Annotated in this window: 50 protein-coding genes and 1 pseudogene; 28 read left to right on the top strand and 23 right to left on the bottom strand. The window is 46.4% G+C overall.

Features of this window, described 5'->3' with window-relative positions; genetic code table 11:
• Positions 1–49: 49 nt before the first annotated feature.
• A complete protein-coding gene (locus JGK36_RS16345) occupies positions 50–2,869 on the bottom strand; it encodes a cation-transporting P-type ATPase (RefSeq protein WP_293184156.1) in 2,820 nt (939 codons plus the stop codon).
• Positions 2,870–3,140: 271 nt separating this feature from the next.
• Complete coding sequence (locus tag JGK36_RS16340) at positions 3,141–3,275, bottom strand: hypothetical protein (RefSeq protein ID WP_293184154.1); 135 nt, start codon at positions 3,273–3,275, stop codon at positions 3,141–3,143.
• A 53-nt stretch (positions 3,276–3,328) separates the two neighbouring features.
• On the opposite strand from JGK36_RS16340, the gene JGK36_RS16335 reads away from it, so the two are divergent.
• From JGK36_RS16335 to JGK36_RS16295, 9 genes are all read left to right on the top strand, one after another.
• Positions 3,329–3,469, top strand: coding sequence for a hypothetical protein (locus tag JGK36_RS16335; RefSeq protein ID WP_293184152.1), 141 nt, complete (start codon positions 3,329–3,331; stop codon positions 3,467–3,469).
• Positions 3,470–4,003: 534 nt separating this feature from the next.
• Complete coding sequence (locus JGK36_RS16330; protein WP_293184150.1) at positions 4,004–4,522, top strand: phycocyanin subunit beta; 519 nt, start codon at positions 4,004–4,006, stop codon at positions 4,520–4,522.
• A 108-nt stretch (positions 4,523–4,630) separates the two neighbouring features.
• Positions 4,631–5,119, top strand: a complete 489-nt coding sequence (gene cpcA / locus JGK36_RS16325) for a phycocyanin subunit alpha (RefSeq protein ID WP_293184148.1) — start codon at positions 4,631–4,633, stop codon at positions 5,117–5,119.
• 151 nt (positions 5,120–5,270) lie between these two features.
• Positions 5,271–5,573: a phycobilisome rod-core linker polypeptide gene (locus tag JGK36_RS16320; protein ID WP_363319182.1), complete on the top strand. Its 303-nt coding sequence runs from the start codon at positions 5,271–5,273 to the stop codon at positions 5,571–5,573.
• 343 nt (positions 5,574–5,916) lie between these two features.
• Positions 5,917–6,024, top strand: a complete 108-nt coding sequence (locus tag JGK36_RS16315) for a phycobilisome linker polypeptide (RefSeq protein WP_293184146.1) — start codon at positions 5,917–5,919, stop codon at positions 6,022–6,024.
• Positions 6,025–6,198: 174 nt separating this feature from the next.
• Positions 6,199–7,068: a phycobilisome linker polypeptide gene (locus tag JGK36_RS16310; protein WP_293184144.1), complete on the top strand. Its 870-nt coding sequence runs from the start codon at positions 6,199–6,201 to the stop codon at positions 7,066–7,068.
• A 383-nt stretch (positions 7,069–7,451) separates the two neighbouring features.
• Complete coding sequence (locus JGK36_RS16305; RefSeq protein WP_293189842.1) at positions 7,452–8,291, top strand: HEAT repeat domain-containing protein; 840 nt, start codon at positions 7,452–7,454, stop codon at positions 8,289–8,291.
• Between the two features lie 402 nt (positions 8,292–8,693).
• Positions 8,694–10,508, top strand: coding sequence for a hypothetical protein (locus JGK36_RS16300; RefSeq protein WP_293197504.1), 1,815 nt, complete (start codon positions 8,694–8,696; stop codon positions 10,506–10,508).
• A 174-nt stretch (positions 10,509–10,682) separates the two neighbouring features.
• Positions 10,683–11,309 carry a HEAT repeat domain-containing protein gene (locus tag JGK36_RS16295; protein WP_293197502.1) on the top strand — a complete coding sequence of 209 codons (627 nt, stop codon included), beginning with the start codon at positions 10,683–10,685 and terminating at the stop codon, positions 11,307–11,309.
• Here the strand turns inward: JGK36_RS16295 and JGK36_RS16290 are convergent.
• From JGK36_RS16290 to JGK36_RS16280, 3 genes are all read right to left on the bottom strand, one after another.
• On the bottom strand, positions 11,298–11,591 hold the full coding sequence (locus JGK36_RS16290) for a DUF2103 domain-containing protein (RefSeq protein ID WP_293197500.1): 294 nt from the start codon (positions 11,589–11,591) through the stop codon (positions 11,298–11,300). The genes JGK36_RS16295 and JGK36_RS16290 overlap by 12 nt on opposite strands.
• 99 nt (positions 11,592–11,690) lie before the next feature.
• Positions 11,691–12,161: a response regulator gene (locus JGK36_RS16285; RefSeq protein WP_293197498.1), complete on the bottom strand. Its 471-nt coding sequence runs from the start codon at positions 12,159–12,161 to the stop codon at positions 11,691–11,693.
• 704 nt (positions 12,162–12,865) lie between these two features.
• A complete protein-coding gene (locus tag JGK36_RS16280; RefSeq protein ID WP_293197497.1) occupies positions 12,866–13,339 on the bottom strand; it encodes a MarR family winged helix-turn-helix transcriptional regulator in 474 nt (157 codons plus the stop codon).
• Positions 13,340–13,508: 169 nt separating this feature from the next.
• On the opposite strand from JGK36_RS16280, the gene JGK36_RS16275 reads away from it, so the two are divergent.
• From JGK36_RS16275 to JGK36_RS16260, 4 genes are all read left to right on the top strand, one after another.
• On the top strand, positions 13,509–14,897 hold the full coding sequence (locus JGK36_RS16275; protein ID WP_293197496.1) for an HlyD family efflux transporter periplasmic adaptor subunit: 1,389 nt from the start codon (positions 13,509–13,511) through the stop codon (positions 14,895–14,897).
• 37 nt (positions 14,898–14,934) lie between these two features.
• Complete coding sequence (gene devC / locus JGK36_RS16270) at positions 14,935–16,101, top strand: ABC transporter permease DevC (protein ID WP_293197495.1); 1,167 nt, start codon at positions 14,935–14,937, stop codon at positions 16,099–16,101.
• A 121-nt stretch (positions 16,102–16,222) separates the two neighbouring features.
• On the top strand, positions 16,223–16,954 hold the full coding sequence (locus JGK36_RS16265; RefSeq protein ID WP_293197508.1) for a DevA family ABC transporter ATP-binding protein: 732 nt from the start codon (positions 16,223–16,225) through the stop codon (positions 16,952–16,954).
• 220 nt (positions 16,955–17,174) lie between these two features.
• Positions 17,175–17,501 carry an antibiotic biosynthesis monooxygenase gene (locus JGK36_RS16260; RefSeq protein ID WP_293184132.1) on the top strand — a complete coding sequence of 109 codons (327 nt, stop codon included), beginning with the start codon at positions 17,175–17,177 and terminating at the stop codon, positions 17,499–17,501.
• Here the strand turns inward: JGK36_RS16260 and cas6 are convergent, their stop codons facing one another.
• Positions 17,502–18,383: a CRISPR-associated endoribonuclease Cas6 gene (gene cas6 / locus JGK36_RS16255; RefSeq protein WP_293197493.1), complete on the bottom strand. Its 882-nt coding sequence runs from the start codon at positions 18,381–18,383 to the stop codon at positions 17,502–17,504.
• 531 nt (positions 18,384–18,914) lie between these two features.
• On the opposite strand from cas6, the gene JGK36_RS16250 reads away from it, so the two are divergent.
• The 4 genes from JGK36_RS16250 to JGK36_RS16235 all read left to right on the top strand — a co-directional run bounded on the left by JGK36_RS16250 (position 18,915) and on the right by JGK36_RS16235 (position 22,882).
• Positions 18,915–19,631 (top strand): MFS transporter, encoded by a 717-nt coding sequence (locus JGK36_RS16250; RefSeq protein ID WP_293197492.1) that lies wholly within the window; start codon positions 18,915–18,917, stop codon positions 19,629–19,631.
• Positions 19,632–19,686: 55 nt separating this feature from the next.
• Positions 19,687–20,814: a transposase gene (locus JGK36_RS16245; protein WP_293184125.1), complete on the top strand. Its 1,128-nt coding sequence runs from the start codon at positions 19,687–19,689 to the stop codon at positions 20,812–20,814.
• 40 nt (positions 20,815–20,854) lie between these two features.
• A complete protein-coding gene (locus JGK36_RS16240; RefSeq protein ID WP_293197490.1) occupies positions 20,855–21,340 on the top strand; it encodes an MFS transporter in 486 nt (161 codons plus the stop codon).
• A gap of 774 nt (positions 21,341–22,114) precedes the next feature.
• Positions 22,115–22,882 carry an SDR family NAD(P)-dependent oxidoreductase gene (locus JGK36_RS16235; RefSeq protein WP_293189848.1) on the top strand — a complete coding sequence of 256 codons (768 nt, stop codon included), beginning with the start codon at positions 22,115–22,117 and terminating at the stop codon, positions 22,880–22,882.
• Positions 22,883–23,332: 450 nt separating this feature from the next.
• Here JGK36_RS16235 and JGK36_RS16230 read toward each other — a convergent pair whose 3' ends face one another.
• Positions 23,333–24,415: a class I fructose-bisphosphate aldolase gene (locus JGK36_RS16230; protein WP_293197488.1), complete on the bottom strand. Its 1,083-nt coding sequence runs from the start codon at positions 24,413–24,415 to the stop codon at positions 23,333–23,335.
• Between the two features lie 227 nt (positions 24,416–24,642).
• Between JGK36_RS16230 and JGK36_RS16225 the strand changes: the two genes are divergently transcribed.
• From JGK36_RS16225 to JGK36_RS16215, 3 genes are all read left to right on the top strand, one after another.
• On the top strand, positions 24,643–27,261 hold the full coding sequence (locus JGK36_RS16225) for a M1 family metallopeptidase (RefSeq protein WP_293197486.1): 2,619 nt from the start codon (positions 24,643–24,645) through the stop codon (positions 27,259–27,261).
• A 78-nt stretch (positions 27,262–27,339) separates the two neighbouring features.
• Positions 27,340–27,621 (top strand): hypothetical protein, encoded by a 282-nt coding sequence (locus JGK36_RS16220; protein ID WP_293197484.1) that lies wholly within the window; start codon positions 27,340–27,342, stop codon positions 27,619–27,621.
• 321 nt (positions 27,622–27,942) lie between these two features.
• Positions 27,943–28,359, top strand: a complete 417-nt coding sequence (locus JGK36_RS16215; protein WP_293184117.1) for an NUDIX hydrolase — start codon at positions 27,943–27,945, stop codon at positions 28,357–28,359.
• Between the two features lie 252 nt (positions 28,360–28,611).
• Here JGK36_RS16215 and JGK36_RS16210 read toward each other — a convergent pair whose 3' ends face one another.
• From JGK36_RS16210 to petC, 6 genes are all read right to left on the bottom strand, one after another.
• The gene (locus JGK36_RS16210) at positions 28,612–29,094 is read right to left on the bottom strand and encodes a hypothetical protein (RefSeq protein WP_293184114.1); all 483 of its coding nucleotides are present in this window, start codon (positions 29,092–29,094) and stop codon (positions 28,612–28,614) included.
• A 51-nt stretch (positions 29,095–29,145) separates the two neighbouring features.
• Positions 29,146–30,315: an FAD-binding oxidoreductase gene (locus JGK36_RS16205; protein ID WP_293197482.1), complete on the bottom strand. Its 1,170-nt coding sequence runs from the start codon at positions 30,313–30,315 to the stop codon at positions 29,146–29,148.
• A 365-nt stretch (positions 30,316–30,680) separates the two neighbouring features.
• Positions 30,681–31,124, bottom strand: a complete 444-nt coding sequence (gene psbQ / locus JGK36_RS16200; protein WP_293184111.1) for a photosystem II protein PsbQ — start codon at positions 31,122–31,124, stop codon at positions 30,681–30,683.
• Between the two features lie 91 nt (positions 31,125–31,215).
• On the bottom strand, positions 31,216–32,067 hold the full coding sequence (locus JGK36_RS16195) for an alpha/beta fold hydrolase (protein ID WP_293189855.1): 852 nt from the start codon (positions 32,065–32,067) through the stop codon (positions 31,216–31,218).
• Between the two features lie 312 nt (positions 32,068–32,379).
• Positions 32,380–33,369, bottom strand: coding sequence for a cytochrome f (gene petA / locus JGK36_RS16190; RefSeq protein ID WP_293184106.1), 990 nt, complete (start codon positions 33,367–33,369; stop codon positions 32,380–32,382).
• Positions 33,370–33,571: 202 nt separating this feature from the next.
• Positions 33,572–34,114, bottom strand: a complete 543-nt coding sequence (gene petC, locus JGK36_RS16185) for a cytochrome b6-f complex iron-sulfur subunit (protein ID WP_293184104.1) — start codon at positions 34,112–34,114, stop codon at positions 33,572–33,574.
• A gap of 206 nt (positions 34,115–34,320) precedes the next feature.
• On the opposite strand from petC, the gene JGK36_RS16180 reads away from it, so the two are divergent.
• On the top strand, positions 34,321–34,638 hold the full coding sequence (locus JGK36_RS16180; RefSeq protein WP_293189857.1) for a DUF3067 family protein: 318 nt from the start codon (positions 34,321–34,323) through the stop codon (positions 34,636–34,638).
• A gap of 255 nt (positions 34,639–34,893) precedes the next feature.
• On the opposite strand, the gene JGK36_RS16175 is transcribed toward JGK36_RS16180, so the two are convergent.
• Positions 34,894–35,043, bottom strand: coding sequence for a hypothetical protein (locus JGK36_RS16175; protein ID WP_293197480.1), 150 nt, complete (start codon positions 35,041–35,043; stop codon positions 34,894–34,896).
• 46 nt (positions 35,044–35,089) lie between these two features.
• Between JGK36_RS16175 and JGK36_RS16170 the strand changes: the two genes are divergently transcribed.
• Positions 35,090–35,398: a carbon dioxide-concentrating mechanism protein CcmK gene (locus JGK36_RS16170; RefSeq protein ID WP_106149684.1), complete on the top strand. Its 309-nt coding sequence runs from the start codon at positions 35,090–35,092 to the stop codon at positions 35,396–35,398.
• 200 nt (positions 35,399–35,598) lie between these two features.
• Here the strand turns inward: JGK36_RS16170 and pip are convergent, their stop codons facing one another.
• From pip to JGK36_RS16150, 4 genes are all read right to left on the bottom strand, one after another.
• Positions 35,599–36,543 carry a prolyl aminopeptidase gene (gene pip, locus JGK36_RS16165; RefSeq protein ID WP_293197478.1) on the bottom strand — a complete coding sequence of 315 codons (945 nt, stop codon included), beginning with the start codon at positions 36,541–36,543 and terminating at the stop codon, positions 35,599–35,601.
• 165 nt (positions 36,544–36,708) lie between these two features.
• Positions 36,709–38,169 (bottom strand): hypothetical protein, encoded by a 1,461-nt coding sequence (locus JGK36_RS16160; RefSeq protein WP_293197477.1) that lies wholly within the window; start codon positions 38,167–38,169, stop codon positions 36,709–36,711.
• A 163-nt stretch (positions 38,170–38,332) separates the two neighbouring features.
• The gene (tatC, locus tag JGK36_RS16155) at positions 38,333–39,100 is read right to left on the bottom strand and encodes a twin-arginine translocase subunit TatC (RefSeq protein ID WP_293184176.1); all 768 of its coding nucleotides are present in this window, start codon (positions 39,098–39,100) and stop codon (positions 38,333–38,335) included.
• 853 nt (positions 39,101–39,953) lie between these two features.
• On the bottom strand, positions 39,954–40,907 hold the full coding sequence (locus tag JGK36_RS16150; RefSeq protein ID WP_293197476.1) for an NAD(P)-dependent alcohol dehydrogenase: 954 nt from the start codon (positions 40,905–40,907) through the stop codon (positions 39,954–39,956).
• 146 nt (positions 40,908–41,053) lie between these two features.
• Here JGK36_RS16150 and JGK36_RS16145 point away from each other — a divergent pair, with 146 nt between their 5' ends.
• The 4 genes from JGK36_RS16145 to JGK36_RS16130 all read left to right on the top strand — a co-directional run bounded on the left by JGK36_RS16145 (position 41,054) and on the right by JGK36_RS16130 (position 46,857).
• Positions 41,054–41,812 carry an SDR family NAD(P)-dependent oxidoreductase gene (locus JGK36_RS16145; protein ID WP_293197475.1) on the top strand — a complete coding sequence of 253 codons (759 nt, stop codon included), beginning with the start codon at positions 41,054–41,056 and terminating at the stop codon, positions 41,810–41,812.
• Between the two features lie 170 nt (positions 41,813–41,982).
• Entirely contained in the window at positions 41,983–43,080 is a 1,098-nt protein-coding gene (locus tag JGK36_RS16140; protein WP_293197474.1) for a DJ-1/PfpI/YhbO family deglycase/protease, read from the top strand.
• Between the two features lie 169 nt (positions 43,081–43,249).
• On the top strand, positions 43,250–44,656 hold the full coding sequence (locus JGK36_RS16135; RefSeq protein WP_293184088.1) for an N-acetylmuramoyl-L-alanine amidase: 1,407 nt from the start codon (positions 43,250–43,252) through the stop codon (positions 44,654–44,656).
• 185 nt (positions 44,657–44,841) lie between these two features.
• Entirely contained in the window at positions 44,842–46,857 is a 2,016-nt protein-coding gene (locus tag JGK36_RS16130) for a family 10 glycosylhydrolase (RefSeq protein WP_293184085.1), read from the top strand.
• Positions 46,858–47,671: 814 nt separating this feature from the next.
• Here JGK36_RS16130 and JGK36_RS16125 read toward each other — a convergent pair.
• Positions 47,672–48,268, bottom strand: coding sequence for a TetR/AcrR family transcriptional regulator (locus tag JGK36_RS16125; protein WP_293184083.1), 597 nt, complete (start codon positions 48,266–48,268; stop codon positions 47,672–47,674).
• Between the two features lie 159 nt (positions 48,269–48,427).
• On the opposite strand from JGK36_RS16125, the gene JGK36_RS16120 reads away from it, so the two are divergent.
• On the top strand, positions 48,428–50,029 hold the full coding sequence (locus JGK36_RS16120) for an MFS transporter (protein ID WP_293184081.1): 1,602 nt from the start codon (positions 48,428–48,430) through the stop codon (positions 50,027–50,029).
• 137 nt (positions 50,030–50,166) lie between these two features.
• Entirely contained in the window at positions 50,167–50,871 is a 705-nt protein-coding gene (locus JGK36_RS16115) for a rhomboid family intramembrane serine protease (protein WP_293184079.1), read from the top strand.
• Between the two features lie 163 nt (positions 50,872–51,034).
• On the opposite strand, the gene JGK36_RS16110 is transcribed toward JGK36_RS16115, so the two are convergent.
• From JGK36_RS16110 to JGK36_RS16095, 4 genes and pseudogenes are all read right to left on the bottom strand, one after another.
• A complete protein-coding gene (locus JGK36_RS16110; protein ID WP_293197473.1) occupies positions 51,035–52,198 on the bottom strand; it encodes a calcium-binding protein in 1,164 nt (387 codons plus the stop codon).
• Between the two features lie 40 nt (positions 52,199–52,238).
• Positions 52,239–54,026 carry a hypothetical protein gene (locus JGK36_RS16105; RefSeq protein WP_293201000.1) on the bottom strand — a complete coding sequence of 596 codons (1,788 nt, stop codon included), beginning with the start codon at positions 54,024–54,026 and terminating at the stop codon, positions 52,239–52,241.
• A gap of 34 nt (positions 54,027–54,060) precedes the next feature.
• Positions 54,061–57,363 carry an Ig-like domain-containing protein gene (locus JGK36_RS16100; RefSeq protein ID WP_293197471.1) on the bottom strand — a complete coding sequence of 1,101 codons (3,303 nt, stop codon included), beginning with the start codon at positions 57,361–57,363 and terminating at the stop codon, positions 54,061–54,063.
• 124 nt (positions 57,364–57,487) lie between these two features.
• A pseudogene (locus tag JGK36_RS16095) lies at positions 57,488–57,671 on the bottom strand (RNA-guided endonuclease TnpB family protein); the annotation flags it as partial.

Below are 57,671 nucleotides of genomic sequence, written 5' to 3'. Positions count from 1 at the left end.
CGACCTAACGAATAATGAAACAGCGCTCATTATCCGTCAGCCGTTAACACTATTTGCGAGCTTTGTATAAGCGCACGAACAGTTTTTCCATTTCAATCCAGACAAACATTAGGGCGCTGAATCCGAAGCAAATCATCAATTCAAAAGGCGTTAAATAGTGAGTTCCGAAAAATGCTCTCAGCGGTGGAACGTAAATCAACATTAATTGCAAAGCAGTAGTCACAATCACAGCTCCCCACACAAAAACATTAGTGAAGGGATTTAACTCGATCGTTAGCTGAGTGTTAGATCGAATTGCGATCGCATGACCCATTTGCGCTAAACACAGAGTAGTAAATACCATGGTTTTCCAAGCATCTGGATCGCCGTGTCCGGGAGTGTGAGTATATCCGTAAGCCCAGGACATCATCGCGATCGTCAAAATTGCAAAGATAATCCCGATCCGAATCATGTAAGAACCCAAACCCCGGGCAAAAATACTTTCGCGCGGACTGAAAGGAGGTTTTCTCATCACGTTTGGTTCGGCTGGTTCCACGGCTAAGGCCAAAGCCGGAACGCCATCTGTTACTAAGTTCATCCACAAAATTTGGAGGGGCGTCAGCGGTACTCCTCCCAAACCCAATAAAGGTGCAGCGGCAATTGTCAAAACTTCGCCGATGTTGCTGCCCAAAATGTACTTAATAAAGCGGCGAATGTTGGTATAAACGACTCGCCCTTCTTCGGCGGCGGCGACAATAGTTGCGAAGTTGTCGTCGAGGAGTACCATATCGCTAGCTTCTTTACTGACATCGGTGCCGGTAATCCCCATTGCAATGCCGATATCGGCTTGTTTCAAGGCGGGCGCGTCGTTAACTCCGTCGCCTGTCATGGCGACAAATTTGCCTAAACTTTGCAAAGCTTGGACAATCCGCAATTTGTGTTCGGGGGAGACGCGGGCGTAAACGCTGACGTGTTCGACTTGTTGTTTTAGTTGTTCTTGACTGAGCTTTTCTAATTCTTGACCGGTGAGAACTCGATCGCCCTCTGTCGCAATACCTAAATCGTAGGCGATCGCCTGTGCCGTCAACTGGTGATCTCCTGTAATCATCACCACCCGAATCCCTGCATCGCGGCACTTCACCACGGCTTCCCGTACTTCCGGGCGCGGCGCGTCAAGCATACTGACGAGTCCCAGCCAAATCATCTCTTGTTCGCTGATTTCCTCGGAACCTTCGGGCGGCACGTTTTCCCAGATTTTGTATGCAAACCCGAGGACTCGCAAACCCCCGCTTGCCATGTTATTGTTTTCGGCGAGGATGCGATCGCGCATTTCCTGGTTTAAAGGTTGTACTCGATCGCCGACTATAATTCCTTGACAGCGCTCCAAAGTCAACTCGGGAGAACCTTTCGTCAGCATCAAATAATTCTGCTGCTGTCCGTTTGGTGCGGGAAAGCCCGAATGTCCCGAATGTCCGGGTACTTCGCAAATTACGCTCATCCGCTTGCGTTCGGAAGAAAAAGGAAACTCCGCCGTGCGCGGCAGCAATTGAGACTGTTTTTCCCTATAAATGCCTGCTTTTCCCGCTAAAGATAGCAGAGCTCCTTCCGTAGGATCGCCCAAAATCTTCCATTCTTGCTGTTCGTGCTGCAATACTGCGTCGTTGCAAACTGCACAAGCAATTAATAAAGATTCGAGTTCTGGATATTCTTCTAAATTATTAATTTGGGTCGAGGTATGCCGATCGGTAAAATCTCCGATCGGGGCATAGCCGTCGCCTGCAACACTGATAGTGCAGTCGCCTGTAGATAGTAGCTGCACTACCATTTTATTTTGAGTCAGAGTACCTGTTTTGTCGGAACAAATGGTTGTTACCGAACCCAAAGTTTCTACAGCCGGCAGTTTGCGAATTAGAGCGTTTCGCTTCACCATCCGCCTAGTTCCCAGCGCCAAAGTAACTGTGACGACGGCCGCAAGTCCTTCGGGAACGACAGCCACAGCCATGCTGAGAGAAACTTCTAACAATTCTTCAAATCTGCTGGTATCGAACCCAATGCTGCCGTTGTTGAAGGTAATCATCCCACCGATGACGACAATTGCCACTAAGCCTAGGGCGCCGGAGACTAGAACATTTCCCAACTGTCCCATCCGCTGTTGTAGGGGAGTTGGTTCGGTTTCTACTGACTGAAGCATGGCGGCAATTTTGCCCAATTCCGTTTGCATTCCGGTGTTGGTGACGATCGCCTTGGCCCGTCCCTGAACAACTTCTGTCCCCTGAAAAATCAGGTTGAGTCGATCGCCCAACGAAGCATCTTCGGGAAGTTCGAGATCGGCTTGTTTGGTAGCTGCGATCGCTTCTCCCGTCAAAGCAGATTCTCTGACTTGCAGGTTGGAAGCTTCGATCAAGCGCCCGTCTGCTGCTATTTTTACCCCAGCCTCCAACAGCATCACGTCTCCGGGTACGAGTTCCTTGGCTGCGATTTCCGAAGTTTTGCCGTCCCGCAGGACTCGGACTAGGGGGGAAGAGAGGTTTTTGAGGGCTGCGAGGGCTTTTTCGGCACTTTGCTCTTGGAAATAGCCGAGAATGCCGTTGAGTATGACGATCGCAAAAATGGCGATCGCATCTTTCGGAAAAGTATTTGACCTGATATCTAAGAATGCAGAAACCACCGCCACACCTATCAGCATCAACAACATGATGTTGGTGAACTGATCGACAAAAATCGACCAAGCACTGCGGCCTCCTGTTTCTTCGAGTTCATTGGGGCCGTATTGCTGCAAGCGTTCGGACACCTGTTGGCTGCTCAAGCCCCCGTCTTTGTTACTGCTTAGCTGCTGGAGGGTTTTATCAATTGGTACGGTGTGCCAAGAAGATGGAGAATTTGAAGACATAAATTACGATCGAGCATGGGGCAATTAGGGGACTGCGGCCGAACAAGTTACAGCCGATGAATGTGGCTGATGGCAGTAAAAGAGTTTTTAGTTTTGAGTTCTGAATCAAAAACTGCTGAACTTGAGACTCGTATTGGGCCCCGGTTCGATGCCGAGAGAGCAGGAAGCTGTCAACTTCACTGCGTCTGGCGGCTCTCTCGCACCGTTTGTAGACCTACCGCTGATAGCACTTATCCACCTTACAACTAAAAATTAGCAATTTCTCCGGCTTTTACCCAAGACCCAGCGGCTGAGTTTTGTCTTTAAATGGTGATATTTCGTTCAAAAGCTGAGGTTGTGCCGATCGCCCTGCCAATCTGTTGGATTTTACCAACACCACATTCTGCCGACATCCTGCATCGGACATAATTTTTGCTTTTTTCCCTATTCCCCCGGGCTTGTTTTAGCAAAACTTAAATTTTGTTAACTTTTCTTCACTATTCGGCTTTGCCCTGGGAAAGCCAACAGAGGCGATCGGCCCACGGGACAATTCAGGGCGATGGCAGAGTGACAAAAAGGGCGATCGAAGCCAACTCTAGACTTATGTTGTGCTGCATTTGAATTCTATATTTCAAGGGATCGAAACTCGTCAAATCCTTTCCCTGTCTGCCCTAATCCCCGAATCCCATCGGATTTTCTCCCCATCGAACCCTCGAATATCACAGACAATCTCTCGATCGGCAGTTTACCGCTGCAATCTGGCATCTATCCCAGGGATTAGATTTGCCACCACTTGCCCCACATCGATTTACCTTCTCACAGAAATAAGTTTTCGTAATAATTTGTAATAAACAAAGAGGAACCAGCATTGTATAAAGGTTATCAGAGGGTTGAAACGACAGGCGAAAGTTAACAAAAACACTGATTGACAAGGTTTGTCGCATCTCATAAAAGATGTAAAATTTTCTAAGGTTTCTTAAATGTCCGTTGCAATGTCACAATAGTGAAGGTAGCGGAAAGGGAGAGATCGAGCCGGCCAGCGCAGTAGCTGGCGTCAACCTTCAACCCTTGCAGGCCCAACAGCCTGAACAAATTTAACTTAACGGTTTTATACCGCAACCAAACTCAATTAACTCAAAGTAGGAGAGTTCGTTCATGTTTGACGCATTTACAAAAGTGGTTTCCCAAGCAGACGCTCGCGGCGAATTTTTGGCTGCTGGCCAACTAGATGCTCTCAGCAGCATGGTTTCTGACGCCAACAAGCGGATTGACGCAGTAAACCGCATCACCGGTAACGCATCCACAATCGTCGCTAATGCAGCTCGCTCTTTGTTTGCTGAACAGCCTCAGTTGATCGCCCCCGGTGGCAACGCATACACCAGCCGCCGCATGGCAGCTTGCTTGCGCGACATGGAAATCATCTTGCGCTACGTAACCTACGCCACATTTGCAGGCGACGCCAGCGTTTTGGACGATCGTTGCTTGAACGGTCTGCGCGAAACATACCAAGCTCTGGGAACTCCAGGTGCATCCGTTGCAACCGGCGTACAAAAAATGAAAGAAGCAGCGATCGCGCTTGCTAACGACCCCAACGGCATTACCCGTGGTGATTGCAGCTCGCTGATGTCCGAAATCGGCAGCTACTTCGACCGCGCAGCTAATGCAGTCGGCTAAAAATAGCGAGCCCGAACATTTCTTCCTGTAAAGAAGCGAGCGATCGCATTATTTGCAAGCAATCATTTTGGTACAAACAAAACAAAACATTAGGGAGACACCAGAACAATGAAAACCCCTTTGACTGAAGCAGTAACCGCCGCCGATTCTCAAGGTCGCTTCCTGAGCAGCACCGAATTGCAAGTAGCCTTCGGTCGTTTCCGCCAAGCAGCAGCAGGTTTGGAAGCAGCCAAGTCTTTGAGCGCCAACTCTGCGCGCTTGATCGACGGTGCAGCTCAAGCTGTGTACAACAAGTTCCCGTACACTCAACAAATGCAAGGGCCAAACTACGCTTCTACCTCAACCGGTAAAGCTAAGTGCTCCCGCGACATCGGCTACTACCTGCGGATGGTAACCTACTGCTTAGTTGCAGGCGGCACAGGTCCAATGGATGAGTACCTGATTGCAGGTATTGACGAAATCAACCGGACATTTGAATTGTCTCCTAGCTGGTATGTTGAAGCTCTCAAGTACATCAAAGCCAACCACGGTTTGAGTGGCGATGCTGCAACTGAAGCCAATTCCTACCTCGACTACGCAGTCAACGCTCTAAGCTAGATTTGCGTGATGCCCGGAAATGTAAGCTGCTGTTAGCTTGAGTGTTAACTGTTGTTTACGATTCCGGGCATCTGCGATCTTAGCGGAGTCTTCCAAATACTTTTTTCAGAACTTTTTAGTTTTTCAAGCATGAAAAGCAGAAAAGTTAGGAATAAAAGCATTTGAAAAAGCGAGACGAGTAGAACTGCGCCCTCGGTGGACGCAAGACGATGCGAAAGCAGTAATTTGTGTCGCTTACAGCCAAGTTTTCGGTAACGAGTATTTAATGTCGAGCGAACGAGTTACCAGTGCCAAATCTTTCCTGCTGGAAGGGCAGATTTCAGTTAAAGATTTTGTGCGGGAGTTCCTGAGTCCGAAACTTATAAAAAAAGTTCGGCAAGCGGAAAACGAGCGAGTCTTTAGACCTTCCATGAAAGCGGCACGGGCGGTTTTAACCGCCGTGAATCTTTCTTGATTTTTCACATTTTTAGCAGTGTAAAAAGGGCTTTTGCCGTTACACTCTATTGTTGGGATGGATACACAGGTGCAAACCTGAGAAGCAAATTCCTACCATATATTAAAGGTACGCGGGGACTCTCGCGTTACCAAGGGCTTAGCCCCTTAAACGCTTGAGGAGCTTGCCCAAAGGCAAGGATAGCAGCCCACCATTTTTTGGTAAGAGGATTGCGCCCAGGAACCCTAGCAATAGGGATATTAAGAACGAAATTTCTTAAGAATCTCAGTCGCGAAGAGCGCTGAGAGTGTCAACGGAAAAAGTTTTTTGAATCGAAGGTTCGGCGGCTAAGTTTTCACCCCAAGTGCGGTGTAGAACTACCGAATATCTCGTGTCTTACGATCGACTTTCGACCCGCTTGCAGCAAATCAACAAACGTGGTGGCAAAGTGGTAAGTATTACCACAGCTTAAAGTTTGTATGTAAAGATGTTTTTTGAAACGTCTTTAGCAAATTAGGATTAATTGATGTGTACATACAAGCTGCGCCGGGAGTGCACCCAAATTTGACACATCTTGGCCTTAGTCCTAAAAATCTCAAGTTCAACCAAGCTTTAAATTTTTGTTATTAATTTAGGAGAAAATCTGGTGGCTATTTCCACAGCAGCGTCCAGACTGGGAACATCCGCATTGAGCGATGCGCCGAAGGTAGAATTGCGCCCGAACTACACCAAAGACGACATTGAAACTGTGATTCGTGCAGTTTACCGTCAGGTGCTGGGCAACGACTATTTGATGAAATCCGAGCGCCTGACAAGTGCTGAATCTCTCCTGCGAGACGGCAGTTTAACGGTGCGAGAATTTGTGCGGGCAGTGGCAAAATCGGAACTGTACAAAACCAAGTTTTTGTACAGCAGCTTCCAAACTCGGACGATCGAACTAAACTACAAACACTTGCTCGGTCGCGCTCCCTACGACGAATCTGAAGTAATTTATCACTTAGATTTGTACCAAACAGAAGGCTACGATGCTGATATTGATTCTTACATCGATTCAGTAGAGTATCAAGAAAGTTTCGGTGATAATATCGTCCCTTACTACCGGGGCTTTAACACTCAGACAGGTCAAAAAACCGTTGGTTTTACCCGGATGTTCCGGCTATATCGCGGCTATGCCAACAGCGATACATCTCAACTCGAAGGAAATAACTCCCGCTTAGCTGTCGAATTAGGCACTAACAGCGCTACTGCTGTAGTTGGGCCTTCTGGTGGCAACGAAGGTTGGGCATACCGGTCTTCGACACAAAACGTAACTCCCAGCAGCGGTTTTGGTGGTGCGGCAGCTTACGGTAAAGAAGGGCGGCTTTTCCGCGTTGAAGTGTCGGGCATTCGGACGGGTGGCTATCCCAGGGTGCGCCACAGCAGCAAGGCGTTTATCGTACCTGGTGAGGATTTGTCCTCGCAAATGCAGAAATTTCAACGCTTGGGCGGGAAAATCGCCAGCATTACTCCAATTTAGTCGTTAGTCATCAGTTATTAGTGCTGTCCCCGCTCGCGAACAGTAGTCATCGGTCGTTAGTCATTAGTAAATTTACTAGAGATTAATGGCCATTGGCTAAGGTCTAATAGCTAGTGTAATCCGACTAGATGCAGAAATCAATTTTTTATGATTGTCCGGTTCTGTGCGATCGCAGAATCATTGCCTGCATCATCGTCGGATCATAATTAATAGCAAAGTCCGCTAGAACGGGCGATTTTAATCGCCGAGTTTCCCCAACCCGCGCAGGCGGGTTTCGTTTGTCTAGACGCGATTTCAATCGCCGAGTTTCCCCAACCCGCGCAGGCGGGTTTTGTTTGTCTAGCAGCGATTTCAATCGCCGATTTCCCTAATCACTATGAATTATGACTATGAATTATGATGAATCCGACTCACCACCAGCGGGTGTAGCTGAGGGCGAGTCTTTAACAATAGAACAGGCGATCGCAAATTTGCACTCCCAAGACTACAGTCTCCGCTATTATGCTGCTTGGTGGGTAGGCAGATTTCGAGTCAAGGAACCCGCAGCAATTGCAGCTTTGATTGCCGCCTTGCAAGAAGAATCAGAACAGACAAAAATCGGCGACTATTCCCTACTGCGAAATGCGGCACGAGCTCTAGGAAAATTGGGCGATAAACAAGCCTTGCCGGCGCTAACTCGCTGTTTGGAATGCGCGGATTATTACGTGCGGGAAGCGGCGGCTCAAGCTCTAGAAATGCTGGGCGATCGCGATTCCATTCCACCGCTGATGAAACTCTTAGATGGGGGCGTAGCTGTAGCCCTGCGAGTGCCTGGAAAATCGCACCTCGTGCAGCCTTACGACTCGGTAATTGAAGCTTTGGGTACGCTGGAAGCGACAGAGGCAATACCGCTAATTTCACCTTTTTTAGAGCATTCTGTGGAGCGGGTGCAGTACGCTTCGGCGCGAGCGATGTATCAGTTGACTGGCGATCGCATTTACGGAGAGCGGTTGGTAACTGCTTTGAATGGGGATAATTTGCAGTTGAGGCGATCGGCTTTGATGGACTTGGGGGCGATCGGCTATTTACCCGCAGCGCCAGCTATTGCTGAAACTTTAGCTGAAAATAGCATGAAATTGATTGCGCTAAAAGGAGTTTTGGAGCATCACCTCAATCAACAAGTATTACTATCTTTGTCAGATGAAGCTATCCAAGTTATGAACTTAATGGATAGTTTACTTTGAAAAAAATTCGTTCATAACTGCAATAGAATTGCTTTAGCGATTCTTAATTGTCTGGCGTATATTTAGGACATAGCAGATTTCAGGACACAGCGCCGTGCTCTTTCCCTACCCCCTATCTGTATTTCAGGCAGTTGAGAACTACTATTTTCTCCCTTTTATTCGGGTGAACCGATGGCTGATGATTTGATGGAATTAAAAACGAGGCTTTAGGTACGAATTTTTATAAATTTCAGTAAAAATACTGAGGTTTATAGCTGTAGTTGGTGAAATAGCTCGTGTTAAAATAATATTACCATCTGCATAAGTCCTCAGTTAAAAAAGTTTTGGTTTTGACTCCGGGCGATCGCGGAATGCTGGGAGATGGTTGTGTAGCAGCTAGAAGTATAAATCGGGTGATTCACCATGAGCAACGATCCTTTTGAAGTCCAGGTGCAACATTTTGCAGTGCTGAAGTCTAAGTATCAAGCAACAAAATATGAAGATTCATCTCCCTCTAGTCTTCTCTATCTCATTCTGCGAAAAGCTGATTTAGAATTTGAAATTACCGACTTCGAGTGGAATTGGTTATTAGAGCATGAGCTTTTGGAAACAATAGAAGCTATCGAGCAAGAGCCACTACGTAAGGCTGAAGAACCAAGAAAACTAGATGCTAAATTTTCTCAACTCAAGTCTAAGTTCAAAGTAACCAGACATCGCGATTTACGGCTATCCAGTCCTTTGTATCCTATCCTTTGGAAACTTGACTCAGAAAATAAGCTAACTGACTTAGAAGTTAAATACCTGCAAGAACAGGGGCTTACTGAAATAGTTGCTATTGTTGAAGAGATGGCGCGATTTGCTGCACTAAAGGCTAAGTACCGAGCAACTCAATATCCAGATTGTTCACTGGATAGCCCCTTGTATCAAATCCTCAAGCAACTGGATGCAGGAGAAATATTAAGTGATGTAGAGGCTAACTGGCTTGTCAATAACAAACTGGTGGATACTCTCGAAATTTTTGGGCAACAAAAAGCTGTATGGGAAGCTGAATTTGCCCAACTCAAGGATAAGTACAAAGCTAGTGAATACCCAGAAACATCTGCATCAAGTCCGCTCTATCAAGTCCTGAAAAATCTTGAGGTAGATCAGCAGTTGAGCGAGTCAGAACTTAACTGGCTGGAAGAGCATCAACTTAGCGAAACGCTTAATCTTGTTTTGGAGATAGAACAGACACGACACTTTGCTGAACTGAAAGTTAAGTATAAAGCTAATGAATCTGAGGATTCATCCCTCTCTAGCCATCTGTATAAAGTTCTTAAAAAAATTGATTTAGACAATCAGCTAGGTGAGCAGGATATTAACTTTCTTAAAAAGCGTAAACTGACTGAGACAATTACTCTTGCGCTTGACAAATATGCGGCTATTCTCAAGTCTAAGATCAAATCGGGAGAGCAGTTAAGTGAGGCTGATATTGATTGGTTGCAAAAGAATGGACGTGAGGATATAATTACTTTTGCACAAGAAAAGAAATTTGCTGCTCTCAAGGTCAAGTATCGGATTATAGATCGTGATTTCCCCTTCGATCCGTTTTACGCAATTATGGTAAAATTGGAGAAAGAAGAGCGTCTAGATCCTGTGTTAGTTGTTCAGTTAATACAACAAAAACTTTTAGCTAGTCATGGAAGGATTGCTATAGCGTACCACAGGCTTGAAGCGTGTTTCTATGAGCAGGAATATGAGCGCACTGGAAACAAATGGAACTTGCCCAACGCCAGCAGTCATTGGCGCAAGGCAGATGAACCAAACAGTGCATTGAAGGTGACAGAAAATCTGGACTTCGACCAAATCAAAGAAAATAAGCTCAAGTCAGCTTTGCTAACAACGAGGGGCGGTGCTTTCCGAGATATTCATAAACTAGGTGATGCTGAAAAGTGCGCGCTCAAAGCTATTGAGTATCAGCCTCAGAGTCATCATCCTTACACTTTGATGGGAGCTATTTGTTTTGAGCGGAGTCAATTTTCAGAGGGTGAGCGTTGGTTTAAGGAGGCAATTAAACGCGGTGCTGAATCAGAAGATATAGATTCCGAACTCAAGCAGGTTGTCAAAAATACTAAGGATGAGAATAAGCGTCGGCAAGTTGTGGAATATCTGCTTAAAAAAGATCCGCAGCGCTATGCTTGGGCTAAGGCTTATAGGAAGCGTCAAGAGGGTGAGGATGCACAGCGCAAGAATTCCTAGCGCAGGTATGGAGTCGAGTTTTTGGCGAATTCGACTCTTTAACCAAGATTGTCCTATTTCGAGCTGGGGAAGCTTTTCAAGTTAATCACCGCTCCTTACCCACGCAACAAAAAGTTCGATCGCGCGATCGACCCAACATACAATTACAATGGTCACGGTAAATACTATAAATAAATGGCATTAGAACTAATTCGCGCCGTCGAACAAGCAGATTCTTCCGAAGGCTTGTTAAACGCAGTCAAAGCACTGGCGGCTGCTGACTCAAAAGCAGCAATTCCTACCTTAATTACAGTCCTCGGCTACAACAACCCAGGTGCCGCCGTGGCCGCCGTTGACGGACTAATTCAACTCGGAGAACCTGCGGTGCTGCCGCTGCTAGAACAGCTTGACGGCTACAATTACGGAGCGAGAGCTTGGGCTGTTCGGGCTTTGGCGGGAATTGGCGATCCTAGGGGTTTAGAGATTTTGCTGGATGCGGCGGCGAATGACTTTGCTTTGAGCGTGCGGCGGGCGGCGGCTAGGGGTTTGGGGACGATTTGCTGGGAATTGATGCCGACAGAACAAGTTTTAGAGGCTCAAAATCGCACTGTGAAAACGCTGCTGCAAGCGTCCCGAGATCCGGAATGGGTGGTTCGCTACGCAGCGGCGGGAGGTTTGCAAGCTTTGGCTGGTGCTGCGACTGTTAAACCGGATTGGTTAGCGGAAGTTTCGGCAAAACTTGAGGAAATAGCCCAAAGCGATGAAACTTTGGCAGTTAGAGCCCGGGCTTTGCTTGCTAAGGAAAAATTGTCATTTGGCTAGGGTTTGGGCGATCGTCTCTTCCAAGTCCCTTTGTGTGAGAGTGGTTAATATAAAGACTTCTTGTACGGTTTTGCCCTGTCTGGCAATGATTTTAAATCCCCCGCGAATGGGCACTGACACTCTTAATGTCATGTGGGGGATGTGTCCTTTAACTTTGTTAATGACACCTGGGGTAACGGTTTGAATGCCCATTCTGAGAGTCAGGCGCTCTAAAATTGGTATCAAACCGGGAAGGTGGGTAGAGTGATTCCAAACTAGGCGGCCTTTGGGTTGTGCCTTCATGACTTTTTTACCAAATCAACATACCCAGTCTAAGTCACCTCCGGCTGGAACCAATTTGATATTCCCTGAATTTATGTATCAGTAATGTTACTGCGGGCGTCATTGGGAGCAAAGCGATGCAATCTCAAAGCGAGATTTTTGATTCCTGGCGCGCGAGCTGAGATTTGAGCGCGCGGAATTGTCTTGTATTTTTTGATATTTTGGGTTGGTAACTGTCGGTTTTTCTAGTTGAGTTGCGATCGCCCCGAGGATTTCTGTCATGCTGCAAGGTTTCTTGAGATAGCCGTCTGCTTTGAGTTCGAGGGCTTTTTCCATTTCGGAGGCTGTCAGAAAAATAAACGGAATGCTGGCGGTTACAGGGTGCGATCGCAAAATCGCGAAAACTTCAAAGCCGTTGAATTCCGGCATCATGACATCAGACAAGATTAGATCGGGAATTTGGGCGATCGCTAACTCGACACCAAGTTTTCCGTTTTCGGCGCCGACAGCTTCAAAATCGCCCAAGTTCAGAATTTCTAAAACGGTTTCTCGGATTAAGTTATTGTCTTCAATTACTAATATTTTTGGCATTTGTTGGGTCTGGCTATTTATTTTGTTTGTATTTCTATGTGATAATTTTCCCAGATGGCTGTTAATAAATTCAATAGGGTTATTGCAAAAAACCGTTTTTTATGGGTTAAGTGCTCTCTCGTCTCCGCTGGTATCGCAAGTGTTAAAAATCTCCGGTAAAACTCTGCCATTGAAACCGTTAGAGAGTCAAAGTCTCCTCCCATCAGAGGGAGACTAAAGAATCAAGAGGATACCAAAACAGTAATTAGTATCATTTGTTACACGGTATCTAAGTTCTATAAAAATTGTTCAGTCGCGCGGCGGATTAAGTTTTTTTCAAAAATAATTGGTTGAAAGCCTCTCCCTTTGAGGGAGAAATAAAAATCAGACTATTCATTACTCGAATCCTCGGACTTCTAGGTAGAGGTCGCTCTCAAACTGTCAACTGTCAACTGTCAACTGTCAACTGTTGAACAAATCCTGGTTTACTACCAGGCGAGCATCGAGAATCTCACTTTTGTAAAAAAATACAAAACTGAGATGCTCCGACTACTGAACGCTGATTTTTCTCCTCTCTCTATTCAACAATAGAGGGGTTTTTAACCCGGATTTTGCACTAAGCTGTTGTGCATTTAAATTGTATATTTCGAGTACCGAACAACAATCGTCAAATCCTGTCCTTATCGGACTCTGAATTACCATACACAATCTAGATGCACAACAGCTTACTCGACTCGATCGGAGTTCGCGTTAGCCGTGCAGCGGCGAAGATAATCGTTGAAATGCTCTTGTTCTTCGCTGCTAAAGTCGGACAAGATTTGTGCTTCAATCTCATTGGCAATACGATCGCCCTCGCGCAGCAGTGCTTCACCACTCGGGGTAATGTAGCTTTTGACCGATCGACCCCGCGAAGGTGCGCGGCGAAAAATTAGCCCTGCTTGTTCCAAACGTTGCAACATGGTTGCTACCGCTTGGGGACTCACGCGGGCAAAGCGGGCGATGTCCGCACCGTTTGCCCCCGGATGTTCCCGCAAAATTCGCAGCGTGTCCCACTGCGGCCCGCTCAGCCCGTAGGCCGAGAGCCTTGTCTCGAAAGCAGCGTTAACTGCCCAGTAGCTTTGCAGAAAATTGATGATTGTGGACTTATTGGAGGATTGATTCACTTCGACTTCGTGCTTGAGGCAAGCTGTGACGGGCATTTATCTTACATTCTGACTTTTTTTGCACAAAGTTTCTGATTCTGGTTGCATATCTCAATATGTTGATATATGATGGCAAATATCAACATATTGAGATACGTCGAGTTCCTGTTAAGGCTGCATTCCGCGCGCAGATGCCGCCTGAGGATTGCTCGCAACCAGAATCCACATGAACCTTAACTTACTGTCAAAGTCAAGTAGATGGACGATCGCCCCAATCTTAGCCGCGATTGCGATTACAGGCGGAGGGGCTTTCTATGCAATCCAGCAGTTTGGGCCGACGAGTAAACCCTCTGAATTAGCACCGACGCTTCCCATCCCGAAGCAAGTTGTGACTTTGGGGCGTTTAGAACCGGTGGGCGAAGTAATTCGCGTGTCGGTACCAGCGGTGATGAGCAACGATCGCATATCTCAACTGCTGGTGCAGCGGGGCGATCGGGTTGAGGCCGATCGGGCGATCGCAGTTATGGACTCGCGCGATCGGCTGGAAGATGAAGTGCAACAAGCCAAAGAACAAGTTAATATCGCTCGCGCAAAGCTAGCTCAAGTTAAAGCAGGAGCGAAACCGGGCGAAATTGCAGCGCGGCGGGCAACGGTTTCTCGCTTGCAAGCAGAACTTGCAGGACAAATTAGCGCTCAGCGAGCCGAAATTGCTCGTTTGACGGCTCAATTGGAAGGGGAAAGTACGGCTCAGGAAGCGGCGATCGATCGCTTGCGAGCCGAACTGCAAGGACAGAAACAAGCTTTGAAGGCAACAGTCGATCGAGTTGGGGCGGAGACGCGAAATGCTCGATCGGACTTGCAGCGCTACGAATCGCTGTACCGAGAAGGCGCTGTTTCTAGTCAAGAAGTCGATCGCAAACGCCTGAGTGCGGAAACTTCCGCGCAACAATTTTTGGAAAGTCAAGCAAATCGATCGAGGGCGATCGCAACTTTGGCAGAACAAATTAATGAAGCCAAAGCCAACCGAGACAAAACAATCGCAACTTTGGCAGAACAAATTAATGAAGCCAAAGCCAACCGAGACAAAACAATCGCAACTTTGGCAGAACAAATTAACGAAGCCAAAGCAACGCTTTCACAAACAGCAGAAGTTCGCTTCACCGACGTACAAGCAGCAGCAGCAGAAGTTAGCAACGCTCGTGCCTCTCTCAAACGCGCTGAAACTTCCTTAACAAAAGCCTACATCCGCACTCCCGCAGCAGGTCGCATTCTCGAAATTTACGCCAAACCGGGAGAAGTTGTTGGCTCAAAAGGTATCGCCGATTTGGGTCAAACCGATCGAATGCAAGTAGTTGCAGAAGTCTATCAAACTGATATCAGCAAAATTCGTACTGGTCAAAAAGTTATTATTACCAGTCAATCATTCAGTGGTGAAATATCTGGAATAGTTAGACAAATTGGACTGCAAGTTACTCAGCAAGAAATTAGCAGCAATACACCTGGAGAGAATCTAGACCGTCGAGTAGTAGAAGTCAGAATTAACCTGAATGCTGAAGGTAGTAAGCGAGTTGCAGATTTGACTAACTTGCAAGTTCAGGTAGCCATTGATTTTTAGCTTTTCCATGAATATCAACTCATCAACTTTAACAAAAATGCTAAAATCTTTTCGCAGAACACCCCTAGCATGGCTTCAGGTCAAACGAGAAAAACAGCGACTTGCTGTAGCCTTGGCAGGAATTGCTTTTGCTGATGTCTTGATGTTTGTCCAACTCGGACTCAATGATACACTCTACGAATCTGCCGCTAGCATTCAAAACCTATTACACGGCGATTTATTCCTAATCAATCCCATATCTGAAACCGTAGTATCACTGAAATCTTTTCCCAAAGAACGGCTATATCAAGCAGCAGGCTTTGAGGCCGTCAAATCAATCAATCACGTATACATGGGTAGCTCTCAATGGCAAAATCCCGAACAAAAAGAACAGGAACGCATAGTTTTAACTATTGGATTAGACCCAGCAAAATCAGCATTTAACTTACCAGAAGTGAATCAGCAAGCCGATCGAATTAAACCTTTAGATCGAGTGCTTTTTGACAGAGCTAGTCGCGCTGAATTTGGAGATATTACCAGTCTTTTCAAGCAATCCAATCCGCTCTCCGTACAAGTTAATGACAGACAGCTATGGGTTACAGGATTATTTAATCTTGGAGTATCCTTTGGGGCTAGCGGTACTATGTTTGTCAGTGATTCTACTTTTTTACATCTATTTCCCGATCGCAGATCCGATCGAATAGATGTCGGTTTAATCGAATTACAGCCGGGCGCAAACCTCAAGCAACTGCAAGCAGCACTCCGAAACCACTTGCCAGCCGATGTTTTGGTACTGACGCGCACTGAATTTGGCGATCGCGAAAAGAAATATTGGTCTAGCAGTACCCCAACCGGCTTTATTTTTGGATTTGGAACAGTGATTGGTTTTATTGTCGGGATTGTGATTGTTTATCAGATTCTCTATTCCGACGTATCCGATCACTTACCTGAATACGCTACCCTCAAAGCGATGGGCTACAGCGATTCTTACTTAGTTGGTATCCTGATTCAAGAATCTTTGATTCTGGCATTTTTGGGTTTTATACCAGGATTTATTCTTTCATCTGGATTGTATGTGATTGCTGGAATTGCTACCCTATTGCCGATTGGCATGACTTTTAATCGAGCTATTTTAGTGCTGGTTTTAACTATTATCATGTGTACCGTTTCTGGCACTGTTGCTATGGGCAAATTGCAGGGAGCCGATCCGGCTGATATTTTCTGAAATATTCCCACCATCAAAGTGTTTGTATTTAGGAGTTTATTTCTCAGATTCCGGAAATCTGAATTACTCGCTAAAAATTGACTTGTAACTTCATGTATTCTTTCTGAGATTTATCGCAATGATGCAAAATTTAAATCCCTCAAATCAGATTGATGTATCGGCATCAAATAAGCCTGTAATTTCTGCTTGCAACCTAAATCACTACTTTGGCGATGGAGAACTTCGCAAACAGGTTTTATTTGAAATAAATCTCGATATTAATCCAGGTGAAATTGTGATTATGACCGGGCCTTCGGGTTCTGGAAAAACAACTTTACTAACGTTGATGGGAGGTTTGCGATCGGCACAATCTGGTAGCCTGAAAATTCTTGAACAGGAGATTTGCGGTGCAAGCAAGCAGCAAATGATGTATTTGCGGCGCCAGATAGGTTATATTTTTCAGGCACATAACTTGCTGACTTTTTTAACTGCCAAGCAGAACGTCCGAATGTCTCTGGAATTGCACGACGATCGCCTGGGAGAAGATATCGATCGAATGTCTGCTAATATTCTTGAAGAAGTTGGGCTGGGACATCGCATTGATTACTATGCGGACAATCTTTCTGGAGGACAAAAACAGCGCGTAGCCATTGCCAGGGCTTTGGTAAGTCGTCCCAAGATTATTTTAGCTGATGAACCAACTGCTGCACTTGATAAAAAGTCGGGTCGAGATGTGGTAGAAATGATGCAGAAGCTGGCTAAGCAACAGGGTTGCACAATTTTGTTAGTAACGCACGATAACCGGATTTTAGATATTGCCGATCGCATTGTTCTGATGGAAGATGGTCGTCTGACCAAAGATAATGCTTTGTAAAGTTACTATTCACAAACTTCTGGCGATCGGGTAGAATACAGCTTAATACCGTTCAGTTAAGACCGATCGCCCCTAACCCCTCTTAAAAAGGGTGGGACAAGAACTTGCTCAAAGTCCCCTACTACCAACGGTATTTAGGGGATATCCGGGGGAGCAACAGTGTTAAATGAACTTTATTGAAATATAACTTGGTATATCACGATTTTTTGAGGAAAAGGATATGTCAGAATTTTTAGACTTTCTCAGACATCAGTTTGCCTACGTTGCCATTGGCGAATTTAAACCAGGAAAATTCAAAGAAGCCGAAGAACTTTTTGGCAAAGCGGTTGCGACTTATGCCACAGGTTTTAAGGGAGCATACCTGCTGCAATTGCCCAATACAGACAAAGGTATTGCCATCATTTTTTGGGAAAGCGTAGAAGAGATGGCTGCCAATCAAAGCGAATCTTATCAGCAAATATTGAAGCAGATGACGCCTTTGTTTGCAAAAATTCCCGACACTGATGTTTATGAAATTGTCAGTGAAATTAAGCAGAAAAGTGAATAATTAAAAATTTGGCAATCGGCGCGTCATTCCCATTCCCATCGGCGTCTTGCGCCCGACTCCGCTGTAAAGTGCAAAATCTGCTAAAGCGTTAATTTGCTTGACAGCAAGCGGATTGACATCTCCCATAATTCGGTAACTAACCTCGCCGACGCAACCAATAAATTTACTGCGAGAATCCGTACAAACTTCGGTGCGGATATCGAAGAAACTGGGAAAAATAGCTTCTGTGAAAGTAGATTCGATCGCAATTTCGCTATACTTGTTCCAACGATTTGCCAAACTGCCAAACACACTTTCTCTACTTGGCATCGCACTATCGTACACGCCTTGCCGAAAATTAGTAGGAGTGCAGAAGGTAAACGCAATTTGGCGCTCAGTTTCCGAAGCTTTGTCAAACAATTCGGCGTAACTGGAAAAGTTTACCCACGGCTGGTTTGCAGTGGGTTGGCTGACAATGTTAGTCACGTACAAATCTGTCGGGCCCAGATGCCACGGGCGCTCGAAGTTGAGTTGCTGCCACAGTTGAGTTAGGCGATCGAACAAACCGTCATCCAGCAGAGAAATGCGCCACCAAATCGCTGTATTTTCCCCAATTGCTTGCTTGTGTTCCCACTGTAGGGCCTGCAAAATAGTGCGCGCAGCCGGAGGCAAAACTCTCTTTTGTGGCTGTGGGTTGCTAGTTTTGTAAGTTTCTTTTCTGCTTACTTGGAAAGGGCTTAATGTGAAAGCTTTTTCGTTTGATTGGTCGTGCAGGTACGCGCTCAAATCGCTGTCTACAGCACTCACAAGGTTGAGAAATAAGGCGTGGAGATGCCGTCCCGTTAAAAATTGGGATGGGATTGGTGCAACTGGCAGTAGGTTTAAAATCAGGCTGTGAGGCATCTTTTAATTATATAGCTTTTTTCAAAAAAATAAGTTAGGATTTTAGATTTTAAATTTAAGATTTGTATCTATTCACGATGGTTTATGGTAAGGGCAAGCTAGAAAATATTGCGAAGATTCAATATCCGCCGCTCGCAGTAACTTCTGTAGCAGAATACATTGGTCAAGTAGGATTATAACTGAGGTCTTGCACCATTCCCAATTAGCTTTTTAGGAACGGGCTAGAAGCCCATTCCACAAGAAATCCATTCTTTGTGGAACAGGCATCTTGTCTGTTATTCAGAATGGTACAAGATGTGAGATTATAATCGACTTCAAACCCTAGTCAACCATTTTGAATAGACAGAAATTGCATTATCTCCAAAATACCCTGAAATTATCTGCGCTCATCTGTGTTTACCTGCCTGATATTTGGGGTCGATCTAAGCAGATGGGTGAAAAAAAATCTTGGTATGTAACAATTTGATAGGTCGATCGCAAATGACAAGCAGATCCACACAGATAAAGGCAGATAATTTCCTCTCATAATCTATGAAACCACGCAGCTCTGACACTTTTCTCGTTAAAGCAACCCTGCTGCTAGTCAGCACCCTAACCGTGATGGCAGGAGCCACGATCGCCCCTTCCCTCCCAGCAATGCGGCAGCACTTTTCGGCTGTTCCTAATGCCGATTATTGGGTGAGATTGGTGTTGACAGCCCCAGCTTTGTTTATCGCGATCGGTGCGCCGATTGCCGGAATTGCGATCGATCGCTTTGGGCGCAAAGGCTTGCTGGGTTTATCTGTGTTTCTATATGGCTTCGCAGGCAGCTCTGGCTTCCTGTTGGATCAAATTGGACTAATTTTGCTGGGACGGATGCTCCTGGGCTTCAGCGTGGCAGGTATTATGACGACTGCAACCACGCTGATTGCTGATTATTACATCGGTGCGGCTCGATCGCAATTCCTGGGATTGCAAGCAGCTTTCATGGGGTTCGGCGGCATGATTTTTCTCACCCTCGGCGGCTATTTGGCCGATCGCAATTGGCGGCAACCGTTTCTAATTTACCTGATGGCGTGGTTGATTCTACCATTGATTTTGCTGGTACTTCCTGAACCAGATCGCCATCAAGATGCTGTTCAACAAACGGGTGCGATCGCCTCTGAGCCAGTCCCGCGGACGCTGCTACTGACAACCTACGGTATTGCACTGCTTACTCAAATCGTGTTTTACCGAAAAATTGGGTATAAAGCCCCGTCCTTCGCTTGACGGCTTTCTCTTGATTTCTCTTTGAATTTCTCTGAATCTGAGATAAAATACCAGCATGAAAACCCTGAAGTTTAAGCTGTATCAACATAAGCGGAATAGATTTCTCAAACGGTCAATTAACGCCGCCGGAGTTATCTACAACCACTGTATTGCCCTACATAAAAGGTACTACAGAATGTGGGGAAAACACTTAAACTGCTCCAAACTTCAGGCTCATCTAGCCAAACTGCGGAAGCGTAAACCCTTTTGGCAAATAGTAGGCTCTCAAGCAGTGCAGGATATCTGTCAACGCATTGAGAAAGCCTACCAACTATTTTTCAAGCAACATAAAAAGGGGGTAAGACCACCGGGATTCAAAAAAGTTAGAAGATACAAATCCTTCACCCTCAAGCAAGCAGGATACAAATTTCTCTTAGGCAATAGAGTTAGGATTGGAAATCAGGTTTATCAGTATTGGAACTCTAGAGAAATAGAAGGAACAGTCAAAACCTTAACCATTAAGCGCACACCCCTAGGGGAATTATTTATGATGGTGGTTGTTGACCAAGAAATAAGAGAACCCAAAATCAAATCCGAGACGAGTAGAATCGCTGGATTTGATTTTGGCTTGAAAACCTTTCTGACTATTTCAGATGGAACCAAGATTGAATCCCCCCAATTCCTCAAGCAATCCCTAAACCAGATTAAGCAAGCTAGTCGTCAGCACTCAAGGAAAGTCAAAGGTTCAAATAATCGAGAGAAGGCTAGAAAGAATTTAGTTCGTAAGTATGAAGATGTTTCAAATCACCGTACTGACTGGTTCTGGAAACTAGCCCATCACCTGACAGATAAATTTGATATCCTGTGTTTTGAGACTTTGAGCTTGAAAGGAATGCAAAGGTTATGGGGTAGGAAGATATCAGATTTAGCTTTGGGAGAATTTCTCCAGATTTTAGAATGGGTTGCCCAGAAGAAAGGAAAACTCATTGTTTTTATAGATCGATGGTATCCATCTAGCAAAACCTGTTCTTCCTGTGGTCATGTTCTAGAAAATCTGGATTTATCAGTCAGAGAATGGCGTTGTCCATCTTGTCAGTCTGTGAATGGACGAGATGAAAATGCTGCTAGAAATATTTGTGCGGTTGGGGCATCGACCGCTAAGTTAGGTGATGTTAGACAGGTTTTGCCTGCAATTGCTGTTTGACCTTAGAATCCCCGTGCGTTTACGCCGGGGAGTATGTCAAATGATTCCAGTGCAGATTCCGTTTTATCTTCAGCAGTTAATGGGTGCTAATGCTTCGCAAAGTGGATTGGCGATCGCCCTTGCTACTCTCGCTACTTCGATCAGCGCCCTGAGTTATCAACGCCTGAAAGCTCGTTTCACCTTCACGAACATTTATGCGATCGCCTTTGGGTTGATGGGGATTGGTTATCTGGTGATTAGTTGGGCTCGCACCTATGAGATGGTTTTGATTGGTTTGGCGATCGCTGGTTTAGGTGTGGGGTTACTGATGCCAAATATGAACGTATGTTTGACTTCATCAACTCCCGCATCTCTGCGAGGGCGAATTTTGGGCGGACTTACCACCAGCTTTTTCCTAGGTCAATTTATTTCACCGTTTGTGAGTCAACCATTGAGCCAATGGGTAAGTTTAGGAACAACTTATGGTCTAGCAGGTGGATTGATGCTGGCAACCGCAGCAATCACTTTAGGAGTCATGTTCCGGTAGTTTCTAGGCTGTGTATGGCGGGTCGATCGACTGCTCATTTTTTGGGAATTTTGATGCCAACCAAAACTTTTAAAAGTTATTTTTGTAACAATTTTATTCCGATGCTTTCCTGGATATTCTTAAGATTATGGGTCTATCTTTGTGCAAGCAAATATATGTGTAGGGGCGAAGCATGACCGCAGCAAATATGAGAGTATAACTAATAACTTAGATGCGGTCATGCTTCGCCCTCTTCCAAACCCAGATGCACCCAAAAATATCTGCGTCGCTCTGCCTGATATCTGCCAATACGGTTAACTTAAGAACAATCTGACTTGCGAAAAATGCCTGTATTGCCTATCAAATCGCGCTCGGAAATTCGTCAAAAAGCGTTAAGTTAACCGTATTGACATATCTGCGGTTGACCAGCTTTCAAAAAAGCGTGCAATCAGTCTCTTAATTGAAATTAAAATTGCCATGTAAAATCATAGTTTTCTGCTGTTTCGCTGGTTCTCGCTTCCGATCGTGGACGATCGCGCGAATGCCATACTTCGACAAAAATTGATTGAGTTACAACAAGTAATTGTGGCTGTGTTCAGCCCACACCTAGTACAAGCAGGTTCCTGATACACTATACTATTTGCGTAGCATATTCGCCAGAATCCCCACATGATACCTGTAGCCTGGTTGGTGTCGGGATGGATCGGCAAATTGGTTAGTTTCGCTACATCATACTTGTAGCCAAGTTGGTGTATCCGATGTCACAGTTTTAACTCATTTCTTGAAGAGGTTTTTATGAATAGAGTAGAAGGGAAAGTTGCGGTTGTCACAGGTGGCGCTTCGGGAATTGGTAGGGCGACTTGTCTGTTGCTGGCGAAAGAAGGAGCCTGTGTAGCGGTAACGGATATAGCTGAGAAGGAAGGCAGAGGTTTGGTAGAAGAGATTACCGAAAAAGGCGGAAAAGCAGAATACTGGCATCTAAATGTTACACAAGAAGCGAGCGTTAAACAGGTGGTGTCTGAAGTTCGAGAAAAGTGGGGAAAAATTGACATTTTAGTGAACAATGCAGGGATTGTTGGTATCAATAAACCCACCCACGAAATCGCCGAAGATGAATGGAATTCGTTGATGGCAATAAATGTAAATGGTGTTTTTCTCTGTACTAAACACGTTTTGATTTCGATGCTAGAAACGGGAGGTGGCAGCATTATTAATTTGTCTTCTGTTTACGGATTGGTTGGCGGCCCGGATATGCCTCCTTATCATGCCTCAAAGGGAGCAGTGCGGTTGATGAGCAAAACAGATGCGCTATTGTATGCCAAAAATAAGATTCGGGTTAATTCAGTTCATCCGGCATTTATCTGGACACCGCTGGTAGAGAAGTTGTTGGCCGAACAAGGTGATGTGACTGAAGGACGGAAAATTCTTGATAGCTTACATCCGGTGGGACACGTGGGTGAACCTGATGATGTTGCTTACGGTATTCTTTATCTGGCATCGGATGAATCGAAGTTTGTTACTGGTTCTGAATTGGTAATTGATGGGGGTTATACCGCTCATTGATAGTTGATAGTTGACAGTTGACAGTTGATAGTTGACAGTTGATAGTTGATAGTTGACAGTTGATAGTTGACAGTTGACAGTTGCACAGTTGATAGTTGACAGTTGATAGTTGCACAGTATGGAAATCAGACCGTTTCCTCAACTTTTTTGCTTGAGATTAGAACTGATATCATGTCCGGTAGATTAGCATAACAAAAACGGTTCGTAGTGCGGAATGCGAGTCCGCTCTTATGGCGAAGCATGACCGCATATAAGTTATTAGTTATCATCTCATATTGACTGCGGTCATGCTTCGCCCCTACGGATATATTCGCTTGCATTGAGATGCACCTTGCGGACTAAAGTCCGCACTACGAACCTTGCTTTTATTCTACTGACTCAAGTCCGCACTACGAACCTTATAGCATTGGGTGCGCGGCACGCACCCTAATTTTAGTGTGCTGTGAAGTTTTAGGCGATCGTGATTTCGGGCGACAAATAAACGTCTTGAATGGCGTTAAACAATTTTACGCCTTCTTCAAACGGACGCTGAAAAGTTTTGCGGCCGGAAATTAAGCCGCAGCCGCCTGCGCGTTTGTTGATTACCGCCGTGCGAATTGCTTCAGCAAAATCGGTTTTTCCCGAAGCACCGCCGGAGTTGATTAAACCCATCCTTCCTGCATAACAGTTGAGGACTTGATAGCGGGTTAGATCGATCGGGTGATCCGTCGTCAAATCAGTATAAACCCGCTTGTCGGTTTTGCCGTAACTATGACCGCTAGCTTTAGCAACAGCTTCGTAACCGTTGTTGCACTCCGGCAATTTTTGCTTGATAATGTCAGCTTGAATTGTCACTCCCAAGTGATTTGCTTGCCCGGTCAAATCAGCGGCTGTGTGATAATCTTTGTCTTGTTTGAAGATATCATTGCGGAGGTAGCACCACAGAATTGTTGCCATTCCGTACTCGTGAGCGTGGGCAAAAGCTTGACTGATTTCTTGGATTTGCCTGGTCGATTCCGGGGAACCAAAATAAATTGTGGCTCCGACTGCAACGGCTCCCAAATTCCAAGCTTGTTCGACGGAAGCAAACATTATTTGGTCGGATTGATTGGGATAAGTTAGCAGTTCGTTGTGATTGAGTTTGAGAATGAAAGGGATTTTGTGCGCGTATTTGCGAGATACGCTTCCTAATACTCCAAGAGTTGTCGCGACAGCATTGCATCCTGCGGAGATTGCTAGTCTGATGATGTTTTCGCTGTCAAAATAGATGGGATTTGGTGCAAAAGAAGCGGCCGCTGAGTGTTCGATTCCTTGGTCTACTGGCAGGATTGATAAATAGCCGGTATTTGCCAAGCGTCCGCTAGAATATAGTTGCTGGAGCGATCGCAAAACTTGAGGAGAGCGATCGGTTTGAGCGAAAATGCGATCGACCCAATCCGGGCCCGGCAGGTGCAACAAATCTTTAGAAATTTTTGCTTGATGGGTGAGCAAGTCTTCGGCTTCGTCGCCTAGCCAAGATTCGATCGCACTGGGAACTGATAGTGTAGCTGTCATGCAGATTTACCCTCTCAATTTCAATGGCAGGCTGATGATTGCAGACATTAGCCTTACTGATATTGTAACTGAAAAATCTTTTTTTCCATCCTGGCAACGATCGCCTGAATTTTTAACAACATTAGCGACAACAGCAACTAGGACGCGCTACTCTGTAATTAAGCTGGCAGTTCCGCCCGATAGCTGCTGCCTGCGATCGCCGATCGACTCACAACTCCTCCATCACAATGTCACACACTTACTTTGATTCTGAAAACAGCCACAAATCCTTCGAGATGCCCGGTGCTAGACCCCACTACAACCCCGATCGCCCCGGACAAGTAGAGCATATTTTCCTCGATTTAGTCCTCGATATTCCCAAACAAAGTTTTCGCGGCACTTGCAGCATCCGCATAAATCCAGTCCGCAGCGGTATTGACAAATTAACCTTAGATGCTGTCAACCTGAACATTAAATCTGTCAAAGTCGGGGAAACCGAGCAGAATTTTGACAGCGACGGCGAAGTGCTGCAAATTCAACTGCACGAACCAACAACAGCTTACGAACCGATTACAATTGCGATCGCATACTCGGTCGAAAAACCCCAGCGCGGCCTCTATTTTGTCGGGCCAGACAAACACTATCCCGACAAACCAACACAAGTTTGGACTCAAGGCGAAGACGAAGATTCTCGCTTCTGGTTTCCCTGTTTCGACTATCCCGGACAGTTGGCAACTTCCGAAATTCGCGTGCAAGTTCCCAGACAACTTTTTGCAATATCCAACGGCGAATTAGTTAGCACAAAAAACGATGGCGACGACAAGATTTATCACTGGTCGCAAACCCAAATCCACCCGACATATTTAATGACCTTAGCAGTCGGAGATTTTGCTGAAATCAAAGATGAATGGAACGGCAAACCAGTTAATTATTACGTGGAAAAAGGCCGCGAAGCTGACGGTAAGCGCAGCATGGGCAAAACGCCGAAAATGATTGAATTTTTCTCTAAAGCATTTGGCTATCCTTACCCTTTTCCTAAATACGCTCAAGTCTGCGTCGATGATTTCATCTTCGGCGGCATGGAAAATACTTCGACAACTTTGCTAACAGATAGGTGCTTGTTAGATGAACGCGCCAGCCTGGACAATCGCGGTACAGAAAGCTTGGTCGCCCACGAATTAGCTCACCAATGGTTCGGCGATTTAGTCGTAATTAAACATTGGTCTCATGCTTGGATCAAAGAAGGCATGGCTTCCTATTGTGAGGTGTTGTGGACTGACCAAGAATACGGCAAAGAAGATGCGGCTTATTATATGTTAGGTGAAGCCCGCAATTATTTAGCTGAAGACAGTTCTCGCTACCGCCGCCCGATGGTGACTCACGTTTACCGCGAAGCGATTGAATTGTACGATCGCCATTTGTACGAAAAAGGCGCTTGCGTGTATCACATGATCCGCGCCGAGTTGGGCGACGAACTATTTTACAAAGCAATTCACACTTTTGTGCGCGATAACGCTCACCAAACTGTGGAAACGATCGATTTGCTAAGGGCGATCGAAAAAGCTACCGGTCGCAATCTGACATTTTTGTTTGACCAGTACGTTTATCGTGGCGGTCATCCAGATTACAAAGTTGCTTATTCCTGGGACGGCGACAGCAAATTAGCCAAGGTTACTATTACCCAAACTCAGGTAAAAGACAACAAAAATGGTAACGGGAACAGCAAAGATGTCTTTGACCTAAAAATTCCGCTCGGCTTCGGTTACAAACCAGAAAAAGATGCAGATGAGCGAAATGCTGCTAATATAAAAACTTTCACGGTTCGAGTTCACGAACGCGAGCAAAGTTTCTATTTTCCCCTAGAAGAGAAGCCCGCATATATCAGTTTTGATGTCGGCAATAAATACCTAAAAACAGTTGCTCTAGAGTATGGAGTTGCCGAACTTAAAGCTCAGTTACAGTTCGATCCAGACCCGGTTTCTAGGATTTACGCCGCCCACGCTTTGGCGAAAAAGGGAGGCTTGGAAGCTGTGAAAGCGCTGTCAGAAGTTCTCAAAAAAGAGCCGTTTTGGGCTGTGCGGGCGGAAGTAGCCGGTCAGTTGGTTGATATTAAACTCGACCAAGCTTTTGATGGTTTAGTAACTGGTTTGAAGGATAAAGATGCTCGGGTGCGCCGTGCGGTGGTGAATGCGCTGGGTAAAATCAAGACTCACGAGACTTATAAGGCGCTGAGGTCGATCGTTGAAAAAGGCGATGACAGCTATTATGTAGAAGCGGCCGCAGCGAGTGCTATGGGTTCGATCGCAGGGGCGAATCCCGACGAAAAACCCACGGACGAACAGGTACTCAAAGAGTTAAAATTGGTTTTGAAAGAGCGCGAGGGCTGGAATGAGGTTGTGCGATCGGGTGCTATTTCCGGTTTGGCGCAAATGAAAACTTCGGAAGATGCGCTCAACCTGATTTTGAAATACACAGCCGTCGGTACTCCGCAAGCTTTGCGCTTGGCTGCAATTCGCTCTTTGGGGACAATTTCGACAGGTCAAACTAAGCTCAATTTGGAACGGATTTTGCATCGATTGGCAGAACTTTCTAAAGAGACTTTTTTCTTGACTCAAGTATCTGTTGTTGTCGGTTTAGGACAGATGGAAACTCGCAAAGCTATCAGAATTTTACGTTCTTTAGCTGACCAAACTCCAGACGGCCGCGTCCGCATGATGGCTGATGAAGCTGTGCAAAGAGTGCAGAAAAATGCTGGTTCTGATGCAGCGGTGAAGCAGTTGCGCGAGGAGTTAGATCAGGTTAAAAAGGACAATCAAGATTTGAAGAGTCGGATGGAAAATCTGGAGGCTAAGGCGAAGAAAGATTAGTTCAACAGTTGACAGTTGACCGCTTGACAGTTGACAGTTTGAGAGCGACCTCTACCTAGAAGGAAGAGGATTGGAGTAATGAATAGTCTGATTTTAATTTCTCCCGATCAGGGTTCCGACTTTCAACCAATTCTTTCTGGTAAGGTGCGTCGCTATGAGACTGTCGCTGCGATCGAGGATTGTTTCGGGCGACGCACCCTACCAGCTAACAGTTACAATAATTCTAGCATTAGGTATCCTGGAAGACATTTTACCAGCTCAACAGCAGCCATCTATTTTGTGGATGAATTTGCCAAAAGTCTCGAAACGCCGTTAGTTGTGTTGGGTGCAGTTTGCGATTGGCGATCGCCCTGTTATTAAAATAATCTTATTTTTTAGCTGTATTGCCTTGAAGTTTGGTATTTTAAGCACAGGTAAAATCCTACATATTTCTATTTCTGACTTAGTTATTGTCTCGACTGAGAGCGCAAATAGAACTTAAGCAATCCCACTCAATAAATAAACCGGGCTTTTTTTATGAAAAAATAGCTTTCAGCAATTATTTTTCATAAAAGGAACTGATTTTGCTGTATCGGTGGGTAAGTTCTAATAGATAATCGGGGTGTATCAACTTTTTTGTTTTGAATCTTCAACTGTCAATCAAGTTGAAGCAGCCTTTGCACCCTAAAGATTGCATAAATCATGAGTACAAGAACTATTGTATTGGTAGAACAATCGGCTGTCATTCCCTACCGCATTCAAAACGGACAAATTGAAGTAATGGTGATTACTTCTTCAACGGGTAAGCGTTGGGTGATTCCTAAAGGGTTAATTGAACCTGATATGACTCCTCAAGATTCCGCCGCTAAGGAAGCTTGGGAAGAAGCAGGTTTGTTGGGTAAGGTGTTCCCTGATTTGCTGGGAACTTATGAGTACCAAAAGTCTGGCTATATTTGTCAGGTAGAAGTATTTTTACTGCAAGTACAAACTGTTCTGGAAAAATGGCCGGAAGCTAGCTGTAGAAAGCGACAGTGGGTAACTATTCCGAAAGCAATTAAGCGGGTTAATGAACCGGAACTTAAACTTATTCTTGCTAATTTACCGAATCGGTTTTGCTGATTAAAAGGTTCGTAGTGAGGACTTTAGTCCTAATTAACTAACTCAAACATAGAGAAAGGTCGGCTCGCATTTGGGCCAAGGTACGTAGTTGCGCTTCAGCGCTCTTTCCTAATCTTATAAAGAGCGCTTTCATCGCAACTACGTACCTAATTTGTCTATCGCACTACAGTCGGAAAATCAATATTCCGGTGTAAATGGAAAGGACTGAAGTCCTCACTACAAACCTATGATATCGGTGTGAAAAGTTTTACCTCAAGCGTTAGCTGACAGAAAAGGAAGGCTTTCGGCCAAGTTATCCTTGACTTCAATGCCCTGTTTTCTTGCCCAAAACTGGCTTAAGAAATGAATTTGCCGCAAGCCAACAATTAAATTTAAACCTGGTACAAACATCCACCAAACTGTTAGCGGTTCTTTAATTCCTTCTTGGCGATAAAGTTCGTTAACTGTGTTATAAAGTTTGAACTGCACGATGTAAATCCAAGCAATTCCTACGAAGGAAAACCAACCAAACCATCCGGGAACGTCGGGGTCGAATATCCGCAAAGCTTGGGGGATGGCTACTCCTAAAACAAAGGGCAATAAGCAAAGTGTCCCCGACCAACCCTTGCCGTTATAACTCCGCAATTCTTCTTGAATAATCCATTTGTACCAGCCGTAATATAGCAGCAAGCTGACTCCAGATAGCAAGATTACTCGCCACAAAATGCGTGGCTTTCCTAAGGGTTTTTCGGACATTTTTAGATGTAAGATATGAATGGCTTTATTGATTATATTAACATTTGTTAATTATTGCAAAATCATCTCTCGGATCGATCGCGCGGTAGCAGGGGCCAGCAGAACACCATTGCGGTAGTGGCCGCTAGCGATGAAAACCTTGCTGTTACTGGGAAGCGCTTCGATAATTGGGGCTGGGCGTCCTTCGGGGCGCGGGCGCAATCCCGACCATTTTCGGATGATTTCAGCTTCGGCTAAGGCTGGACAAAGTGCGATCGCCCTTGCCATCACTTCATCCAACATATCAGCATTTGCCTGCACTTCCCCGCCGTTTTCGGGAAACTCCACCGTCGCCCCTACCCAACATTCTTGATTTGCCAAAGGTACAATGTGAACGTCATCGCAGGTAATTACTGGCGCAAAATCTGGGTTTCCTAAGGGATTTTTTGACCGCAAATGCAGCGCTTGTCCCAACACCGGGCGAATGTCCACCAATTGATTTAAGGATGCAGTGACAGCAGCAGTACCTAAGCCAGCAGATACAATTAGTCGATCGAATTTTTCAGTAACAGGCAAGATGCCTGTTCCACAAGATATTAAGTTTATTGTGGGGTTGGTACTATTTTCAGTAACAGGCAAGATGCCTGTTCCACAAGATAGGGAGTTTGTTGTGGGGTGGGCATCTTGCCCGCTCTTGATGCCTTGAACTTCTACCCCAAACTGAAAATTAACTCCATTGAGCTTAGCAGCATCAACCAAAGCTAAAGTTAAAGTAGTTGGATCGACTTGCCGGTCTTGAGGCGAATAAATCCCAGCAATTATGTTATGATTTAAATCAAGATGAGGGCAAAACTCGCGCACTTGTTCCACCTCCCAAAGTTCTAATTTCCAACCTTGAGACTTGCGAGTTGCTGCTAGCTTTTCCCACTTACTTAAATCTTCTCCTTCCGAACACAGCAGCAAAATTCCCTGTTTGTTAAATGGAATTTTCCGCCCCGTAGCTGCTTCCAATTCAGGAATCAAAGTTTCGTAGCGCTGAAGGCTGGTTTCCCTTAAATGCCAATTTCTGCCCTTAGTTTTGTGGCTGATAACTCCCATCAAAACGCCGAGGGCTGCACCTGTAGAACCTTGTACTGGGGGCTGTTTGTCGAATACAGTGACTTTTAATTCGGGAAATTTACTTAGTTCAAAGGCGATCGAAGCCCCGACAATACCGCAACCAATAATTGCAATGCGAACCATTCTATTTTAGATTTTAGATTTTAGATTTTAGATTGTACAGAAGAATACCGGGCGGTTAGAAACCGCGGCTACATAAACGAAACCCGCCTCCGCGGGTTGAAGAACGGGCAGTAAAAATTACGTTTTACGTTATTTTCTTCAGTCCACGGAGGTGGACTTCGTGTGTGTAGACGCGGTTTCAACCGCCGTGGCAGTAAAAATTACGTTTTACGTTATTTTCTTCAGTCCGCGGAGGCGGACTTCGTGTGTGTAGACGCGGTTTCAACCGCCGTGTTCGTCTGTGTAGACGCGGTTTCAACCGCCGTGTTTTTGTGTGTAAACCAGGTTTCAACCATACGTCCGATCTGCGCGACAAACTAAAGCGATTAGGCTTTAGGAAGTAGCTGCAAGAAAGTATCGAAATCCTTCACAGCTTTGCTATAACTAGCGGTGATTTTGGCATTGTCAGCCATTTTAGCAGCGTTATCAATCTCTACCAAATCAGCAAACAAACTCTTGGTCAAATCCATAGCTTGCTGTTGAGATTTCGGCAACAAACTGCCCGACACGGTTTTCATGGTGCCGCGCAATTCGCCGAGAGGCCCGTGAATGTAAGTTTTGGCATCAATCCAATTTTTTTTCTGAATTAGGGTTCCTAGGTTGTTCATGCGCGATCGGAACTCTGTCAGAGTAGGAACATAGCGCTGAATCTGTTGGATCTGGGCTGCTGTGTAAGTCGTGGGAACTTTTGCTTCGACACTGCTGCAACTAACCAGAAATGCCATCAAAAATGCCATCATCAAGGCAAAAAAGGAACGGGGACGAGTCATAGCGATTTTAGACTTTAGATTTTAGATTTCTCGTTGCGGGCCGGCACCGGGACACCGCCCCTACTTTGCACCGAGAGTTAGGTACAAAATATTATTTTACCTCCTTTTGGCGCAGAAAAGTTATCAGAGCACCGCCAACTTTTTCTGACCAATGTTCTTGAGGATAATGGGAGACTTCTTCTAGGGTGACTAACTCGGCATTTTTCATGGAATTGACTAATTTTTTAGCTGGTTCAACACTCAGCCAAGGGTCGGTTAAACCCCACACAAATAAGGTTGGGCTTGTCCATCCTTGTAAGCCGGATTCAATTTCTGCCATTGACTTTGGCAGTTGAATGTTGCGGATGGTGTTCATTAGCGATCGCCCTGCATCCGAGCTCTTCAAAAACGGGCGTCGGTAAACATCTAAATCCTTGTCTAATACCCTGATGCGACTTCCGCCTTCGAGGGTTCTGTCCACCAAAAGTGGGTCTTGCGTCAGCATATCGCCAATAAAAGGCAGCCCCAACTGCTGCATTTTCCAAGGCAATTTGATATCTGCTGAAATTGGTGTATTTATAATGACTAAACGATCGATCTTATCGGGGTTTCGTAAAGCGTATTGAATGCCGGCAGATGCTAAAAATCCTTGGACGACTAGGGAAACTCGGTCTACTTCTAGGGTTTGAATAAAGCCTGTGAGGGCGTCTACAAAGGCATCGGGAGTATAAGCAAAGTCGCGTTTGTCTGGTTTTGTCGATCGCCCGTAGCCCACCCAATCCGGCGCGATCGATCGAAATCCACTCGTCGCCAAATCTGGCATAATCGCAGTCCAGGTAAAGCTTTGGGACGGTATACCGTGCAGCAGCAACACTGGTGATTTATCACTTTCGTTTACCGGATTTGCTTCCCGATAAAACCATTCCAGTGACCCTACTTGAATTGTTTTCTCATCAATTGGCATTATTTTACTTGTTATTTATCAAAGAATAAGGCGGGTATTCCCCGCCTTACTTACTTAATAGTTGGGTACGCACAAAGCACCATTAGTCTCAACAATTGCCTAAAACCTTTTGTATCTCAGGTTTCTATCTAAGTCTCGATCCCCCTAAATCCCCCTTAAAAAGGGGGACTTTAAGAATACTCTTGTTCCCCCCTTCTTAAGGGGGGTTAGGGGGGATCTAGGCTTAATAGTAAGGCAGCAGTCTGGCACTACACAAGACGTATTTGTTGACAATGATAACTGAACGCCTTACCCAACTCATGAAAGTCCTGCTTAGAAATTCATTTCAGCAGCTTGAACTTTTTCCACCTGTTTCTTCTTGAGAACCAGCATAATTTGAGCCAACATAGTCAAAGCTACGAAAGCCATCAATCCTGTAACTCGATTGGCACTTTGTAGCACAATTTCTACATCTTTTTGACCGAAACCGCCTACATTAGGATTGTTCGTCAAAAGTTCGGCGGCTGCAACTGTTTGTCCTTCAGTAACAATCAGTTCTGGGCCTGCGGGAATTGTATCAACAACCGCTGCACCTTCTGCTGGTTGAATTGTCACTTCATAGCCACCATCTTCGGGTTGAGCAATTTTAGAAATAGTGCCAGCTACTGAGGCATTATAAACAGTATTGTTGCTCTTGGCGCCAGTAGGATAAACCTGACCGCGACCGCGGTTTCCACCGACATAAATTAGATATTTGCCGTAGTGAACTGACTTGTCAGTTGCGGGATTTGGCGACAAAACTGGGAATACCAATTCTTTGTATTGTTCACCAGGCAGCGGGCCCACTAACACAATATTTTCTTGGGTTTCGCTGTAAGGTTGGAAGTAAAGATCGCCGACTTTTTCCTTCATTTCTTCGGGAATTCTGTCAGCGGGAGCAATCTTGAAACCTTCGGGTAACATCACAACTGCGCCTACGTTCAAGCCGCCTTTAGTACCGTCGCCGGTAACTTGCTGCACGCTTTGATCGTAGGGAACTTTGACAATTGCTTCAAAAACTGTGTCAGGTAAAACAGATTGGGGGACTTCTACTTCAGTCGGTTTGGCACCGAGGTGACAGTTGGCGCAAACAATTTTGCCAGTTGCTTCGCGGGGAGTAGCGGGTGCTGTTTGCTGGGCCCAGAAAGGGTAAGCGAATGCTGCTTGGGGAAGTGCGATGTCGCTACTGAGAAAAAATCCGGCGGCGGCGATCGCAATTAAGGCAGTTTTGGCGATCGTCCTGGCACTGCGGCGAAATATCGCAGATAAGTTAGTTTGTGGCATCAGAGTATTCAATCTCAAAGGTTCAGACAATTTAGTGATTAGTCATTGGTCATTAGTCATTGGTCATTGGTCATTGGTCATTAGTTATTAGTTATTGGTTATTGGTTATTGGTTATTGGTTATTGGTTATTGAAACTAACTGCTAACCACTAACGACTAATGACTAACTACTAACTACTAACTGCTAACTAATGACTAATAACTATGACCAGGTAGGTGCTTCGCCGGTGCGGAAATCTGTTTCTTTCCAAGGGGTAAAGGCCACCTTGTCATCTGCGACAGTGGCGTGGGCCAAGGCGAGAGATAAAGGTGCGGGGCCGCGTACCACTTTGCCCTCACTGTTGTACTGAGAACCATGACAAGGACACATAAACTTGTTTTCGCTAGCATTCCAAGGCACGACGCAACCTAAGTGAGTGCAGACTGCGTTGATGCCGTATTCGGCGAGAGTTAAGTCTTTTTGCACCACGAGATAGGTGGGGTCGCCTTTGAGGCCTTGGGCCAAACTGCGATCGCCCGCAGGGTGCGAAGTCAAATATTCGCTAACGATGATGTCGTTACCCAAGGCATCTTTAGCTGTCACGCCACCGCCAACAGCCCCACTCGACGGAGGAACAAAATATTGGACAACGGGATAAAGTGCGCCCAGTGCCACACCTGTGACTGTACCGAACGTCAGCAAATTCATAAATTGGCGACGCCCCATATCGGGAACATCGGGATTTCCAGCAGAAGTTTGAGCCATGACCTGCCTTTACGGTTTTAAGTTACGTTTGTTTGTGAGCCAACTTGTACGTGCAGACAACTCGGACTATCGGTGCTAATCTGCTCGCACAAATTTGAGGCAGCGAAAATTCCTTTTAAGAATGCGCCTTCCAGCCTTTATTAGAGTATTATTACATTTTTTGAACTTTGTCTTTTAATGTTTAACAGATTCACTCAGGAGCAACCATGACGGGCAAGGATTTACACCAGCTACTCCTAGAAAAATGGGGAAAGTCTTACGATATCAGATTGCGGCGGACGCGGGGCAAGATTTTTGTGCAGGTGATGTGGAAATATTTGGAACAGGTGTCTTTTCCGATGACGGAGGCTGATTATTTCGAGCATTTGGACGCGGTGGCCAATTACCTCAATGGCTGGGGCAGCACCGAACAGGTGAGAGAATATATTGTCACTACTCGCGATCGTCCGCGCTTGGGCAAAGCTGTCAGCATTCCCCTGGATTTGGGCGAAAGAGCCTCGGAGTGGTTGCTTGACGAGTTTTGAGTCATTAGTCATCAGTCATCAGTCATCAGTCATCAGTCATCAGTCATATCCGAATGATACCGGAGTGCGAGCGTTCTGCTCGCTGCAAGGGAAACCACAACGGTCGATCGCCCCTTCGCAGCTTGTAAAGTTTTGTGTCTGGGCGGGGCTGGATTTTTTAAGTTGAAAGTCCCAAAAATCGTCAGGCAAATTTGTCAGCCAACTTGCTGGCGGTGAGAAACTAAGCTGTCGCGCAGCTAATTTTTGCAGTTTATTTTATTCAAACTCTGATGTGGCGGGCTTTCCGGCGCGAAGACTGCTGTGGGATTTAAATGTCGCAACAGCTTCTGGAGTTTTTTTAATTTTGGGCGATCGGGTTTCTAGCTGACCAAAATCATCCGAACCAATTTCTGTCAACACTTTCACATACAATGAGTCTCAGATATCTTGTGAAACTTAGGAGAATGTTGTAATGGGTGTTGCAGTTGGAATGGTTGAAGTCTTAGGATTTCCCGCTGCCGTAGAAGTTGCAGACTCAATGGTGAAAGCAGCCCGAGTTACTTTAGTTCGCTATGAAAAAATAACCCGTGCTTACTGGACAATTATAGTTCGAGGAGATATCTCTGAAGTGCAAGCAGCCGTTGCTGCTGGAATTGAATCAGTTAAAAAGGTCGATGGCGGAAAGTTGCTATCGTATCACATAATTGCTCGTCCCCACGAGAATCTCGATTACATTTTGCCGATCGGCTATACGCCTGAAGTAGAACAGTTCCGAATGTAGACAAAGTTTTGACAAAACTTTGGTATGGAATTTTAACTTTTACTAAAATATGGAGGCGCGGGCGATCGCACCTCTATATTTTTTATCAACCTTAAAATTGAACGATATCCCAATACTCAGCAAGAAATTACCATCACGCGGAAAATCTTTATAGGACTAATTAAAAATTAGCAATTAACCATTAGCAATTTGGATGACTATCAGTCTGCAAACTTATCTGTCGCCTCAATTAAACAGGTGCGAATTCCCGGTTCGCTCATCGAATGTCCGGCATCGGCAACTACAATGAACTCAGCTTCAGGCCAAGCACGATGCAGTTCCCACGCCGACATCATCGGGCAAACAACATCATATCTTCCCTGAACGATAACCGCCGGAATCTTGCGGATGCGATCGATATCTAAAAGCAATTTATCTTCCGGCTCTATAAATCCCTTATTTATAAAATAATGGCACTCAATTCTGGCAAACGCCTCCGCGAAAGCATCAATTCCAAAGCTTTGCTTTAAATCTAAATCTGGAAATAATCTACTCGTACTCCCTTCCCAAATTGACCAAGCACGAGCCGCTTCTAATCTAATGTGAGCATCTGGACTTGTCAAGCGTTGGTAATAAGCTGTTAGCAGATCGTCCCTTTCATTTATAGGGATAGGTTTAACATATTCTTCCCAAGCATCCGGGAAAATATAACTTGCTCCTTCTTGATAAAACCAGCGAATTTCTTTTTGTCTCAACATAAAAATGCCCCGCAAGATTAAACCCTTGCAACGGTCGGGATGGGTTTGACTGTAAGCTAAAGATAGAGTGCTTCCCCAACTACCACCAAAAACAACCCATTGCTGAATATTTAAATATTCTCGAAGTTTCTCAATATCGCTGACTAAATCCCAAGTTGTATTTTCTTGCAATTCTGCATGAGGTTTACTTTGACCACATCCGCGTTGGTCAAACATCACCAAACGCCATTTTTCCGGGTCAAAATATTGTCGGTAAAAAGGAGGACATCCACCTCCTGGCCCCCCGTGTAGCAATACAATAGGTTTTCCCTCTGGGTTTCCCGACTCTTCAAAATGAATGGTATGGATGTCAGAAACTTTGAGTTCTCCTTCGTTATAAGGTTGTCTAGGCGGGTAAAATTCTCGCATTTTTTCAAGGATTTATAACTCGATCGTGTTTATTTTACATCCTGAGGATCGCACTCGTAAATAAATATAAGCGATCGATCGAACTTGACATACAACCGCTTATAAAAACCTAGGCAAATCTAGGTAAGCTCTACGGTATAAGCTTTAAACATTCTTTCTTAGCGCTTACGCTTCCTCGTTGTCGAGGTTGACCAAGAAACTCCAGTTAGAAACGCTATAATAATCACAACGACGTGATATTACAGCGGAATGTTTGATTTTTTTATTCAGTTGGTTCCACTCACTCCAGACGTGCTTTTCTGAATTCACCTCAGAATAGGCGGTTAAGGAGCGAGGTATTTTTTCACTTAATTTCATAGCCCTACGAGCAATTACCAGCGCAGCAGCTTCGTCACTCGCCAAGCCATACATTCTTAAATATTTCACGCCTCCGATAATGCTTGAATAAGCTGGATTGACTGCAATCAGCTCAATTCCACGATTCGACAAAATAGAACTGAGTTGTTTATAAAACTCACGGTACGCCCAACCCGACAACATCCGAGCATACTTTCTACCTTTCTCTCCCAGCGATTGCTTTTTTGTTGAGAAGTCAAGTTCTTCACAAACCACAGGACATTCAAATTCTGTGGCTTTTGCAGCTAGTTGCAGACAGGCATCAACAATTTGAGCCTGTTGCTTACCATTCGGTAAGCCCATCTGCAATGGGATTTGTCCTTTGGCTTTGAGATTCCCTTCAGAATCAACATACGCCCACCCAATAGAACCGGGATTCATGTCGATACCAATGCAGCCGTACATTCTCTCTCTCGAAACCCGCGACCCGGGATTTGGGGTAAACTGCACGGCTATTACCCACTTTCCATTCTTGCGATAGAAATGCCAGGTTTTAGCACCGCATTCTGGCAGTCTGTTGATGTTACGGCTGAAATCACCAACAAGAGAGGACAGGGTTTTTCCAAATCGCGACTCTAAGCATTTGGGGACTCGAAAAGTTATTTTATCCCTATTCCACTGGCAGACTTGATTGCCAAAAGACTCATCCTTAGAGCCGACTACAAAAATATCACATCGAGGTATAAAAACCTTGATTGGCTTAATCTTTAAGTCTTCAGTTTTCTTCGTTACTAGAGTTAGTTTGCGTTTTTTATTGTGAATTTGAAAGCGCAAATTCTGCCAGTTTGTGGATTTATATTGAAGTGAGCAGGCTATGGGAAAATTACAACCTGTTTTTGAGTTTTGCCATTTTCTCTTAGCATAAAACTTACGAGCTAATACCAGCTTGCGCTCGGCTTTCTTGAGCCATGTAGTAATAGATTTAATTTTTCCTTCAAGAGCTTTCAGGTGTAAAATTCTGTGTTCTTTAGCACTGTCTACACGACCCTTGGTAGAACTAATTACACCATTGGCGTGGCGCTTATTGATGCCGTAGGTTTGCTGTAAATGCGTGTTCCACTCGGATTTTTTGAACTCTGCATCAAATAGTAAGTGGTCAACTGTTTCAATGCTTGCAGCCCTAAAAATCGGGGCGTAAGCGCCTAAAAACATCTCAAAATCTGTTTTTCCGAGTTCGTTAAGTTCATGTACAGGCGTGGGCAAGCCTTTGCAATAAGTTAGGGTAGCCATTGATTCTCCCGGTCAATTCATGTTTTACCCAGAATCCACTCTCTCAATCTTAGGTAAATCTAGATAAATTGTCAACAGCTATCAACCCTTGTAGGGACTTAGGCTGGGTCTGTATCCCTACCGGGAGCGATCGATCTTTTGCATTCTCTGCTATTCCTAATTTTCACCGCCCTAAAAGCTTCACCAAACCAACGCCGCCAAAGTAAAGAGCGAGCACCGCACCTCCCAAAAGACTTTGCGTCAAAGGGTCAGTAGAAGGCGTTAAAACAGCACCCAAAACAGCCGCACCTAAGATCACATAACGCCAGCCGGAGAGCATTTTCTGAGAAGAAACTATGCCCAAAACGCCGAGCAATACTTGGACGATCGGGATTTGAAAAGCTAAACCCGTGCTGAACATTAACAGCAGTACAAATTTAAAGTATTTGTCGATCGACCACAACTGCTCTACAACATCCGCCCCGTAGGTAACAAAGAAGTTCAACGCCGCCGGAATCAGAGCAATATAAGCAAATACCAGCCCGCCCAAAAAGAGGAAACTAGAACCAAAAAACACTGGCCCGAGCAACCCGCGTTCTTTGCGAGTCAAACCGGGTAGCACAAATAGCGCTATTTGGTAAAAAATAAACGGACTTGCAATCAGCAAACCGCTGTATCCCGCCACTTCGATAGAAACAAAGAAATACTCACCGGGAGCTAGTTGCAGAAACTTGACGGGCCCGGCGGGTACTTCTAGCAATTGTACGATCGGTTTAACTGTTAAAAAACAACCAACTACACCTATTGCTACGGCAATTAGCGAGTAGAAAAGTCGCTGACGCAATTCTTCTAAATGGTCGAACAAAGACATCTCAACTTCGTCGGGAAGTTCGTCGAGATATTCGTTTTCGAGGTTGCGGGAACCGAGAAAATCATCGGCGATTGGTGCAATGCTATTTTCGGAACTAACTTCTTCAGCTTCTAAGTTGCTGACATCCGTGAAATCGTCGGCGACTGGTGCAATGCTATTTTCCGCGCTAACTTCTTCAGATTCTAAGTTGCTGACATCCGTAGAATCATCTGCAATTGGTGCAATAGTATTTTCTGTTTCCGCGCTAACTTCTTCAGCTTCTAAGTTGCTGATATCTGTGAAATCGTCGGCGATTGGTGCAATAGTATTTTCCGAACTAACTTCTTCAGATTCTAAGTTGCTGACATCCGTAAAATCATCGGCGACTGGTGCAATAGTATTTTCCGAACTAACTTCTTCAGATTCTAAGTTGCTGACATTCGTGAAATCATCGGTGATTGGTGCAATGCTATTTTCCGCGCTAACTTCTTCAGCTTCTAAGTTGCTGACATCCGTAAAATCGTCGGCGGCTGGTGCAATGCTATTTTCCGAACTAACTTCTTCAGCTTCTAAGTTGCCGACATCCGTAGAATCATCTGCAATTGGTGCAATATTTTCTGAGTTAACTTCTGCACCTTCTAAGTTGTTGACAGCCATCAAATCATCAGCGACTGGTGAAATGCTATTTTCCGCGCTAACTTGTTCGAGGTTGTTGTCGGAATCTTGTTCGGATGTCTCCAAGTCTGAGGGCACAGTCATAGGGAATGGGGAATTGGTAATGGGGAATCGGAAATCGGTAATGGGGCAATTTTAGATTTGTTAATTGTTAATTGGTAATTGGTAATTGGTAATTGTAATTGGTAACTATTAACTATTAACTGTCAACTAAGAGGGCGGGCACGCACCATCCACCGCCCCTACTAATTGTCAACTGTCAACTGTCAACTGTCAACTGTCAACTGACTTCTTCAATGCCGATCGCAATTTTGCCGACAGCGCGGCCAGTTTCGCTGTACGCGTGGGCGGCGGCTACTTCTGGTAAGCTGTAAGTGCGATCGACAATCGGCTCAACTTTATCGGATTCGATTAACTCCCGCAAAATCTCCAAGTCGGCTGGGTTGGCATTGGCTAGAATGAATTTAGCTTTTTTACCAGGAATAAACCAGCTAGTCAACATCGGTGGGAGGTTGTCGAAACTCGGCAAAGTCGAGATATAAACTCCCTCCGGTTGCAGCACGTTTTCGCATTCAGCAAATGTCTTTGTACCGACAGCATCCAAAATTATATCATACTTTTCGGGTTGTTGAGTAAAATCAATTTCTGCATAATCTAGAACACAATCTGCTCCCAAATCCTTGACAAATTCTATATTCTTGGCGCTGCAAACTCCCGTTACTTCCGCATTCATTGCTTTAGCAACTTGCACCGCAAAAATCCCGACTCCGCCGGAAGCACCGTTAATCAATACTTTGTATCCTGCTTTAATTTCACCCAAATCTCTCAACGCTTGCAAAGCCGTTAAACCTGCGATGGGTACTGCTGCTGCTTCGACATGGGTGATGTTGTGAGGTTTAATTGATGCACTCGATTCTGGCACGACAGCGTATTCGGCACAAGCACCGCCAGCGATTGGATTTAAGAATGTATAAACTTCATCTCCGGGTTGAAATTTAGTGACTTCCGAGCCGACTTCTACGACAACTCCCGAGATGTCGGAACCGACAATTCGAGGAAAGTTAAATCCTGTAAGTAGTTGCAGGTGTCCTTGCCGGATTTTCCAGTCTACGGGATTGACGCTGCTAGCGCGAACTCTGACTAACAATTCGTTCGATTTGGCGATCGGCTTTTCTACTTCTCGGTACTGCAATACGTCAACGCTGCCGTAGCGATCGAACACAACTGCTTTCATGGCGATTTTTTTGATTTATTTTTAAGAGGACATTTAATCATGTACAATTATCATATAGCAAATTCTATTTCGCTTGTGAATGGGATTTATTTTTTTTAACCGCAGAGGGCGCAGAGGGCGCAGAGAAAGAGAAAAGAGAGAGAGAAATGATTGATTTAACTGGAAAGGTAATTTTAGTGACGGGCGGCTCGAAAGGGATTGGTGCAGTGACGGTGCGGACTCTTGTTAATGCTGGGGCCGAGGTGATTTTGCATTACTGTCGCAGTCAGGAAGCGGCGGAATCGGTAGCAGCAAGTGTGGCGGGCGATCGCTGTTATTTATTAGCAGCAGATTTGATGTTACCAAACGCGGCCTCTCTTTTGTGGCAAGATGCTGTAAAGTGGCGCGGTCATATTGATATTATAGTTAATAATGCTGGGATTATGCAGTCGGCTGGTATCGAGGACGATTTTGATATTTGGTCGTCGGCTTGGCAGCAAACTCTACAAGTTAATTTAGTTGCGGTTGCTGATTTGTGCCGGGAAGCAATTCTACATTTTAAAACTCGCAAGGTTGGTACGATTATTAATATAGCAAGTCGCGCTGCTTTTCGCGGCGATGACCCGAATTATCTGCACTACGCTGCATCAAAAGGTGCGATCGTTTCTTTGACTCGCAGCATTGCGAGAGGATTCGCTGCTGATAATATTTTGGCTTTTACTGTGGCGCCGGGATTTGTGAGTACGGAAATGTCGGATAAGTTTATTAGGGAGTGTGGCGAAGCACAGATTGTGCGCGATATCCCGATCGGCAAAATCGCCCCTCCTCAAGATGTCGCCAACGCGATCGCTTTTCTAGCGTCTGGTTTGGCCCAGCACGCTACCGGAACAACGATCGACATTAACGGAGCCTCTTACGTGCATTGACTGTTGACTGTTGACTGTTGACTGTTGATCGTGTTGCTCTACTATAAAATATCTCTAAAGACTCACCTTAACAGCTTTTAAGAATAACTACTTTATCACTTTAGCCAGATGCTCAAAAAACGAGAAGTGACTTATGTTTAGATAAAAAGATAGCCTGAGGGAAAGTGATTGTGACAACAAATAACGGAACTAACACCAAACGAGTTGCCATACTAATCGAAAATGGAGTAGAAGATTCAGAATTTCTGGTTCCTTACAACGCCTTAAAACAAGCAGGATTTGACGTAGTTGTCCTCGGTTCGCGGACAAACGAAAAGTATGCAGGGAAAAATGGTAAAGTCGCCCAGCAAGCTGACGGAACTACCACTGAATCATTAGCAGAAGAATTTGATGCAGTCGTAATTCCCGGCGGTATGGCTCCCGATACCATGCGGACAAATCCCAATACAGTGCGGTTTGTGAAAGAAGCGATGGAGCAAGGAAAAATAGTCGCTGCTGTTTGTCACGGCCCGCAACTTTTGATTGAATCCGACGTACTCAAAGGCAAAAATGCGACTGGTTTCTTGGCAATTAAAACAGACATGATTAATGCCGGAGCTAACTACATCAACGAACCTTTAGTAGTTGACGGTAACTTGATTACTTCCCGCCAACCGGGAGATTTAGGAATATTTACCACCGCTATTTTAGCGCGCCTCGGTTACGGCGGTAAAGCAGTTGGTTTGCCCGAAGAAACTGATACGAGTGCAGAATGGTGGAAACTAGCTAATGGTTGGGGCGGCTCGACACAAGCGGACATTGTGAAAGGTTTGAATACCGCCCTCGCAGGGGAACGCTATGCTTGCGAAGCGTTTCAGAATTATGCGGAAAAAACCGGAGATGCCGATTTGCGATCGCTCCTGGTGGAAATGATCCAAAATAAACAGAAACACATCCTCGCTCTCGAAAACCGCCTCAACGATTTCGGCGAAAAACCCTCAATTCCCGCCCAAATTGCTGACAAATACGCCAAATTAAAAGCCTCGGTGCAAGGAACAGATGAAACATTCTTACTGCGGAGCACTCTAGGAGATTTGCAAACCGGTGTTGTCGATATCAACAACTTGCGGGCGAAGTTCACAGATCCCGTATCAACTGCCATTTTTACAGAGATAGAAGCAGATTTGTCCAAGTGCGAGCAAGTCGTGGCTAAACTCTTCCGCGCCCGCGCCGTTTCCCAAGAAATTAAAGCGCCAAAACCTTCGACTAGCCCCGCTGTCAAAATGTAATATCCACGCGGATTAACAAGTTTGTAGTTGCGCCTAGGGGTGAAAACCCCCACCCAGAGCGCAACTACAAATTTTTGATGCAATAATAAAATATACGCCTTTGCGGTAAAATAAAAGCCGAGCATAAAAAACAGACATCAAGTAGCTGCAAGGTGGAGATTTTTATTAAATGGCTTCTATTTTTGTTTCAGCAGGGCATGGCGGGTTTGAAGGCAGCGTGCGCGATCCCGGGGCGATCGCATTTGGCACCACCGAATCCCAGGAACTTATTCTCACTCGGGATTTATTAGTACCTGAATTGCGGCAGCGAGGTATAGACACCTTCTCTGTACCAGATACTCTTAGCTTAATCGAAAGTATCGCTTGGATCAATAGTCGCTCTCAGCCGGGAGATGTAGCGGTTGAAATACACATAGACGCTTTTTCTAATCCCCAAGTCCGCGGTGCTAGCGCGTTTTATATTGGTAGCAACCCCAGACGAAAAGCAGATGCAGATTTAATTTTAAATGGCTATTTACGCAGGTGTCCACAAATACCGAATCGTGGCGCAAGAGCAGATACAGAAGCTGGTGTTGGTAGCCTTGCATTCTGTCGGCGCGTAAATATTCCTTCGCTGTTAATAGAACTCGGTTTTTTAACTAACATTGATGACTTGCGAACTATTCAAAATCGCCGCCGTGATGTCGCCCTCGGACTCGCTGACGGACTTGAAGCTTGGTTAAACAATACTCCTTTAAAACCCTTACCGACACCGACACCGACACCGACACCTGCACCGACACCGACACCGACACCGACACCGACACCAAAACCTATAGTTTATCCTTTAATTAATATCCAAATCAACGGTGCGCCCCACGAAGACAAAGGCATTTTGGTCAACGGAAATGCTTTTGTCCCTTCCGAAGTTCTAGACGCTCTCAATGTTAAACCAGAAACAGCCGATCGCCGAATCACCTACAATGGAGTAGTATTCGTGCGGGCTGTCGATTTGCGCGATCGCGACATTTCCGTAACTTGGGATCAGGCCACCACATCAGTATCCCTGCGATCGCGCCGTGATATCCTCTCCGGCGTAGGAAAAATCATGGGACGCGGTTTAACTACCGCCCAACAAATCACAGTATTTCTCACCAAAACAAACAGCAAAGCCCTGGTAATATTTCCCAACCTACCTCAAATTTACGTCCAAGAAGCAGCCGCAGAAGGCGTCAATCACGACGTAGCTTTTTGCCAAATGTGTTTAGAAACAAACTATCTCAACTTTGGCGGTGCAGTCAAACCAGAACAATTCAACTTTGCTGACATGGGAATCGTCAGCCCCACAAATTCCGGCATTTCCTTTCCCGATGCCAGAACAGGAATTAGAGCGCAAATTCAGCACCTAAAAGCTTACGCCAGTACCGAACCAATCAACCAACCTTTAGTTAAAGAAAACGTGCGTTTTCGTTTTGTCAAGCGCGGCGTAGCCCCCACCGTCAACGAACTTGCAGGTCGCTGGAATTCTGACCCTTTATACGGACAAAAAATCATCAATATCATCCGGCTGCTTTACGAAAATGCCAGTTTGCTGTAGTCGGTTGACAGTTGACAGTTGACAGTTGCTATAGCAATTATAGTTGTATTAGTTATTTGTTATTAGTTATTTGTGACTTGCTACTAATAACAAATAACTAATAACTAATAACCGCTCCCCAATGCCCCATTCCCAATGCCCAATGCCCCATTCCCAATTCCCAATTCCCGATTATAAATACAACTATGGTTTCCAGCACAAATCGCTTTTCCGACATTCAAAATCATTGGGCAAAAATATTCATTGATGGCTTAGTAGAAAGGGCCGTAATCAGCGGTTTTCCCGATCGCACTTTTCGCCCCAACAGCAACCTCACCCGGGCCCAATTCGCCGCCATAGTCAGCAAAGCCTTTCCCGTACCCGACAAACGGCCCTACATACCCTTTATCGACGTTCCCGCCACCCACTGGGCCGCCACAGCCATTCAAGCAGCATATAAAAGAGGATTTATCTCCGGCTATCCCGACAACCTGTTTAAACCCGAAAGCCTGATTACCAGGGCCGAAGCATTAGTTGCCTTAGTCAGCGGCATATTTGGGTCAAACGCTGTACCGACAAGCAATCTGGTTCTATCAAACATCTACCAAGACAGCACAGAAATTCCTAATTATGCCAAAAAGGCGATCGTCATAGCCACCCAATCCGAAATAGTCGTCAACGCCCCCAACTTAAACCTATTAAATCCCGCCGGAAACGCCACCAGAGCCGATGTAGTCGCCTGGGTTTATCAAGCATTAGTATATCTCAAAAGAGCGCCGCAAATATACAATCAATATATTATAGTTCTCAGTAAAGTTCCCAGGCCGCAAGTTTACGTCAACCACCAGCGAGAATTTCGCGGAGTTTGGATAACATCCGTGTGGAATATTGACTGGCCATTCAGCAACAAACTCTCAACAGAACAGCAAAAAGCCGAACTCCTGAAAATCCTGGACAGGCTGCAAGAAATGAATTTCAATGCAATTATCCTCCAAATTCGAGCTGCGGGCGACGCCCTTTACGCCTCAGAATTAGAACCTTGGAGTGCGTGGCTGACAGGAACTCAAGGAAAGCCACCGCAACCTTACTATGACCCTTTAATATTTGCCGTTACAGAAAGCCACAAACGCAACATCGAAGTTCACGCTTGGTTCAATCCGTACCGCGCCAAAGTTTCCACTCAAACCCCTCCCAACGTCCGCCCGCACCTCTCAGTTACCAATCCCGAATGCGTTTATCCGTGGGGCGACGACTTGTGGATGGATCCGGGAATTGATTTAGTTTTAGACAAGACTTACAACGTAATTTTAGATGTAGTTAAGCGCTACGATATAGACGGCGTTCACTTCGACGATTATTTCTATCCCTATCCCATTGACGGTCAAGAATTTCCCGACAGCAAGATTTACAATAGTTATATTTCTAGAGGCGGCCAAATGAGTTTAGGAGACTGGCGCCGCGAAAATGTCAACAAATTAGTTAGAAGACTCGGACAAGGAATTAAAACAGTCAAACCCAACGTAAAATTCGGCATCAGTCCCTTCGGTATTTATCGACCCGGACAACCACCACAAAGTCGCGGTTTAGACGCCTACGAAACACTCTATGCCGACGCCAAAAAATGGTTAGAATCAGGTTGGGTAGATTATCTAAATCCTCAACTTTACTGGCGCATCGATCAAACAGCTCAAAGCTATCCAATGTTGCTGGAATGGTGGCTAGAAAACAACCCCCAAAACCGACATATTTATGTAGGAAACAACTTAGGAAGACTTGACGGCAACAAGTGGACTGTGCAGGAAATAAACAATCAAATTGAGATTACGCGCAACTCTAAAGACAGCTTAGCTTTAGGCAATGTTTTCTTCAGCATGAAAGCATTTAGCGACAACCGCCAGCAAATCTACGACAATTTTAAATCCACTACATACGCGCAACCCGCACTCGTTCCCGCGATGCCTTGGCAAAATGGAAAGCCGCCGGCCCCTCCAGTATCAGTGGTAGTACAAAAAGTGGGGAATAGCAATGTTTTGCAGTGGAAAAATCCCGTCGATAAAAACATCCGTTCTTGGACGCTTTATCAAAAGAATGGTGATAGCTGGAAACTCATCAAAATCATCAATGCAGACACCGTACAAGTAACGGTAGGAACGGGAATTTATGCTTTGTGTGCGGTTAGCATAATGGCCGTAGAAAGTGTCGGAGTTTTCATAGAAATCTGAGGATAAAACATAAAAATATTCCTGATATCAATTCCGGTTACATCGGGATGATATAAACGGAGGAAACGGCACTGCCGTTTCCCTACCTCGATTAATTGCAGGGAAACGGCAGTGCGGTTTCCTCATTGTGGGTAATATAATTCAATACCGTTTACTTAAGACCGCCCTGGGGTAAAACCCTATGAAAAATAGATACTCTTGTTTGCTTCGTTCCTCGCAATGACAATCTTAAGTAAACCGTATTGATCTATATGTAGCGTATTCGAGGTTTGTGAAGTGTAGGGACACTCCGAGAGCCCATAGGTGTCAACTTAAGGTCAAATCCAGTCAGAGATTGCTGTTTGACTATTAAATCTAGATCCCCCCTAGCCCTCCTTAAGAAGTAGGGTGGTTTTATTGTCAGGATAGGAAATATAAAACTACCAAAAGTATCGCTCAAATGTCGGCTCGCGTTTGGGCCAAGGTACGTAGTTGCGCTTTTAGCGCTCTTTCCTAATATTATAAGGAGCGCTGAAGCGCAACTACGTACCTAATTTGTCTGAGGACAATAAAACCGCCCTACCTAGCCCCCCTTCTTAAGGGGGGGGACAAGAACGTACTCAAAGTCCCCCTTCTTAAGGGGGATTTAGGGGGATCTGGACTATGGTAAAAACGACATTTATCAAGGCTTTCAGGCTTAAGTTGACACGCCTTGGGCAGTGCCGTGTCCCTACGGGGAGCGAGTGTACTTCATAAATGTGGAATTTGCTGTATGTTGCCAAACTTGCGGACAAGTTGAATAGAGACAGATCCAGCGATCGTTCAACTTTTTGAGCTACTTTAAAATCATCCCAAACATAAACTGAATATAGTTCTTCAGCGGAGCATCACTTTTGCTCAGTTTCATTTGCAACAAAGCACCTTCCCAACTATTTAAACAAAACTCTGCTAAGTCTTGAGCCTTTTGGTTTTTGGAGATTTCACCCGCAGTTTGGGCAGCTTCAATGCACTCAGCAAACTGATCTCGCCAGCGATCCGTAGCTTCTTGCAACCGCAGGCGAAAGCGATCGTTTTGATCGGCCATTTCTTGGCTGAGATTGCCAAACAAACAGCCTTCTCGGTATTGCAGAGTTTCAAATTCCTCTAACTTAAAGGTAAAATAACGCTTCAGCCGATTCAGAGGAGTGAGATTGATATCACCTAAATACTGTTCGACAATGCGATCGTGCATTTGGGAATCGTACTCGATGATTGCCAAACCGAATTCTTCTTTGCTACTGAAGAAGTGATAGAAAGAGCCTTTCGGAACCCCTACCGCTTGCAAAACTTCCTGAATTCCGGCGTGATTGTATCCTTTTTCCACAATGATTCGTCGCCCTGCTTTAATCAGAGCAAGTTTGGTATCTTCTTTGATGGCAACTTTTCCACTCATAAACAATGTTACTAGACCAGTCGTCTCGCTCGACGTTTTGAGATTAGCCTAATTTTGATGATTTTGTCAAGAAGGAGGGGCTTTAGTCATGGTATTAAAAAAACAATAATTTCAGGTGATGTAAGATAAAGTTCGATCGCAAACTCTCCCTATCCAAACATGAGCGCCACCGCACCAAAGCCCGCCTCAATGTGGAGTCCCCTAGCCCAGCCCGTATTTCGGGCCCTCTGGCTGGCCTCGGGAGTTTCCAGCATCGGCACCTGGATGCACGACGTAGGGGCATCCTGGCTGATGACATCCCTATCCCCGTCGCCCCTGCTAATTGCCATGATGCAAGCAGCATCCAGCTTGCCATTTTTCATGCTAGCGCTGCCCGCCGGCGCGATCGCCGATGTAGTTGACAGACGCCGCCTGCTATTATTCACCCAAGGCTGGATGCTTGCCGCCGCAGCACTTTTGGGAATTCTCACCGTTGCCAACCTCACAACTCCCTGGATACTCCTAACATTAACCTTTGTGATGAGCATCGGCAGCGCCGTAAATATGCCAGTCTGGCAAGCAATTACCCCCGAATTAGTTGCCAAAGAACAACTGCCGTCAGCCGTAACATTGACCGGAATTGTCATCAATTTATCGCGATCCGTAGGCCCCGCTTTAGCAGGAATTATCATCGCATCCGCCGGAACAGGCTTCGTCTTTTTGCTGAATGCAGCTTCCTTTATCGGAGTCATTCTAGTCATTTATACGTGGCAGAGAAAGCCCCAAGAAACAGCTTTACCCGCAGAAAGATTTATCGGCGCAATGCAAGCCGGAATCCGCTACGTGCGCTATTCTCCACCTTTTCAAGCAGTCCTGATCCGCGCTGGGGCATATATTTTCTTTGCCAGCGCTTTGTTTGCCATGCTGCCACTTTTGGGTCGCCGAGAATTAGGTTTAGATGCTTTTAGATACGGGATAATTCTCGGTTTTTGGGGAATCGGTGGGTTAGCCGGAGCATTTATTTTGCCCAAAATCCGGCAGCGAATTTCGACTGATTTGTCGGTAGCAGCCGCATCGGCGGTGTTTGGAACAATGATGCTGGTATTGAGTTATGCGCGCAATTTCTATGCAGTATGCGCGGCGATGCTGGTGGTGGGATTGTCGTCTTTGACAGTGATGGTAAGTTTGAATGTAGCTGCTCAAACAGCCGTTCCTACATGGGTGCGGGCAAGAGCATTAGCGACATATTTGTTAGTATTTCAAGGCAGCATGACTTTCGGGAGTTTGCTGTGGGGAATCATTGCCCAGCAAGCAGGAATTTCTGTTAGTTTAAACATGGCAGGAGTTGGGGCGATCGCGACTACAGCCCTCGCCACTCGCTACCGTCTCCGATGTGCGGAAAAAATGGATTTAACATCTTCCCTGCACTGGCAGCAACCAGCCCACTCTTTTGAACCATCTCCCAACGACGGCCCGGTATTAATTACTTTAGAATACTGCATCGATCCGGCCGATGCAAATAGTTTTAAACAAGTAATGCAAGCACTAAGTCGCACCAGGCGGCGCGACGGGGCGATTCAGTGGGGATTGTATCAAGATTTATCCCATCCCAGCCGATTTGTAGAAACGATAATTGTCGAATCTTGGGCAGAGCACAAACGCCAATTCGAGCGAGTCACAAATGCCGATCGCGCGATCGAAGAAACAGCCCGCGCTTTTCACATCGGAGACACCCCCCCCAAAGTTTCCCAAATGATTTACGGCAATCCTGACAATAGATAAATTCTAGAGACAACCAACTGACTAATAACTAATGACTGCTGACTAATCCTAATAAATTCTTCCTTCCGACAGAAGACTTTTGGCCTGCAAATACGATATGGTGTTGCCAATATTTTGATGTTGAGGATAAAAAAACTGTGGTTCCCTTACGCGATGACAATCCCACCAGTATCACTCCCTACGTTACCTTCGGGCTGATTGCTGCAAACGTATTAGTATTTTTGTACGAACTCAGTTTGGGCGATCGCCAATTAACGCAATTTTTCTACTCTTGGGCGGTCGTTCCTTGCCAGTTAAGCAATATGTGTCGGGTGTCTCTGCCAGTTTCGCCATTTCCCGAATGGACGACACTAATTAGCTCGCAATTCCTGCACGCAGGCTTTCTCCACATTGCCGGAAATATGTTATTTTTGTGGATTTTTGGTAACAACGTAGAAGACCGTTTAGGACACGTAAAATATTTAATATTTTACCTTACTTGCGGCGTTTTAGCATCACTAACTCAGTGGTATTTTTCCTCATCATCGGCTATTCCTGCCCTGGGCGCTAGCGGCGCGATCGCAGGCGTGATGGGCGCATACATTCTCAGATATCCCCAAGCCAAAGTTCTTACTTTACTACCTCTGGGCATTTTTATTACTACAGTCAGAGTTCCCGCTTTCTTCTTTCTCGGATTTTGGTTTGCACAGCAAGCATTGAGCGGCTTAGCTTCCTTGAATGCGCCGGCAAGTGTGGGCATGGAATCCGGGGGAGTTGCCTATTGGGCTCATGCCGGCGGCTTTGTTTTTGGCGCGATTCTCGGCCCTTTATTGGGACTTTTTTCTGATGAAAATCCGATTTAGATAGGACGTACGGTTGAAACCGCGTCTACACAAACAAAGTCCGCCTCCGCGGACTGAAGAAAATAACGTAATTTCAACAGCCCGCTGTTCTACTCTTCAACCCACGGAGGTGGGTTTTGTTTGTATAGAGGCGGTTTCAACCGCGAGCGTCTTCTATCTATTCCTAGATAAACGTGAAGTCAAATCCCGAAAGAGAAGAAACTCCTGTTACACCATTTAACTTCGCCAAAATGCGAGAATCGTTGCCGGCGAGGTTATTGCCATTGCCGTCATAAATGATGTATGTATTGCCACCGGAATCGTAGGCAAACAAGAATGCACTTCCTCCCAGAATATTTGCAGAAACAGTTGTCTGCACGTTCAGTAGAACTAGGGTGCCACTATTGAGATTCGGGAATCCGGGGGCAAAGTTAAATTGATCGGCGATCGGCACACCGAGACCGGTAAAATCAGTAATCACATCGTATCCGCCTGCGGCGATCGCAGCATTGATTGCCGCCGAAGAAGCCGCATCAAAGGCCAGCCCACCATCCGCAGGACTTGTATAGCGGAATTGATTGCTGCCGCCGCCGCCCGTTATGGTATCTGCACCCAGGCCGCCTACGAGCACGTCGTTATCCAAACCGCCGTTCATCGTATCGTTGCCGCCTTGGCCGTCAACAGTATCTGCCCCTGCAAAACCGTTCAAATTGTCCGGCAAAGAACCACCAACCAATTTGTTAGGCCCGCTATCAGCCGCCAAGATGGAAACGGCGATCGTACCTGTGCCCGGAATTGTCCCGAATCCGTCGCTGACGCTGTAGGTGAAAGTAGTTGTACCCGCTACGTTGCCGGGGATGAACTGCACCTGAGTGCCGAGATTCACAGCTATGCCCAGTTTTGGCGTGCCGACATTGATAATGCTGAGTGGCCCTTTCTGCGGGCTGGAATCGTTGGCGAGTACGTCGATGAATGTCGGCAGCAAATTATTCGTATTCGTAAATACGATGCCGTCATCGCCAAGCACCGGCGGCAAGCTAGTCGGAAGGGTTGACGATGTATTGAAAGAGTTGATGTTAATCGCAACTGAGGCTGCCGCCGTGCCACCTTGATCGTCCGCTACGCTGTAGCTGAAGGAACCGGCTGACCCGATTACATCAGTTTTAGGTTGGAATTGCAGGCCGAGTAATTCCTGAACTGTCAGTTTTTGGTTCAGGGCGATCGGAGTTGTACCGACAACTACTTGACCGAAATTCGGATTGGGCACTCCGATTACTCCGATCGACAATGGTTGGCCCTCTGGATCTGTCGGCTGCGAAATACTTAGAGACAGAGGCGAATTCTGCAAAGCTGTCAGCGTTTTACCAGTTTCGACGATCGGCAGTTCGTTAGGAGTCGGAGTGGTAAAACTCGGCGGAACTGGCCCACCACCGAAAGGCGGAGGAGTTGGGGTTGTCGCAGTTGGAGTCGGGACAATAGAAGGACTCGGACTCGGAGTTGTCCCCGGTGATGGAGTCGGACTCGGAACCTGTGTCGGTAATGTCCCCGGCGACGGAGTTGGACTCGGATTTGTCAGTCGGACTTGTTGCCGGAGTCGGACTTGTTGCCGGAGTCGGACTTGTTGCCGGAGTCGGACTTGTTGCCGGAGTCGGACTTGTTGCCGGAGTCGGACTCGTTGCCGGAGTCGGACTCGTTGCCGGAGTTGGACTTGTTGCCGGAGTCGGACTTGTTGCCGGAGTTGGAGAAGCAGTTGTCCCCGTCGGTGGCGGTGTCGTAACAGGTTTTGTCCCCGTTGAGGGTGTCGGGGAAGCCGTTGTCCCCGTTGGTGTCGGGGAAGCCGTTGTCCCCGTTGGTGTCGGGGAAGCCGTTGTCCCCGTTGGTGTCGGGGAAGCCGTTGTCCCCTGAATAGTAAAGGGATTATCTTCTACGCGCGGTATTCGAGCCGTAGTGAACCTAGATTCATCTAGCGAACCAGGTCGCACATCAACCAACACCGCCAAAAATTCGCCAGTTTGCTTGTCCTGAATAATCGTGTTGCTAGAATTCGAGCCTTGACCCTGGAAGATGTTTAACTGTGTAAAGTTCAGACCTCCAGCCAAGCCGATCGAATCTCCTGCCTTAAAATCTCTGATTAAATCAGCATCACCGATCTCGCGGCCGCCAGTAGTCAGAAACCCGCTACTAGAAACCGACGTACCCACCCTACCGAGAACAAAGATATCCGAACCCTCGCCTCCTGTCAGAGTATCAGACCCGCGATCGCCCGTCAGAATATCATCCCCAGCATCTCCAGACAGAGCATCATTGCCATCTCCTCCAAATAGCAGGTCATCACCCTCGCCACCCTCACCAGTATCGTTACCAACACCGCCGCTGATGACATCCCCACCGTCGGCGCCCAAAAGAATATCATTGCCCGCAGCGCCGATCAGGCAGTCATTGCCCGTGTCGCCAAAAACAGTGTCACTGCCCTTGTCGCCAAAAATCAGGTCGTCTTCCGCACCTCCGCGCAGACAGTCATTGCCTTTACCGCCGTACAGCGTATCGTTGCCTTCCGAACCCAAGACAACATCGTTGCCCTGGTCGCCAAAAGCTGCATCGTTGCCCTGGTCGCCAGAAACCAAGTCATCGCCTTTGCCGCCCCGCACGGTGTCATTACTGCGCCCGCCTTCAACGATATCTTTACCAGCGCCACCATTGAGAGAATCGTTACCGTCTTCGCCCCTGATGATATCGTCCCCGTCCCGACCCAGAATCGTGTCGTCCCCGTCGCGCCCGGAAATCGTGTCGTTGAACAAGCTGCCGATTAAATAGTTATTCCCGTCATTGGCGACAACTACACCATCGACAAACAGCGGCTGTGGGGGAGGCGTGGGTACAGTCGGAGTTGGTCGAGGCACCGGTACGATCGAAATCCCCGGGCCTGTCCCCATCATCGTCGGAGTTGTCCCCGTCATCGACGGAGTTGTCCCCGTCATCGTCGGAGTTGTCCCCGCCATCGACGGAGAAGTCCCCGTCATCGACGGAGAAGTCCCCGTCATCGACGGAGAAGTCCCCGTCATCGTTGGAGAAGTCCCCGTCATCGACGGAGAAGTCCCCGTCATCGACGGAGTTGTCCCCGGCGACGGCGTAGGAGTGGTCTCCGGTATAATAATTACTGGTACTGCACTGGGCATTTTTCGGACTCCTTGCGACGCTACTCAAAAACGACTAGATAAACTTAAAGTCAGAGGCAGTAATGACGGTGCTAAGAGCTCCCGGCACTGTAGGAATAGAATTCAACACTGCCAAATCGAAAGCTGGGAGACTGTCGTCTGCCACATTCGGGTCAAAGCCAAGAACATACTGGTTAAAAGTATTGTTCAGGTACACGAAGAAAGCTCCAGTTTTGCTCGAACCGTTTTGATTCTTCAACACTGCATTGATTGCTTGAGCGTTGTCAAATTTAGATTCAAACAAAATCACTTCTTGCTTGCTGATGTTGTCGCCGCCACTGCCGATATTCCTGACGATAAAACTGGTGAAATCGTTAGTAGTTCCCGAGTTGGTTAAACCTGCGAAATTTGACGACCTGAACAAGAATCTGTCGGTGCCGGTGCCATTAGCATTAAAGTCAGTAATGATATCTACACCTTCACTCGGAGTTTCGTAGTAGAAGAAATCATTACCAGCATCGCCGGTGAGCAAGTCAGAACCGTTCCCGCCGCCCAAAATATCATTGCCCGCACCGCCGGAAAGCGAGTCATTGTCATCGCCACCCAATACCAAGTCGTTGCCGAAGGCGCCGCTGAGACAGTCGCTACCGGCGCCGCCGTCTACAGTGTCGTCGCCCGCTTCGCCCAACAGGGAGTCGCCGCCGCCCTCGCCTAATATGTAGTCGTTGCCCGCACCTCCGAGTCCGGTGTCGCTGCCTTCTCCACCTAAAATGGTGTCTTCGCTATCGCCGCCGGAGATCGAATCGTTATTGATACCGCCATCGAGCAAGTCTCTGCCGATGCTGCCATCGAGGATGTCGTCGCCGGCACCGCCCTCGATCGAGTCATCGCCAATTCCACCCAATAATGTGTCGGTGCCGCTGCCTCCAAGTATCGAGTCCTCGCCGGCTTCTCCCAATATCGAATCATTCCCAGCGCCGCCGTCAATGGTGTCGCCGTTGTCACCGCCCGAGATGATGTCATTGTCATTGCCGCCGAACATCAAATCGTTGCCCAGTCCGCCAACTAGCGAATCTATGCCATCTTCGCCATTGATGGTGTCGTTGCCCAGTCCGCCGTCGAGGTTGTCGTTGCCGATCGAACCCAGCAGCGAGTCATTGCCTGCATCACCGAATGCAAAGTCGTCGCCGCCCCTGCCGTCGATGATGTCGTCCCCGGCACCGCCTGAGATGGTATCGTTGCCTGCCCCGCCGATGATGTAGTCGCTGATGTTGCTGCCTGTAAAGCTGCTGGCAGGAAGTGCGGTGCGATCGACAATATTATCTACCACCGTAATGCTGAAGGATGCCGGCCCGATCTTTGAAGACCCGTCGGAGGCTGTAAACGTGAAACTGTCGCTGCCACCTCCTGCTAACAAGTTGTATTTGACAATGTTGTTGTTGACATCGTCTTGGCTAAATTTGCCGCCCACGTTGAGAAATGTGGTGCCCCTTTGCACAAAACCTCTGGTAGCGTCGGGGGCTTTAGTAATCGTGTAAACAATTTCCGATGGAGGGTTGTCGGGATCTGTCACCAACAAATCGGCGGCGGTGATTGTCTGAGTAGGAGCACTTTTGGCAACCACCACACCATCGTTAATAACTAGCTGTGGGGGGTTGCTGACGTTGATAGTTACTGTTGCCTGAGCAGTGCCGCGGTTGCCGTCTGAGATCGAGTAGCTGAAGCTGTCAGAACCAGAGAAGCCAGCATTTGGGGTGTATTGGAAGTCGCCGCCGCCCAAGGGAGTCAGAGTTCCTTTGGCTGTTGGGGTAAAAGTCGTAACCGTCAAAGGGTTCTTGTCTGCATCGGTGTCGTTCAACAGAACGTTGAAAGTGAGACCTTGACCTGAAACCGTAGTGAAGTTGTCGTTAACTGCGACTGGAAGCTGATTGACAGGTGTCGGACTCGGACTTCCTGTCGGCGTCGGACTTCCTGTCGGTGTCGGGCTTCCTGTCGGCGTTGGCGTTGGACTCGGACTTGCCGTCGGCGTGGGGAAGATTGGCCTCGGACTCGGCGTCGGAGTGTCTGTGGGAGTCGGAGTGTCTGTGGGTGTGGGAGTCGGACTCGGTGTCGGAGTTGGTGTGGGAGTCGGACTTGCCGTCGGTGTGGGAGTCGGCGTCGGACTCGGAGTCGGCGTCGGAGCTGGTAGTGGGGTGGCGCTGCCTGGAACTATGGGGGCAATTACAAATGAGCTGCGTCCCAAGGTTCTGCTGTCTACTCCGGGCAATACTGCTAAAAAGTCGCCGCTGACGCCGTTGCGAATAATGGTGCTGCCGGCTTTGCTGTCGGTGCTTTGGAAGATTACCAAATCTTCAAACTTGAGGTCGCCGCTCAGCCCGATCGCATCTTCACCTTGGCGAAAGTCTGTGAAAATATCAGCATCGGCGATATCCGGGCCGCCTGTGGTGAGAAATGCTGGGTTAGTGCCGTTGCTGCTGCTGCCACCGGGGGTACTGAAGGTACCGATAACGAAGACATCTCTGCCTTCGCCTCCTGCTACTATGTCTTTGCCTGCTTCGCCCCAAAGAATATCGTTGCCAGCACCACCGTCCACGATGTCGTCCCCAGCACCGCCGAACACGATGTCATCGCCGTCACCTGCAAAAATGGTATCCGCGCCGCCATTGCCGTAGAGCCAGTCGCCTCCTTCGTTGCCAAATAGCAAGTCTTCGCCTTCGCCACCGAAGAGCGAGTCATTACCTTGATCGCCCCAGAGAACGTCATCGCCGCGATCGCCCAAAAAGCTGTCGTCGCCCAACCCACCGCGCAAGCTGTCGGTGCCTTTGCCGCCGTAGGCTGTATCTTTGCCTTCGCCTCCAATTACCGTATCGTTGCCGTCATTGCCGTACAACAAATCGGGGTTATTTCCCCCGTCGAGGGAATCGCTGCCTTTGCCTCCGTACAGGGTATCGAGTCCTGAACCGCCGTCGAGCACGTCGTTGCCGGGGCCACCAAACAATACGTCCTCATCATCATTGCCAAAAACTAAATCATCGCCACCAGATCCTTGCAGGTTGTCGTTGCCTTGCAGCCCGGAAATCACGTCGGGGCCGGGACTGCCAACTAACGAGTCGTTGGTTTCTGTTCCCCGAAGTACGCCCCCGATGATTGAGGGTACGGTACCTTTTCCTCCGCCCAATGTGTCGTCTATGCCGCCCAATGTGTCGTCGGAAGGCCTTGGCGTCGTCGGTGTCGGCGTCGTCGGTGTCGGCGTCGTCGGTGTCGGCGTCGTCGGTGTTGGTGTCGTCGGCGTTGGCGTTGTCTCCGGCGTTGGCGTTGGCGTTGGCTCAACTATAATAATTGGTACTGCACTGGGCATTATTTTGGCTCCTTATCAAAGACGATCCCGATTAACTTTAAGAAGTGATTAGTATCAGCTTGTTGCCACAAATCTGGCCTAAAATTGATTATTGACACTCCCCGGTCTGAAGACGCGGGGATTCTTAAGGACAAACTTTGGGGGATGAATCCGCCCAAAGTTTAATTCTTAAAGGGTTAGTCAGTAACCCGCTACCCACTCGCTCAACTATTGAGTCTATGGCTACTTTTGATTTCCTAATGATGTTTGCCGCACCGTTAACATCTGCATTCAGAATTGATTTCTGAGCAGAACGGTATAAACCTCGT

It is taken from the genome of Microcoleus sp. PH2017_35_SFW_U_B (assembly GCF_020737865.1).
Lineage (GTDB): Bacteria > Cyanobacteriota > Cyanobacteriia > Cyanobacteriales > Microcoleaceae > Microcoleus.
The sequence above is the reverse complement of the archived record's forward strand: the minus strand, read 5'-3'. Positions and strand labels throughout refer to the sequence as shown.

Bases quoted from the DNA above. Each gene is read 5' to 3' on its own strand.
- JGK36_RS16345 (WP_293184156.1), bottom strand. From the start codon at position 2,869: ATGTCTTCAAATTCTCCATCTTCTTGGCACACCGTACCAATTGATAAA.
- JGK36_RS16340 (WP_293184154.1), bottom strand. From the start codon at position 3,275: ATGTCCGATGCAGGATGTCGGCAGAATGTGGTGTTGGTAAAATCCAAC.
- JGK36_RS16330 (WP_293184150.1), top strand. From the start codon at position 4,004: ATGTTTGACGCATTTACAAAAGTGGTTTCCCAAGCAGACGCTCGCGGC.
- cpcA (WP_293184148.1), top strand. From the start codon at position 4,631: ATGAAAACCCCTTTGACTGAAGCAGTAACCGCCGCCGATTCTCAAGGT.
- JGK36_RS16305 (WP_293189842.1), top strand. From the start codon at position 7,452: ATGACTATGAATTATGATGAATCCGACTCACCACCAGCGGGTGTAGCT.
- JGK36_RS16300 (WP_293197504.1), top strand. From the start codon at position 8,694: ATGAGCAACGATCCTTTTGAAGTCCAGGTGCAACATTTTGCAGTGCTG.
- JGK36_RS16295 (WP_293197502.1), top strand. From the start codon at position 10,683: ATGGCATTAGAACTAATTCGCGCCGTCGAACAAGCAGATTCTTCCGAA.
- JGK36_RS16290 (WP_293197500.1), bottom strand. From the start codon at position 11,591: ATGAAGGCACAACCCAAAGGCCGCCTAGTTTGGAATCACTCTACCCAC.
- JGK36_RS16285 (WP_293197498.1), bottom strand. From the start codon at position 12,161: ATGCCAAAAATATTAGTAATTGAAGACAATAACTTAATCCGAGAAACC.
- JGK36_RS16280 (WP_293197497.1), bottom strand. From the start codon at position 13,339: ATGCCCGTCACAGCTTGCCTCAAGCACGAAGTCGAAGTGAATCAATCC.
- JGK36_RS16275 (WP_293197496.1), top strand. From the start codon at position 13,509: ATGAACCTTAACTTACTGTCAAAGTCAAGTAGATGGACGATCGCCCCA.
- devC (WP_293197495.1), top strand. From the start codon at position 14,935: ATGCTAAAATCTTTTCGCAGAACACCCCTAGCATGGCTTCAGGTCAAA.
- JGK36_RS16265 (WP_293197508.1), top strand. From the start codon at position 16,223: ATGCAAAATTTAAATCCCTCAAATCAGATTGATGTATCGGCATCAAAT.
- JGK36_RS16260 (WP_293184132.1), top strand. From the start codon at position 17,175: ATGTCAGAATTTTTAGACTTTCTCAGACATCAGTTTGCCTACGTTGCC.
- cas6 (WP_293197493.1), bottom strand. From the start codon at position 18,383: ATGCCTCACAGCCTGATTTTAAACCTACTGCCAGTTGCACCAATCCCA.
- JGK36_RS16250 (WP_293197492.1), top strand. From the start codon at position 18,915: ATGAAACCACGCAGCTCTGACACTTTTCTCGTTAAAGCAACCCTGCTG.
- JGK36_RS16245 (WP_293184125.1), top strand. From the start codon at position 19,687: ATGAAAACCCTGAAGTTTAAGCTGTATCAACATAAGCGGAATAGATTT.
- JGK36_RS16240 (WP_293197490.1), top strand. From the start codon at position 20,855: ATGATTCCAGTGCAGATTCCGTTTTATCTTCAGCAGTTAATGGGTGCT.
- JGK36_RS16235 (WP_293189848.1), top strand. From the start codon at position 22,115: ATGAATAGAGTAGAAGGGAAAGTTGCGGTTGTCACAGGTGGCGCTTCG.
- JGK36_RS16230 (WP_293197488.1), bottom strand. From the start codon at position 24,415: ATGACAGCTACACTATCAGTTCCCAGTGCGATCGAATCTTGGCTAGGC.
- JGK36_RS16225 (WP_293197486.1), top strand. From the start codon at position 24,643: ATGTCACACACTTACTTTGATTCTGAAAACAGCCACAAATCCTTCGAG.
- JGK36_RS16220 (WP_293197484.1), top strand. From the start codon at position 27,340: ATGAATAGTCTGATTTTAATTTCTCCCGATCAGGGTTCCGACTTTCAA.
- JGK36_RS16215 (WP_293184117.1), top strand. From the start codon at position 27,943: ATGAGTACAAGAACTATTGTATTGGTAGAACAATCGGCTGTCATTCCC.
- JGK36_RS16210 (WP_293184114.1), bottom strand. From the start codon at position 29,094: ATGTCCGAAAAACCCTTAGGAAAGCCACGCATTTTGTGGCGAGTAATC.
- JGK36_RS16205 (WP_293197482.1), bottom strand. From the start codon at position 30,315: ATGGTTCGCATTGCAATTATTGGTTGCGGTATTGTCGGGGCTTCGATC.
- psbQ (WP_293184111.1), bottom strand. From the start codon at position 31,124: ATGACTCGTCCCCGTTCCTTTTTTGCCTTGATGATGGCATTTTTGATG.
- JGK36_RS16195 (WP_293189855.1), bottom strand. From the start codon at position 32,067: ATGCCAATTGATGAGAAAACAATTCAAGTAGGGTCACTGGAATGGTTT.
- petA (WP_293184106.1), bottom strand. From the start codon at position 33,369: ATGCCACAAACTAACTTATCTGCGATATTTCGCCGCAGTGCCAGGACG.
- petC (WP_293184104.1), bottom strand. From the start codon at position 34,114: ATGGCTCAAACTTCTGCTGGAAATCCCGATGTTCCCGATATGGGGCGT.
- JGK36_RS16180 (WP_293189857.1), top strand. From the start codon at position 34,321: ATGACGGGCAAGGATTTACACCAGCTACTCCTAGAAAAATGGGGAAAG.
- JGK36_RS16170 (WP_106149684.1), top strand. From the start codon at position 35,090: ATGGGTGTTGCAGTTGGAATGGTTGAAGTCTTAGGATTTCCCGCTGCC.
- pip (WP_293197478.1), bottom strand. From the start codon at position 36,543: ATGCGAGAATTTTACCCGCCTAGACAACCTTATAACGAAGGAGAACTC.
- JGK36_RS16160 (WP_293197477.1), bottom strand. From the start codon at position 38,169: ATGGCTACCCTAACTTATTGCAAAGGCTTGCCCACGCCTGTACATGAA.
- JGK36_RS16150 (WP_293197476.1), bottom strand. From the start codon at position 40,907: ATGAAAGCAGTTGTGTTCGATCGCTACGGCAGCGTTGACGTATTGCAG.
- JGK36_RS16145 (WP_293197475.1), top strand. From the start codon at position 41,054: ATGATTGATTTAACTGGAAAGGTAATTTTAGTGACGGGCGGCTCGAAA.
- JGK36_RS16135 (WP_293184088.1), top strand. From the start codon at position 43,250: ATGGCTTCTATTTTTGTTTCAGCAGGGCATGGCGGGTTTGAAGGCAGC.
- JGK36_RS16130 (WP_293184085.1), top strand. From the start codon at position 44,842: ATGGTTTCCAGCACAAATCGCTTTTCCGACATTCAAAATCATTGGGCA.
- JGK36_RS16125 (WP_293184083.1), bottom strand. From the start codon at position 48,268: ATGAGTGGAAAAGTTGCCATCAAAGAAGATACCAAACTTGCTCTGATT.
- JGK36_RS16120 (WP_293184081.1), top strand. From the start codon at position 48,428: ATGAGCGCCACCGCACCAAAGCCCGCCTCAATGTGGAGTCCCCTAGCC.
- JGK36_RS16105 (WP_293201000.1), bottom strand. From the start codon at position 54,026: ATGCCCAGTGCAGTACCAGTAATTATTATACCGGAGACCACTCCTACG.
- JGK36_RS16100 (WP_293197471.1), bottom strand. From the start codon at position 57,363: ATGCCCAGTGCAGTACCAATTATTATAGTTGAGCCAACGCCAACGCCA.